The organism is Tabrizicola sp. (assembly GCF_041919135.1).
Classification (GTDB): Bacteria; Pseudomonadota; Alphaproteobacteria; order Rhodobacterales; family Rhodobacteraceae; genus Tabrizicola.
In genome coordinates, this window is record NZ_JAYRUJ010000007.1 from 110,054 (window position 1) to 166,516 (window position 56,463).

At 68.8% G+C, this 56,463-nt stretch carries 51 protein-coding genes and 1 tRNA gene (2 of these 52 only partly in view); 29 read left to right on the forward strand and 23 right to left on the reverse strand.

All coding sequences use genetic code 11. The annotated features are described in order from the left end of the window. The 4 genes from ACE3UA_RS07550 to ACE3UA_RS07565 all read right to left on the reverse strand — a co-directional run. A protein-coding gene (locus tag ACE3UA_RS07550; protein WP_374643805.1) for an OmpA family protein crosses the window boundary here: on the reverse strand, positions 1–1,338 show its 5' portion. The gene continues 951 nt to the left of window position 1, outside the view; 1,338 of the gene's 2,289 nt are visible here — the first part of the coding sequence; the start codon lies at positions 1,336–1,338; the stop codon falls past the left edge of the window. A gap of 148 nt (positions 1,339–1,486) precedes the next feature. Beyond that, positions 1,487–2,737 (reverse strand): VWA domain-containing protein, encoded by a 1,251-nt coding sequence (locus ACE3UA_RS07555; RefSeq protein WP_374643806.1) that lies wholly within the window; start codon positions 2,735–2,737, stop codon positions 1,487–1,489. A 68-nt stretch (positions 2,738–2,805) separates the two neighbouring features. Further along, positions 2,806–3,717, reverse strand: coding sequence for an AAA family ATPase (locus ACE3UA_RS07560; RefSeq protein ID WP_374643807.1), 912 nt, complete (start codon positions 3,715–3,717; stop codon positions 2,806–2,808). Positions 3,718–3,764: 47 nt separating this feature from the next. Next, the gene (locus ACE3UA_RS07565) at positions 3,765–4,640 is read right to left on the reverse strand and encodes a LysR substrate-binding domain-containing protein (protein ID WP_374643808.1); all 876 of its coding nucleotides are present in this window, start codon (positions 4,638–4,640) and stop codon (positions 3,765–3,767) included. Between the two features lie 90 nt (positions 4,641–4,730). Here ACE3UA_RS07565 and ACE3UA_RS07570 point away from each other — a divergent pair, with 90 nt between their 5' ends. From ACE3UA_RS07570 to ACE3UA_RS07595, 6 genes are all read left to right on the forward strand, one after another. Beyond that, positions 4,731–5,951 (forward strand): acyl-CoA dehydrogenase, encoded by a 1,221-nt coding sequence (locus tag ACE3UA_RS07570; protein ID WP_374643809.1) that lies wholly within the window; start codon positions 4,731–4,733, stop codon positions 5,949–5,951. 108 nt (positions 5,952–6,059) lie between these two features. After that, positions 6,060–7,088 (forward strand): glycosyltransferase family 2 protein, encoded by a 1,029-nt coding sequence (locus tag ACE3UA_RS07575; protein ID WP_374643810.1) that lies wholly within the window; start codon positions 6,060–6,062, stop codon positions 7,086–7,088. A gap of 181 nt (positions 7,089–7,269) precedes the next feature. Then, positions 7,270–8,163: a phosphoadenosine phosphosulfate reductase gene (locus ACE3UA_RS07580; RefSeq protein WP_374643811.1), complete on the forward strand. Its 894-nt coding sequence runs from the start codon at positions 7,270–7,272 to the stop codon at positions 8,161–8,163. A gap of 94 nt (positions 8,164–8,257) precedes the next feature. Then, a complete protein-coding gene (gene pyrC, locus ACE3UA_RS07585) occupies positions 8,258–9,298 on the forward strand; it encodes a dihydroorotase (RefSeq protein ID WP_374643864.1) in 1,041 nt (346 codons plus the stop codon). Positions 9,299–9,383: 85 nt separating this feature from the next. Then, positions 9,384–10,061, forward strand: coding sequence for an orotate phosphoribosyltransferase (locus ACE3UA_RS07590; RefSeq protein WP_374643812.1), 678 nt, complete (start codon positions 9,384–9,386; stop codon positions 10,059–10,061). A gap of 216 nt (positions 10,062–10,277) precedes the next feature. Then, a complete protein-coding gene (locus tag ACE3UA_RS07595) occupies positions 10,278–11,801 on the forward strand; it encodes a replicative DNA helicase (protein WP_374643813.1) in 1,524 nt (507 codons plus the stop codon). 26 nt (positions 11,802–11,827) lie between these two features. On the opposite strand, the gene ACE3UA_RS07600 is transcribed toward ACE3UA_RS07595, so the two are convergent. Beyond that, positions 11,828–13,747: a heavy metal translocating P-type ATPase gene (locus ACE3UA_RS07600; RefSeq protein ID WP_374643814.1), complete on the reverse strand. Its 1,920-nt coding sequence runs from the start codon at positions 13,745–13,747 to the stop codon at positions 11,828–11,830. A 122-nt stretch (positions 13,748–13,869) separates the two neighbouring features. Between ACE3UA_RS07600 and alr the strand changes: the two genes are divergently transcribed. The 8 genes from alr to ACE3UA_RS07640 all read left to right on the forward strand — a co-directional run bounded on the left by alr (position 13,870) and on the right by ACE3UA_RS07640 (position 22,074). Continuing rightward, positions 13,870–14,919: an alanine racemase gene (gene alr / locus ACE3UA_RS07605; RefSeq protein ID WP_374643815.1), complete on the forward strand. Its 1,050-nt coding sequence runs from the start codon at positions 13,870–13,872 to the stop codon at positions 14,917–14,919. Then, positions 14,916–15,692, forward strand: coding sequence for an MlaE family ABC transporter permease (locus ACE3UA_RS07610; RefSeq protein WP_374643816.1), 777 nt, complete (start codon positions 14,916–14,918; stop codon positions 15,690–15,692). The genes alr and ACE3UA_RS07610 overlap by 4 nt, the downstream gene beginning before the upstream one ends. Beyond that, the gene (locus tag ACE3UA_RS07615; RefSeq protein ID WP_374643817.1) at positions 15,689–16,435 is read left to right on the forward strand and encodes an ABC transporter ATP-binding protein; all 747 of its coding nucleotides are present in this window, start codon (positions 15,689–15,691) and stop codon (positions 16,433–16,435) included. Before ACE3UA_RS07610 ends, ACE3UA_RS07615 begins: the two co-directional genes overlap by 4 nt. Before the next feature lie 91 nt (positions 16,436–16,526). Beyond that, positions 16,527–16,952 (forward strand): paraquat-inducible protein A, encoded by a 426-nt coding sequence (locus ACE3UA_RS07620; protein ID WP_374643818.1) that lies wholly within the window; start codon positions 16,527–16,529, stop codon positions 16,950–16,952. A gap of 102 nt (positions 16,953–17,054) precedes the next feature. Next, a complete protein-coding gene (radA, locus tag ACE3UA_RS07625) occupies positions 17,055–18,410 on the forward strand; it encodes a DNA repair protein RadA (protein WP_374643819.1) in 1,356 nt (451 codons plus the stop codon). 32 nt (positions 18,411–18,442) lie between these two features. Continuing rightward, complete coding sequence (locus ACE3UA_RS07630; RefSeq protein WP_374643820.1) at positions 18,443–19,072, forward strand: CvpA family protein; 630 nt, start codon at positions 18,443–18,445, stop codon at positions 19,070–19,072. Between the two features lie 97 nt (positions 19,073–19,169). After that, positions 19,170–20,633, forward strand: coding sequence for an amidophosphoribosyltransferase (purF, locus tag ACE3UA_RS07635; RefSeq protein WP_374643821.1), 1,464 nt, complete (start codon positions 19,170–19,172; stop codon positions 20,631–20,633). Between the two features lie 784 nt (positions 20,634–21,417). Further along, a complete protein-coding gene (locus ACE3UA_RS07640; protein WP_374643822.1) occupies positions 21,418–22,074 on the forward strand; it encodes an SDR family NAD(P)-dependent oxidoreductase in 657 nt (218 codons plus the stop codon). A gap of 63 nt (positions 22,075–22,137) precedes the next feature. On the opposite strand, the gene ACE3UA_RS07645 is transcribed toward ACE3UA_RS07640, so the two are convergent. The 7 genes from ACE3UA_RS07645 to ACE3UA_RS07675 all read right to left on the reverse strand — a co-directional run bounded on the left by ACE3UA_RS07645 (position 22,138) and on the right by ACE3UA_RS07675 (position 32,956). Next, positions 22,138–23,244, reverse strand: coding sequence for a cystathionine gamma-lyase (locus ACE3UA_RS07645; RefSeq protein ID WP_374643823.1), 1,107 nt, complete (start codon positions 23,242–23,244; stop codon positions 22,138–22,140). Positions 23,245–23,247: 3 nt separating this feature from the next. After that, on the reverse strand, positions 23,248–24,147 hold the full coding sequence (locus ACE3UA_RS07650) for an NAD(P)-dependent oxidoreductase (protein ID WP_374643824.1): 900 nt from the start codon (positions 24,145–24,147) through the stop codon (positions 23,248–23,250). Between the two features lie 61 nt (positions 24,148–24,208). After that, entirely contained in the window at positions 24,209–25,639 is a 1,431-nt protein-coding gene (locus tag ACE3UA_RS07655; protein ID WP_374643825.1) for an aldehyde dehydrogenase family protein, read from the reverse strand. 7 nt (positions 25,640–25,646) lie between these two features. Beyond that, on the reverse strand, positions 25,647–27,200 hold the full coding sequence (locus ACE3UA_RS07660) for a trimethylamine methyltransferase family protein (protein ID WP_374643826.1): 1,554 nt from the start codon (positions 27,198–27,200) through the stop codon (positions 25,647–25,649). Continuing rightward, positions 27,184–28,026, reverse strand: coding sequence for an oxaloacetate decarboxylase (locus ACE3UA_RS07665; protein ID WP_374643827.1), 843 nt, complete (start codon positions 28,024–28,026; stop codon positions 27,184–27,186). The genes ACE3UA_RS07660 and ACE3UA_RS07665 overlap by 17 nt, the downstream gene beginning before the upstream one ends. Continuing rightward, positions 28,023–30,461, reverse strand: a complete 2,439-nt coding sequence (locus ACE3UA_RS07670) for an FAD-dependent oxidoreductase (protein WP_374643828.1) — start codon at positions 30,459–30,461, stop codon at positions 28,023–28,025. Before ACE3UA_RS07670 ends, ACE3UA_RS07665 begins: the two co-directional genes overlap by 4 nt. A gap of 68 nt (positions 30,462–30,529) precedes the next feature. Beyond that, positions 30,530–32,956 carry an FAD-dependent oxidoreductase gene (locus ACE3UA_RS07675; RefSeq protein WP_374643829.1) on the reverse strand — a complete coding sequence of 809 codons (2,427 nt, stop codon included), beginning with the start codon at positions 32,954–32,956 and terminating at the stop codon, positions 30,530–30,532. Positions 32,957–33,133: 177 nt separating this feature from the next. Between ACE3UA_RS07675 and ACE3UA_RS07680 the strand changes: the two genes are divergently transcribed. After that, the gene (locus ACE3UA_RS07680) at positions 33,134–33,988 is read left to right on the forward strand and encodes a LysR family transcriptional regulator (RefSeq protein ID WP_374643830.1); all 855 of its coding nucleotides are present in this window, start codon (positions 33,134–33,136) and stop codon (positions 33,986–33,988) included. Positions 33,989–34,156: 168 nt separating this feature from the next. Here ACE3UA_RS07680 and hisD read toward each other — a convergent pair whose 3' ends face one another. From hisD to ACE3UA_RS07710, 6 genes are all read right to left on the reverse strand, one after another. Then, the gene (hisD, locus tag ACE3UA_RS07685) at positions 34,157–35,467 is read right to left on the reverse strand and encodes a histidinol dehydrogenase (RefSeq protein ID WP_374643831.1); all 1,311 of its coding nucleotides are present in this window, start codon (positions 35,465–35,467) and stop codon (positions 34,157–34,159) included. 4 nt (positions 35,468–35,471) lie between these two features. Next, a complete protein-coding gene (locus ACE3UA_RS07690) occupies positions 35,472–36,359 on the reverse strand; it encodes an ABC transporter permease subunit (protein WP_374643832.1) in 888 nt (295 codons plus the stop codon). Further along, the gene (locus ACE3UA_RS07695) at positions 36,356–37,144 is read right to left on the reverse strand and encodes a taurine ABC transporter ATP-binding protein (RefSeq protein WP_374643833.1); all 789 of its coding nucleotides are present in this window, start codon (positions 37,142–37,144) and stop codon (positions 36,356–36,358) included. Before ACE3UA_RS07695 ends, ACE3UA_RS07690 begins: the two co-directional genes overlap by 4 nt. Positions 37,145–37,199: 55 nt before the next feature. Continuing rightward, a complete protein-coding gene (gene tauA, locus ACE3UA_RS07700) occupies positions 37,200–38,183 on the reverse strand; it encodes a taurine ABC transporter substrate-binding protein (RefSeq protein WP_374643834.1) in 984 nt (327 codons plus the stop codon). After that, on the reverse strand, positions 38,180–38,911 hold the full coding sequence (locus ACE3UA_RS07705; RefSeq protein WP_374643835.1) for an aspartate/glutamate racemase family protein: 732 nt from the start codon (positions 38,909–38,911) through the stop codon (positions 38,180–38,182). The genes tauA and ACE3UA_RS07705 overlap by 4 nt, the downstream gene beginning before the upstream one ends. A 136-nt stretch (positions 38,912–39,047) precedes the next feature. Next, positions 39,048–40,061, reverse strand: a complete 1,014-nt coding sequence (locus ACE3UA_RS07710; protein ID WP_374643836.1) for a D-cysteine desulfhydrase — start codon at positions 40,059–40,061, stop codon at positions 39,048–39,050. Between the two features lie 107 nt (positions 40,062–40,168). Here ACE3UA_RS07710 and ACE3UA_RS07715 point away from each other — a divergent pair, with 107 nt between their 5' ends. Together ACE3UA_RS07715 and ACE3UA_RS07720 are read left to right on the forward strand one after the other, a co-directional pair. Further along, a complete protein-coding gene (locus tag ACE3UA_RS07715; protein WP_374643837.1) occupies positions 40,169–41,065 on the forward strand; it encodes a LysR family transcriptional regulator in 897 nt (298 codons plus the stop codon). Positions 41,066–41,130: 65 nt separating this feature from the next. Further along, on the forward strand, positions 41,131–42,384 hold the full coding sequence (locus ACE3UA_RS07720) for an Hsp70 family protein (protein WP_374643838.1): 1,254 nt from the start codon (positions 41,131–41,133) through the stop codon (positions 42,382–42,384). Here ACE3UA_RS07720 and ACE3UA_RS07725 read toward each other — a convergent pair. Genes ACE3UA_RS07725 through ACE3UA_RS07745 form a run of 5 tightly spaced genes read right to left on the reverse strand, consistent with a single transcriptional unit; the run spans position 42,381 to position 47,075 of the window. Next, a complete protein-coding gene (locus ACE3UA_RS07725) occupies positions 42,381–43,139 on the reverse strand; it encodes an SDR family NAD(P)-dependent oxidoreductase (RefSeq protein WP_374643839.1) in 759 nt (252 codons plus the stop codon). The two genes, ACE3UA_RS07720 and ACE3UA_RS07725, sit on opposite strands and share 4 nt — an antisense overlap. Further along, a complete protein-coding gene (locus ACE3UA_RS07730; protein ID WP_374643840.1) occupies positions 43,136–43,942 on the reverse strand; it encodes an ABC transporter permease in 807 nt (268 codons plus the stop codon). Before ACE3UA_RS07730 ends, ACE3UA_RS07725 begins: the two co-directional genes overlap by 4 nt. An 11-nt stretch (positions 43,943–43,953) precedes the next feature. After that, on the reverse strand, positions 43,954–44,805 hold the full coding sequence (locus ACE3UA_RS07735; protein ID WP_374643841.1) for an ABC transporter permease: 852 nt from the start codon (positions 44,803–44,805) through the stop codon (positions 43,954–43,956). 5 nt (positions 44,806–44,810) lie between these two features. Beyond that, complete coding sequence (locus tag ACE3UA_RS07740) at positions 44,811–45,971, reverse strand: PotD/PotF family extracellular solute-binding protein (RefSeq protein WP_374643842.1); 1,161 nt, start codon at positions 45,969–45,971, stop codon at positions 44,811–44,813. Positions 45,972–45,998: 27 nt separating this feature from the next. Continuing rightward, positions 45,999–47,075, reverse strand: coding sequence for an ABC transporter ATP-binding protein (locus ACE3UA_RS07745; protein ID WP_374643843.1), 1,077 nt, complete (start codon positions 47,073–47,075; stop codon positions 45,999–46,001). An 81-nt stretch (positions 47,076–47,156) separates the two neighbouring features. Between ACE3UA_RS07745 and ACE3UA_RS07750 the strand changes: the two genes are divergently transcribed. From ACE3UA_RS07750 to ACE3UA_RS07805, 12 genes are all read left to right on the forward strand, one after another. Then, positions 47,157–47,978 (forward strand): response regulator transcription factor, encoded by an 822-nt coding sequence (locus ACE3UA_RS07750; RefSeq protein WP_374643844.1) that lies wholly within the window; start codon positions 47,157–47,159, stop codon positions 47,976–47,978. Between the two features lie 93 nt (positions 47,979–48,071). After that, on the forward strand, positions 48,072–48,473 hold the full coding sequence (locus tag ACE3UA_RS07755; RefSeq protein ID WP_374643845.1) for a hypothetical protein: 402 nt from the start codon (positions 48,072–48,074) through the stop codon (positions 48,471–48,473). Continuing rightward, positions 48,470–48,991, forward strand: a complete 522-nt coding sequence (locus ACE3UA_RS07760) for a plastocyanin/azurin family copper-binding protein (RefSeq protein WP_374643846.1) — start codon at positions 48,470–48,472, stop codon at positions 48,989–48,991. Before ACE3UA_RS07755 ends, ACE3UA_RS07760 begins: the two co-directional genes overlap by 4 nt. Next, complete coding sequence (locus ACE3UA_RS07765; RefSeq protein WP_374643847.1) at positions 48,988–49,722, forward strand: RNA polymerase sigma factor; 735 nt, start codon at positions 48,988–48,990, stop codon at positions 49,720–49,722. Before ACE3UA_RS07760 ends, ACE3UA_RS07765 begins: the two co-directional genes overlap by 4 nt. A 169-nt stretch (positions 49,723–49,891) precedes the next feature. Continuing rightward, a tRNA-Ser gene (locus ACE3UA_RS07770) sits at positions 49,892–49,982 on the forward strand. 93 nt (positions 49,983–50,075) lie between these two features. Then, entirely contained in the window at positions 50,076–50,447 is a 372-nt protein-coding gene (locus ACE3UA_RS07775; protein ID WP_374643848.1) for a hypothetical protein, read from the forward strand. Between the two features lie 386 nt (positions 50,448–50,833). After that, positions 50,834–51,568 carry a hypothetical protein gene (locus ACE3UA_RS07780; protein ID WP_374643849.1) on the forward strand — a complete coding sequence of 245 codons (735 nt, stop codon included), beginning with the start codon at positions 50,834–50,836 and terminating at the stop codon, positions 51,566–51,568. Between the two features lie 494 nt (positions 51,569–52,062). Continuing rightward, positions 52,063–53,043 carry a glutathione S-transferase family protein gene (locus ACE3UA_RS07785; RefSeq protein WP_374643850.1) on the forward strand — a complete coding sequence of 327 codons (981 nt, stop codon included), beginning with the start codon at positions 52,063–52,065 and terminating at the stop codon, positions 53,041–53,043. 85 nt (positions 53,044–53,128) lie between these two features. Next, complete coding sequence (locus tag ACE3UA_RS07790; RefSeq protein WP_374643851.1) at positions 53,129–53,482, forward strand: hypothetical protein; 354 nt, start codon at positions 53,129–53,131, stop codon at positions 53,480–53,482. Between the two features lie 184 nt (positions 53,483–53,666). Further along, positions 53,667–54,755, forward strand: coding sequence for an ABC transporter substrate-binding protein (locus tag ACE3UA_RS07795; RefSeq protein ID WP_374643852.1), 1,089 nt, complete (start codon positions 53,667–53,669; stop codon positions 54,753–54,755). After that, positions 54,752–55,804 (forward strand): FecCD family ABC transporter permease, encoded by a 1,053-nt coding sequence (locus ACE3UA_RS07800; RefSeq protein WP_374643853.1) that lies wholly within the window; start codon positions 54,752–54,754, stop codon positions 55,802–55,804. Before ACE3UA_RS07795 ends, ACE3UA_RS07800 begins: the two co-directional genes overlap by 4 nt. Continuing rightward, positions 55,804–56,463 carry the 5' portion of an ABC transporter ATP-binding protein gene (locus ACE3UA_RS07805; protein ID WP_374643854.1) on the forward strand. Its footprint extends 90 nt past the window's final position, so 660 of the gene's 750 nt are visible here — the first part of the coding sequence; its start codon is at positions 55,804–55,806; its stop codon lies beyond the right edge, outside the window. Before ACE3UA_RS07800 ends, ACE3UA_RS07805 begins: the two co-directional genes overlap by 1 nt.

Below are 56,463 nucleotides of genomic sequence, written 5' to 3' on the forward strand. Positions count from 1 at the left end.
ATCGGCGAGCCTGACGGGCGCCGCGGCGAATTCCTCGGCCGAGGAGCGGGTGTTCTCCCTGGTCACGGTTTCCTCGACCACCGAGGCCACCAGATCGGCAGGGGCCGGGGCGATCTCGACCGGCTGGCCCGCCTCGGCCTCGGGGCGGGAGGCGAGGACTTCGGCGGCTTCCAGCGACGCAGGGTCGATCGCGGTCGGATCGGCGGTCAGGAGCTTGGTCAGGGTCTCGACCTCGGTCTCGCTGACCACGGGGGCCTCGACCGGCTCGGCCTCGGCCGCCGGGGCCGGTTCGGCGACGGCAAGACCGGCGGCGGGATCGACGATCTCGCCCGATTCGGTGATGGCGAGTTCGGCTTCCGCGGCCTGAAGCGCCTGGGCGGCGGCCTCGGGGTCGATCACCTCGCCGGTGGCGGGGTCGACACTCGCCTCGGCGGAAGCGGCGGCTTCGGCTTCGGCGGCGGGTTCCTCGGCTGCGGGCTCCTCGGTCACGGCTTCATCGGCCGCAGGTTCCTCGGCGGCGGGTTCCTCGGTCACCGCTTCATCGGTTGCCGGTTCCTCGGCTGCGGGTTCCTCGGTCACGGCTTCGTCGGTCGCCGGTTCCTCGGCTGCGGGCTCCTCGGTCACGGCTTCTTCTGCCGCAGGTTCCTCGACTGCGGGCTCTTCGGTCACCGCTTCCTCGGCCGCCGGTTCCTCGGCGGCGGGTTCCTCGGTCACGGCTTCATCGGCCGCCGGTTCCTCGGCTGCGGGCTCCTCGGTAACGGTCGCCTCGGGCGCAGGCTCTTCGACTGCGGCGGGTTCTTCGGCAGCGGCGGCGGCTTCGGCGGCGGCGGCGTCTGCGGCGGCCTGGGCTTCGGCTTCGGCCTGGGCAGCGGCCTCGGCTTCGGCGGTAGCGGCGGCTTCCGCCTCGGCCTGGGCCTGGGCGGCGGCCTCGGCTTCGGCCTGGGCCTGGGCAGCAGCCTCGGCGGCGGCCTGGGCCTCGGCCTCGGCGGCGGCCTTGGCTTCGGCTTCCGCAGCGGCGGCGGCGGCGGCTTCCGCCTCGGCCTGAGCCTGGGCGGCGGCCTGGGCCTCGGCTTCGGCAGCGGCGGCCTCGGCCGCGGCGGCTTCGGCGGCGGCGGCGGCTTCAGCCTCGGCCTGGGCGGCAGCTTCCGCCTCGGCCTGCAGCTTGGCCACGATGGCATCGAAATCGCAACCGGCGTCGGCGCTCGGCGTGCAGAGCACCGTTCCGTCCGGCCCGGTCACGGACCCGTCCTCGTTCAGCACCTGCGCATAGGTCGGCAGCGTGCCCATGGGGCTGATCGCGACCGACAGCGCGGTGGTGGAGATCAGAAGCTTTCTCATGGTCCAGAGGTCCCTATCCTGATGGTCGAGCGGAAAACGCGGACGATTCGCCCTTGGTTCCCGGCACGGATGCCCATAACAAAGGCATCGGGGGCGTGATATGCGATATCATCGCCTTGCCAAGCCATAACTTCATGCAAACGCTGGCCTATTCGCGAAGAAGCGCCAGAAGCCGGGCCTTCTCGCCGCTGTCGCCGGGGTCCGAGACGGCCCGGCCCAGGGCCTCGAGCGAGGCGATGGAATGGCCGGCGCGGAAACTGTCGACATGCGGCAGCATGGCGCGGATGCCGGCTGCCTTCGGCGCAAAGCCGGTCCAGCGCAGAAGCGGGTTGAGCCAGATCAGGCGGCGGCAGGACAGGTGGAGGCGCTCGATCTCCCGGGCCAGAAGCCCCGCATCGTCGCGGTCGAGCCCGTCGGTGATCAGCAGGACGACCGCCCCCTGCCCCAGCACCCGGCGCGACCAGTCGCGGTTGAAGGCATGAAGCGACTGGCCGATGCGGGTGCCGCCGGACCAGTCCTGCGCCTCGGCCCCGGCGGCGCGGAGGGCGGCGTCCACGTCGCGGGCGCGCAGGTGCCGGGTGATGTTGGTCAGCCTTGTGCCGAAGGTGAAGGCGTGGACCCTGGCCCAGCCCTGGCCCTTGCGGTTGGCGACGGCGTGGACGAAGTGCAGCACCATGCGGCTGTAGTCGGACATCGAGCCGGAGATGTCGCAGAGCACGATAAGGTTTGGCCAGCGGGTCACGGGGGCCTTGCGGGCAAGGGTGGTGATCTCGCCGCCCCGGCGCAGGGCCTCGCGCAGGGTGCGGTGCGGGTCGATCCGGCGGCCGGCCGGGGTGGCGCGGCTGCGGCGGGTGACGAGGGGGCGGACGGGCAGCGAGAGGCGGGCGAGCATCCGCCGCGCCTCGGCGATCTCGGCGGCGGACATCTGCTCGAAGTCGAGGGTTTTCAGGCGCTCCTCGGCCGACATGGTGGCGGAGGCGTCGATCTCGATCTGCTCCGGGGCCTCGCCGGTCTCGGGCATCGGGGGGAGCTGGCCGTCGAGCAGCGCCTCGGCGGCGCGTTTCTCGGCCGCCTGGGCGGCGCGCTCCTCGGCCACGCCGCGCAGCTGGGGCAGCATGAGCGACATCATGTGCTCCATGTAGCGCGGGTCGCGCCAGAACAGGCGGAAGACCTGGGCGAAGGTGGCGCGTTCCTCGGGGCGGGAGACGAAGACGGCCTGCAGGGTGTGGAAGAAATCGTCCTTGCGGGCGAAGCCGGCGGCCTCGACGGCGCGGATCGCGTCGAGGGTGCGGCCGGGGCCGACGGGAAGGCCGGCCTTGCGCAGGGCGCGGGCGAAATGGGCGAGGTTCTCGGCCAACTTGCCGTCTTCGGGAAGGGGGAGATCGGGGTAGCTGGGCACTTTCGACAAGCCCCGGGGGTTTCACACCCCCCGGCCCCCCGGTGGGATGGTTGGGGACAGAAAATGCGTCATGCGGGCGTCAGTTCGCGTTTGACCTCGTCGAGGAGGCGCCTGGCTTCGGAGCCCTGGATCCTGGCGATGTCGTCCTGGTATTTCAGGATCGCGCCAAGCGTGTCGGCGATGACCTCGGGCGAGAGGGAGATGACGTCGAGGGCGAGGAGGCATTTCGCCCAGTCGATCGCCTCGGCCACGCCGGGTTTCTTGAACAGGTCCTCGTGGCGCAGGCGCTGGACGAAGGCCACCACCTCGCGGGACAGGGCGGCCCGGGCCTCGGGGACGCGGGCCTGCAGGATCGCGAGTTCGCGGTCGAAGGCGGGGTAGTCGACCCAGTGGTAGAGGCAGCGGCGCTTCAGCGCGTCATGCACCTCGCGGGTGCGGTTCGAGGTGAGGATGACGATGGGCGGTTCGGGGGCGCGGATGGTGCCGAGTTCCGGGATGGTGACCTGGAAGTCGGAGAGCGCCTCGAGAAGGAAGGCCTCGAAGGGTTCGTCGGTGCGGTCCAGCTCGTCGATGAGGAGGACGGGCGCGCCGCCGGGCTGCGGGCGCATGGCGGCGAGGAGCGGGCGTTCGATCAGGTAGTCTTCGGTGAAAAGCTCGGTCTTGAGCGCGTCGCGGTCGGCCCCGCCCTGCGTCTCGGCGGTGCGGATGGCGATCATCTGGGCGGCGAAGTTCCATTCGGCGACGGCGGAGGCGGCGTCCAGCCCCTCGTAGCATTGCAGGCGGATCAGGCGGCGGTTCAGCGCGGCGGCGAGGGTCTTGGCGATCTCGGTCTTGCCGACGCCGGCCTCGCCCTCGAGAAACAGCGGGCGGCCGAGTTTCAGCGCGAGGAAGACCACGGTGGCCAGCGCGCGGGAGGCGACATAGCCCTGGCCCGCAAGGAGCTGTTCCACGCCGTCGATGTCGCTGGGAATGGTGGTCAATCGCTGCCCCTGCCTTTCGGGCAGGTTGTCCGGGCGGCGGGCGGCGGTCAAGCCGTTTCGCAGGCGAGCCAGTCGCGGAAGGAGCGGAGCGGCGCGCGCGAGGGGGTGGCGCGGGGCCAGACGAGGTAATAGCTGCCAAGCGCGGCCACGGCGGGGCCGAAGGCCGGGACCAGGCGGTGCTCGGCAAGTTCGCGCTGGATCAGGAAGGTGGGAATGAGGGCCAGGCCCATGCCGTGGATGGCGCCCTGGGTCAGGGTGGCGAACTGGTCGAACATCATGCCGGGCGGGCGCTGGCCGGGGGCGCCGTGGTGCGCCAGCCAGCGGCCCCAGTCGCCGGGGCGGCTTTCCAGTTGCAGGAGCGGCTGGGCGAGGATGTCGGTGGCGCGGCCGAGCGGGGGCAAGCCGGGGGCGGCGACGGCCAGGACCTCTTCGTCCATCAGCTTCAGGTAGTCGACGCCGGGCCAGTCCTGCCGGCCGTAATGGATCGCGGCGTCAAAGGCGGTGCCGGCGAAATCGAAGGGGCGGAGCCGGGTGGAGAGGTTGACGGTGACCTCGGGGTGGCTTTGCGCGAAACGGGCAAGGCGCGGGGCGAGCCAGTGCATCCCGAAGGCGGGCAGGATCGCGAGGTTGAGCGAGCCGCCGGTCGGGTTGGCGCGCAAGGTGATCGAGGCGGAGGCGAGGAGGTGGAGGGCCTTGCGGACCTCGGCCACATAGTCCTGCCCTGCGGGCGTCAGGCGCAGGCGCTGGCGCTCGCGGATCAGGAGGGGGACGCCGAGTTGTTGCTCGAGGGTCTGGAGGGCGCGGCTGATCGCGCCCTGGGTCAGGCTGAGTTCCTCGGCCGCGGCGGAGGCGGTGCCGAGGCGGTCCACGGCCTCGAGCGCCATCAGGGCCGGGATCGGCGGCAGGTAGCGGCGGGGGAGCATTATGAGTTTCCCTCATGAACCCGTGCAGGGGTTTCGATAGAACAGGCCAGCCTTTCATGCAAGGATGCCGGCAACAATGGAGGCCTGATCATGCTTGACGCACCGAAACTGAAAGCCAAGGACGCCCCGGACCTGAGCCGCTTCGACTGGGAGGATCCCTTCCGGCTGAACGACCAGCTGACCGAGGAAGAGCGGATGCTGCGCGACGCGGCGCGGGCCTATGCGCAGGAAAAGCTGCAGCCGCGCGTGGTGGCGGCCTATCGCGAGGAAGAGACCGATCCCTCGATCTTCCGCGAGATGGGGGAAATGGGGCTGCTGGGCGTGACCGTGCCCGAGGAATACGGCGGGCTCGGCGCCTCTTATGTGGCCTATGGCCTGGTCGCGCGCGAGGTCGAGCGGGTCGATTCGGGCTATCGCAGCATGATGTCGGTGCAGTCGTCGCTGGTGATGTATCCGATCTATGCCTATGGCACCGAGGCGCAGCGACGGAAATATCTGCCGAAGCTGGCCTCGGGCGAGTTCATCGGCTGTTTCGGGCTGACCGAGCCGGATGCGGGGTCGGACCCGGCGGGGATGAAGACCACGGCGAAGAAGACGGCGAACGGCTATGTGCTGAACGGCGCGAAGATGTGGATCTCCAACGCGCCGATCGCGGATGTCTTCGTGGTCTGGGCCAAGTCCGAGGCGCATGGCGGCAAGATCAAGGGCTTCGTGCTGGAGAAGGGCATGAAGGGCCTGTCGGCGCCGAAGGTGGGCGGCAAGCTCAGCCTGCGCGCGTCCATCACCGGCGAGATCGTGATGAAGGACGTGGAGGTCGGCGAGGACGCGCTTCTGCCGCATGTCGAGGGGCTGAAGGGGCCGTTCGGCTGTCTGAACCGGGCGCGTTATGGCATCAGCTGGGGCGTCATGGGCTCGGCCGAGTTCTGCCTGCACGCGGCGCGGCAATATGGGCTGGACCGCAAGCAGTTCGGCAAGCCGATCGCGGGGACGCAGCTTTACCAGCTGAAGCTGGCCAACATGCTGACCGAGATTTCGCTGGGCCTGCAGGCGTCGTTGCGGGTCGGGCGGCTTCTGGACGAGGCCAATGCGGCGCCGGAGATGATCTCGATCATCAAGCGCAACAACTGCGGCAAGGCGCTGGAAGCCGCCCGCTGGGCCCGCGACATGCATGGCGGCAACGGGATTTCCGAGGATTTCCAGGTGATCCGGCATATGGTGAACCTGGAGACGGTGAACACCTACGAGGGCACGCATGACGTCCATGCGCTGATCCTGGGCCGCGCGATCACCGGGTTGCAGGCGTTTTTCTGAGGTTGGCCGGGCTTTGCCGCCCGTGCTAGTCCTGCGGGGCGCAGCACGGGCGGAGAGGGCGGATGCCTGGGGCGGGGATATCTTGGCAAGGATGAAAGGGCGGGCGCGGTGAGGATCACGGCCGTCCTGACCGTGCGGAACGAGGGCGCCTTCCTGCTGGAATGGCTGGCGCATCACCGGGCCGCCGGCATCACCGATTTCCTGGTCTTTTCCAACGACTGCCAGGACGGCACCGACGCGATGCTGGACCGGCTGGCCGCGATGGGCTGGCTGGTGCATCTGCCGAATCCCGGGCCGCATCCCGAGGGGCCGCAATGGGCGGCGCTGAAACGGGCGGACCGGCATCCGCTGGTGACGGGGGCGGACTGGCTGCTGCCGCTGGACGTGGACGAGTTCGTCAACGTGCATGTCGGCGACCGGACGATCCCGGCGCTGCTGACCGCGCTGCCCGAGGCGACGGCGATCCCGCTGACCTGGCGGCTTTTCGGCAATGCCGGGGTGGTGGGGTTCGAGGACCGGCCGGTGACCGAGGTCTTCACCCGCGCGGCCCCGGCGGTGCTGCACTGGCCCTGGCGGGCGCAGCTGTTCAAGACGCTGTATCGCAATGACGGCAGCTACGGCAGGCTGGGGGTGCACCGGCCGCGCCGGCCCGATCCCGCGCGCCGGCCGCGCTGGTTCGACGGCTCGGGGCGGGAGTTGCCGGCGGTCTATCACGGGACGCGGATCTTCTCGGCCCCGGGGCAGGACCATGGCCGGCTGGTGCAGCTGAACCACTACCCCCTGGGCGCGGTGGAGAGCTATGTCCTGAAATGCGACCGGGGCCGGGCGGTGCATGGGGGCGACCGGCTGGGGATGGACTACTGGGTAGAGCGCAATTTCGTGGCCGTGGAGGACCGGACGGTGTCGGGGCTGGCGAGCGGGACGCTGCGCGGGGAGCTGCATGGCGATCCGGTCCTGGGGCCGCTGCACCGGGCCGCCGTCGCCTGGCGCCGGACACGCTTTGCCGCACTGATGGCCGAGGAACCCTGGCGCGCGCTTTACGGCCGGCTCCTGCTGGCCCCGCCCAGCCGGATCCTTTCCCCGGCCGAGGCCGAGACGGTCTGGAAACCCTGGGCGCGGGCAACCACCAAGGGTTGAGCCTTGTGCGTTAACCCATTCGCCGGGGTTGCCGGACCCGGCGCGGCGGAAACAGTCGGTCCGGCTTGTTGCCGGGCATGCGGGGAATCCCAGGTGCAACGCCTTGTCGTGGCTTGATTTTCGCCTCATTGTGACCGGGCAAGAGTGCGAGTTTTGCCCAGTCGATTGAAGGCCGATAGCTATGCACGATCCGAACGCGCCTCCTGACTGGCAGCGCGCCATGCTTTCGATTGCCGAGGGCGATGGCGACTTTCTGCCGCTGGGCGACCGGCATTACGCCTTCTTCGCGGAAGAACGGCCGCTTCTCCTGGTGACCTTCGAGGATGCCGCCGCCCTGCGCGAGCGCACGGATAACCTGCCCGAATTCTATCAGATGGCCCGGGCGCGCGGCTGGTCGCTTCTGACCATCCTGTCGGAGGGCGACAGCTGGTGGCGCGATCCGGCGGTGTTCCGCTATTTCGACCGGCTGGCCGACGACGGGTTCCTTGAGGATTTCGACCGGGTGGTCTTCTACGGCGCGGGGCCTTCGGGCTATGCGGCGGCGGCCTATTCGATCACGGCGCCGGGGGCCGAACTGGTGCTGGTCGCGCCGCGCGCCACGCTGGACCCCGCGCTCGCCGGCTGGGACGAGCGCCACCGCACCGCGCGGCGGCTGAACTTCCGCAGCCGCTATGGCTATGCGCCGGACATGACGGAAAGCGCGTCCCGGGTCTGGCTGATCCACGATCCGCTGCACCGGCCCGATGCGATGCATGCGGCCCTGTTCCAGCGCCCCTGGGTCACGCCGCTGCGCGCCCGCTATACCGGCGAGGGGACCGAGGACACGCTGAAGGAAATGCGCATCCTGGACCGGATCCTGGAGGCAGCGATGGAGGGCAAGTTCTCGGCCGAATATTTCTCGTGGCTCTGGCGCGGGCGGCGGTCGAACGGCAGCTACCTGCGCACGATCCTGGCGGCGGCGCGGCTGCAGGGCCGGCGCCGGCGCGAGATCATGATCTGCCGCTCGGTCACCTCGCGGCTGAACGCGCCGCGATACGCCCGCCGCCTGGCCGAACTGACCGGGGGCTATGACTGATCACGCGCCGTAGCGGTCGGCCAGCCGGCGGCCTTGCGCAGGATGGACCGCGATGCCACTGGAAACGGGGGCAGGTTTGCGTTACCTGCGGCCCATGCAAGCGATCACCCTGCCCCGCCCCGACGACTGGCACCTGCACCTGCGCGATGGCGCGATGCTGCAGGCCGTGCTGCCGGAAACCGCCCGCCATTTCGCCCGCGCGATCATCATGCCGAACCTGGTGCCGCCGGTGGTGACGCTGGCCGATGCCGCGGCCTACCGCGAGCGGATCCTGGCGGCGCTGCCCGAGGGGACGGCGTTCGAGCCCTTGATGACGCTCTACCTGACCGAGGGGACGGACCCGGCGGATGTGGAGCGTGCGGCGGCCTCGGGGCTGGTGAAGGCGGTGAAGCTGTATCCGGCGGGGGCGACGACGAATTCGGCCTCGGGCGTGCGCGATCTGGACCGGGTCATGCCGGTGCTGGAGCGGATGGCGGCGATCGGCCTGCCCCTGTGCACCCATGGCGAGGTGACGGCGGCGGAGGTCGACATCTTCGACCGCGAGGCGGTGTTCATCGACACGGTGCTGGATCCCCTGCGCCGCCGGTTGCCGGAATTGCGGGTGGTGATGGAACATATCACGACGGAAGAGGGCGCTGCCTATGCCGCCGAGGGCGGCGACAACCTGGCCGCGACGATCACCACGCATCACCTGATCATCAACCGCAACCATATCCTCGCGGGGGGGATCAGGCCGCATTACTATTGCCTGCCCGTCGCCAAGCGCGAGAAGCACCGGCTGGCGCTGCGCAGGGCCGCGACCTCGGGAAGCCCGCGCTATTTCCTCGGCACCGACTCGGCGCCGCATGTCGACGCGCTGAAGGAACATGCCTGCGGCTGCGCGGGCTGTTTCACGGCGACCAATACGCTGAGCCTGCTGGCGCATGTCTTCGAGGAGGAGGGCGCGCTGGACCGGCTGGAGGGCTTTGCCTCGCGCAACGGCCCGGCCTTCTACCGCCTGCCGGTGAACGCTGGCACGATCACGCTGGAGAAGCGCGGCGAGCCCTGTGTCTGGCCGGCGAAGATCGTCTCGGACGCCGGCCCCGTCACCGTCTTCGACCCCGGCTTCCCGGTGCATTGGCACGTTCTCCCCTGATCCGCTCCTCGATGACTTCGTCACTCGTCGCCGTCGCGAGGAGGAGACGAAGTCGAACGACGAGCCCCGCCGAAAGGACCCGCGCATGATCCCCTCGACCTTCCCGCCGAAAGCGGAAATCGCCCGTCTCACCGCCCGCGCGCTGCTGGAGATCAAGGCGGTGCATTTCAACGCCGAGACGCCGTTCACCCTGGCCTCGGGCCTGCCCTCGCCCACCTACATCGACTGCCGCAAGCTGATCAGCTACCCGCGCATCCGCTCCACCCTGATGGATTTCCTCGCCGTCACCGTGATGCGCGAGGCGGGGTTCGAGGCTTTCGACAACATCGCGGGCGGCGAGACGGCGGGCATTCCCTTCGCGGCGCTGGTGGCCGAACGGCTGGTGCTGCCGATGACCTATGTGCGCAAGAAGCCGAAGGGCTATGGCCGCAACGCCCGGATCGAGGGCGCGATGAGCGAGGGCCAGCGCGTGCTGCTGGTCGAGGACCTGACCACCGACGGCGGCTCGAAACTGAGCTTCGTCGATGCGATCCGCGAGACCGGAGCCAGCTGCGGCCATACGGCAGTGATCTTCTACTACGGCATCTTCCCCGACACCGAGGCGAAGCTGGGGGCGCATGGGGTGAAGCTGCACCATCTCTGCACCTGGTGGGACGTGCTGGCCGAGGCGCGGGCACAAGGGTCGTTCGACGCGGGCACGCTGGCCGAGGTCGAGAGCTTCCTGAAGGCGCCCCGCGCCTGGCAGGAGGCCCGCAAGGGCTGATTCCCGCCCTTTGCCGCATCGCGCAGCGCCGCAAAGCCTCTACCAAGGCCTGCCACCGCTCCAAGGGCTAGCTTGACGCTTCATCCGAGGGGCAAGATGTGGTAGGCTCAATCTTGTGGATAAGCGGCTTATGCACAGCTTTCCCCCAACCAATTCCACCGCAGGCCGTGCTAGGCGGTGGGCACCAAAAAGCAGACAAGACGGCTTAGGGCAGACATGACCGAGATCACCGCACTGAGGCCGATGGGGTCGGGGCCGATGGTTCCGGCCGCAACCCCGGCTGCGTCCGAGGCCGAGGTCCTGCCGCACAACATCGAGGCCGAACAGCAGTTGCTGGGCGCGATCCTGACCAACAACGAGGTCTTCGACCGGATCTCGTCGCTGGTGAAGGCCGAGCATTTCTTCGATCCCGTCCACCAGCGCATCTTCGAGGTCGCCGCCGCGCGGATCCAGAAGAACGCGCTGGCCTCTCCCGTCACGCTGAAGGCGTTTCTCGAGGATGATCCGGGGCTGAAGGAACTGGGCGGGCCGGCCTATCTGGTGCGCCTCGCCGGGGCGGCGATCTCGGCCTATGCGGCGCGGGACTATGCGCAGATGGTCTATGACCTGGCGGTGCGGCGGGAACTGATCCAGCTTGGCCGCGACATCGCGGCACAGGCGGCGAAGGTCGAGGTGGCGTCCGAGCCGAAGGACCAGATCATCGAGGCCGAGCAGCGGCTGTACAAGCTGGGCGAACAGGGTGTCGCCGAGCGTGGATTCCAGAGCTTTCTCAAGGCCGTAACCGACGCGGTGAATGTGGCGAACGCCGCCTATCAGCGCGATGGCGGGCTGGCGGGGATTTCCACCGGCCTTGTGGACATGGACAAGAAGCTGGGGGGGCTGCACCCCTCGGACCTCCTGATCCTTGCGGGACGTCCCTCGATGGGCAAGACCTCGCTGGCCACCAACATCGCCTTCAACATCGTCAAGGCCTACAAGCGCGGCCGTCTGCCCGACGGGACCGAAGGCGCGGTCGAGGGCGGCGCGGTCGGGTTCTTCAGCCTGGAGATGAGCGCCGAGCAGCTGGCGGCGCGGATCCTGTCGGAAGCGGCCGAGGTGCCCTCGGAACAGATCCGGCGCGGCGACATGACGGAACAGGAATTCCGCCGTTTCGTCGAGGCGGCCAAGGCGCTGGAATCCTGCCCGCTCTACATCGACGACACCCCCGCCCTGCCGATTTCGCAGGTGGCGGCGCGCGCACGGCGGCTGAAGCGGACGCATGGGCTGGATGTGCTGATCATCGACTATTTGCAGCTCCTGAAGGGTTCGTCCAAGGACAACCGGGTGCAGGAGGTCAGCGAGATCACGCAAGGGCTGAAGGCGATCGCGAAGGAGCTGAACATTCCGGTCATTGCGCTGTCGCAGCTGAGCCGCGCGGTGGAGTCCCGCGACGACAAGCGGCCGCAGCTCAGCGACCTGCGGGAATCCGGCTCGATCGAGCAGGACGCCGACGTGGTGATGTTCGTCTTCCGCGAGGAATATTACCGCGAGCGGGAGAAGCCCGGCGATCACGAGTTGGAAAAGATGGCGCAGTGGCAGGCGCTGATGGAATCGGTGCATGGCAAGGCCGAGGTCATCATCGGCAAGCAGCGCCACGGGCCGATCGGCACGGTGGAACTGTCGTTCGAGGGCCGCTTCACCCGTTTCGGCAACCTCGCGAAGCCCTGGCAGGGCTCGGGCGGGCCGGACGTCGGCTTCTGAGGACGGCCGGTGCGCTGTAGCGCACCCTACGCGGGGGACCGGGTGCGGATCGGGTCGGCGAGGAGGCGCAGGCCGTTCAGCACGACGAGAAGCGTCCCGCCCTCATGCCCGATCACCGCCAGGGGCAGCGGCAGTTCGAAGAAGAGGCCGCCGGCGACCAGAACCACCATCGCGCCAAGCGCCAGCGTGAGGTTCTGCCGGATGATCCGCGCGGTCCGGCGGGCGAGCGCCTGGGCGGCGGCCAGCTTGCGCAGGTCCTCGGCCATCAGCGCGACATCGGCGGCCTGCAGCGCCACCTCGCTGCCCGCGACGCCCATGGCGACGCCGACATCGGCCCGCGCCAGGGCCGCGGCATCGTTCACCCCGTCGCCGATGAAGGCCACCCGGCCGCGCGTGGCGGCCTCGTTCACCAGCTTGACCTTGTCGGCCGGCAGGAGGGCGGCGTGGATCTCGTCGGGCGCGAGGCCGAGGCCCATGCCGATCCGCTCGGCCACCGGGCGGCGGTCGCCGGTCATCATCAGTATCTCGGCGCCGCTGGCCTTGAGCGCGGCCAGAGCGGGGGCGGAGGTGGTGCGCGGCTCGTCCGCGACGGTCACCGCGCCAAGGACATGCGCGCCGCGGCCGAGGAGGACCAGCGTCTCGGCCCCGGTTTCCATCGCGGCGAAATCGGGCGGCATCGCGGCCCCGACGCGGGCCAGCATCCTGGCGTTGCCGGCCCAGAGCGGCCCGCCTGCGTCCCAGCCGGTGATCCCCTCGGAGGGGAAGGAGCGCATGTCGCTGATCCGGGCGGGGGTGACGCCGCGCCGGGCGGCCTCGCGCAGGATCGCGGCGGCGATCGGATGTTCGGAATGCGCCTCGAGCCCGGCGATCAGGGCCAGGAACTCCTCCTCGCCGCCGTCAAGGGCATGCAGGCCGGTCACGGCCGCTTCGCCGGTGGTCAGCGTGCCGGTCTTGTCGAAGGCGAAGGTCCGGACCTCGGCCAGCCCTTCCAGCGCCGCGCCGCCCTTGAACAGCACCCCCCCGCGCGCCGCCGCCGAAAGCGCCGAAAGGATCGCGGCCGGGACCGAGATCACCACGGCGCAGGGGCTGGCCGCGACCAGGACCGTCGCGGCGCGGTAAAGCGCCTCGCCCCCCGGCAGGCCCCAGAGCCGGAAGCCGAGGAAGGACAGGGCCGAGCCCAGGAGGACGAAGATCGTGTAACGCTGGCCGAACCAGTCGGAGAAGCGTTCCGAAGGCGAGCGCATCGCCTGCGCCTCGGTCACCAGGCGGATCATCTGCGCCACCGTACTGGTGGCGAGCGGGCGCAGCACCTCGACCGTGAGAATGCCGTCCAGGTTCACCGTCGCCTCATGCACCGGATTGCCCAATTCCTTGCGGACGGGCAGCGACTCGCCGGTCACGGTGCTTTCGTCCATATGGCCCGAGCCGGCGACGACCCGGCCGTCGACCGGCACCCGCGCGCCGGGACGCAGGATCACCCGGTCGCCGGGGACCAGCACCTCGACCGCGACCTCCTCGACCCCGCCGGGCCCCTGGCGCAGCGCGGTTTCCGGGCGCAGCTGCATCAGCGCCTCGACCGCGCGGCGGGCCTTGCCCATGGCGCGGTGTTCGAGCGTCTGCGACAGCGAGAAGAGCGCCAGCAGCACCGCCCCTTCCAGGAAGGCGCCCACCGCAGCGGCGGCCAGGGCGGCGACCACCATCAAGAGGTCGATGTCGAGCTTGCGGTCCTGCCACAGCTCCTCCAGGGCCGAGCGGGCGGCGGGTAGCCCCCCGGTCAGGAAGGCGAGGAGAAGCGCGGTCCAGGTGAGGCCGGGCGGCAGCGGATGCAGGAAGGCATCGACCGTGGCGATGGTCAGGCCGATCCAGCACAGGACGGTCAGGTATAGCCGCGCGGTCTCGCCCTCGTGGGCATGGCTGTGTGCGTGGCTGTGTCCGGCGGTGGTCAAGACCGACTCTCCGACATGGCTGATGCAGGGCTACACTCGCCCGGCGGCACGGAAAGGACAAGGGCGGGCGGCGCGGCCGAATTTCCCTTGACCCCGCGAGCGGCCCGGCCGAAACAGCGGGAATGTCGACTGCAACCCTGACGATTGACCTTGATGCGATAGCCGCGAACTGGCGTTCCCTGGACCGGATGACCGGCCCCGGCGTGCAGACGGCCGCGGTGGTGAAGGCCGATGCCTATGGGCTGGGCGTGACGCGGGTGGCGCGCGCGCTGGCCCATGCGGGCGCGCGGCGGTTCTTCGTGGCCTATGCCGAGGAAGGGGCCGCGGTGCGCCAGGCTCTGGGGCCGGGACCGCAGGTTGCAGTGCTTTCGGGCCATATGGCGGGCGATACCGAGATGATCCACGACCTGGATCTGACGCCGATGCTGAACAGCCTGGAACAGATCACCCGGCATCTGGAGGCCCTGCCCGGCCATGCCTTCGGCGTGCAGCTGGACACCGGCATGAACCGGCTGGGCGTCGAGATGCTGGAATGGCAGGCGGTGGCGCCGATCCTGCTGGAGGCGGGGCCGGAGCTGCTGATGAGCCACCTCGCCTGCGCCGATGAGTCGCAGCATCCGCTGAACGAGGCGCAGCTTGCCACCTTCCATGCGATGACCGACGGCACCGGCCTGCCGCGCAGCCTGGCCGCGACGGGCGGGATCCTTCTCGGCCCGCGCTATCACTTCGACCTCACGCGCCCCGGCGTCGGCCTTTTCGGCGGCCTGCCGCATGTGGCGGCGCAGCCGGTGGTCACGCTCTCGCTGCCGGTGATCCAGACCCGCGAGGTCGAGCCCGGCGAGGCGGTGGGCTATGGCTGCGCCTGGGTGGCCGAGCGGCCCTCGGTGATCGCCACCGTCGGCGGCGGCTATGCCGACGGGCTGCCGCGCACGCTGTCGAACAAGGCGCGGCTCTGGGATGGCGACACGCCCTGCCCGCTGGTCGGGCGGGTGTCGATGGACGTGATCACGGTCGACATCACCCATCTGCCGGAAGTGCCGCGCAGCCTGGACATCCTGGGCCCGCATCAGGGCGTGGATGCGCTGGCGGGGGTGGGCGGGACCATCGGCTACGAGATGCTGACCTCGCTCGGCCGCCGCTACCAGCGCCGCCACCAGGAGCGCGGCGCGTGACCGCAGCCTTCGGCGCCCTCGGCCGCCCGGTGCTGCAGGCGCTGGCCGCCCTGGGACGGGTGGCGCTCTTTGCCGCAAGCGTGCTGGGCCACATCCTGCGCCCGCCCTTCTACCTGCGCGAGCTGGGGCTGGCGGTGCTGCAGATCGGCTGGTTCTCGCTGCCCGTGGTCGGGCTGACCGCGATCTTCACCGGCGGCGCGCTGGCGTTGCAGATCTATGCCGGCGGGTCGCGTTTCAACGCCGAATCCGTGGTGCCCTCCATCGTCGCCATCGGCATGACGCGGGAACTGGGGCCGGTGCTGGGCGGGCTGATGGTGGCGGCGCGGGTGGCCTCCTCCATCGCGGCCGAGATCGGCACGATGAAGGTGACCGAACAGATCGACGCGCTGGTGACGCTTTCGACCAACCCGCTGAAATATCTTGCCGTTCCGCGCGTGCTGGCCGCGACGCTGGCGATGCCGGTGCTGGTGGCGGCGGGCGATGCCATCGGGATCATGGGCGGCTGGCTGGTGGGGATCACCCGGCTGGATTTCAACTCGGCCGCCTATCTGAAGAACACGGTCGATTTCCTGGAGGGCTGGGACATCGGCTCGGGCCTGGTCAAGGGCGCGGTCTTCGGCTTCATCGTGGCGCTGATGGGCTGCTATCACGGGATGAACTCGGCGCGGGGCGCGCAGGGCGTGGGGGCGGCGACCAAGGCGGCGGTGGTCTCGGCCAGCGTGCTGATCCTGGCCGCGAACTATGTCCTGACCGAGGTCTTCTTCACCACATGATCGAGCTGCGCGAGGTCCACAAGCATTTCGGCGCCAACCGGGTCCTGCAGGGGGTGAACCTGACCGTGGCCTCGGGCACGTCGATGGTGATCATCGGCGGCTCGGGGACGGGCAAGTCGGTGCTGCTGAAATGCATCCTGGGGCTGGTGCGGCCCGATTCCGGCGCGATCACGCTGGACGGGCAGGACGTGACCCGGGCCGACCGCGACGCCTTCCTGTCGCGCTTCGGGATGCTGTTCCAGGGCGGCGCGCTGTTCGACAGCCTGCGGGTCTGGGAGAACGTCGCCTTCCGCCTGATGCGCGGCGCGACGGCCCTGCCCAAGGACCGGGCGCGCGAGGTCGCGGTCGAGAAACTGCGCCGCGTGGGGTTGAAGCCCGCCGTTGCCGATCTCTACCCGGCCGAGCTTTCCGGCGGGATGCAGAAGCGCGTGGGCCTCGCCCGCGCCATCGCCGCCGAGCCCGAGATCATCTTCTTCGACGAGCCGACCACCGGCCTCGACCCGATCATGGCCGGCGTGATCAACGCGCTGATCCGCGAGATCGTGACCGAGATGGGCGCGACGGCGATGACGATCACGCATGACATGACCTCGGTCCGGGCGATCGCCGACAATGTGGCGATGCTGCATGGCGGGGTGATCCGCTGGACCGGGCCGGTCTCGGACCTGGACGCGACGCCAGACCCTTATGTCCAGCAGTTCATCCACGGAAGGGCGGAAGGACCGATCGAGAGCCTGCGCTGAACGCGGGCTGATCTTGCTCTTTTTCCAAATACTCCACGGGGGTCCGGGGGTGTGAAACCCCCGGTCCGACACCAGCCACAGGGGGACGCCGTTGAAATACCTGAACCTCGCCCTCCTCCTCCTCTTCCCCATCGCCTGGTTCGCCCCCCTTCTCCGCGCGGCGATCCTGCCGATCTTCGGGATGGACGAGATCAGCGTGATCACCGGGCTGCAGTCCCTCTGGGAATCCGACGCGGCGCTCGCGCTTCTCGTCACCTTCCTTGCGGTCTTCGCGCCCTATGCCAAGACCATCGGCCTGGCGCTTCTGCACTGGAACCTGCTGTCGCCGCGCGTGCTTCCGGCGCTGGAGATCCTGGGCAAGCTCGCCATGGCCGATGTCTTCCTGGTTGCGCTCTATGTCGTGATCGCCAAGGGCGCGGGCATGGTGACGGTGGAAGTGGCCTGGGGGCTTTACCTCTTCACCGGCTGCGTGCTGGCCTCGGCGCTGATTTCCTGGCGGTCGAGGCGGGACGGCTGAGCGGGGCGCGATTTCCGAACGGAAATCGTCCCGGAAATCGAACGATTTCCGGCGCGCTCCTTGCCTTGATGCTGCCCAATATTCCCGGCATTGTCGCGCCTGATGAAACAGACAGCCTCCTTCACCTGCTCGGCCTGCGGTGCGAGCCATCGCAAATGGGCGGGCAAATGCGATGCCTGCGGCGGGTGGAACACCATCGTCGAGGAGGCGCCGCTCTCCACCGGCCCCAGGGCGCTGGCGGCGCGGGGGCGCGCCATCCCCTTGACCGACCTTGCCACCGAGGAAGCGCCGCCACCCCGCGCCTCCTCGGGCATCGACGAGCTGGACCGGGTGCTGGGCGGCGGGCTGGTCCCGGCCTCGGCGATCCTGGTCGGGGGCGATCCGGGGATCGGCAAGTCGACGCTTCTTCTGCAGGCCGCGGCAAGTTTCGCGCGCAGGGGGTTGAAATGCCTCTATATCTCGGGCGAGGAAGCCTCGGCCCAGGTCAGGATGCGGGCGCAGCGGCTGGGGCTTTCGGATGCTCCGGTCGGCCTTGGGGCCGAGACCAACCTGCGCGACATCCTGACGACGCTGGATTCCGAGCGGCCTGCCCTGGCGGTGATCGATTCGATCCAGACCATGTGGCTGGACCAGGTCGAGGCCGCGCCCGGCTCGGTCTCCCAGGTCCGGGCGGCGGCGCATGAGCTGGTGACCTTCGCCAAGCGGCGCGGCGTGGCGGTGATCCTGGTCGGCCATGTCACCAAGGAGGGCCAGATCGCCGGGCCCCGCGTGGTCGAGCATATGGTCGATACCGTGCTGTACTTCGAGGGCGAGCGCGGCCACCAGTTCCGCATCCTGCGCGCGGTGAAGAACCGCTTCGGCCCGGCGGACGAGATCGGCGTCTTCGAGATGACCGGCGGCGGTCTGGCGCAGGTGCCGAACCCCTCGGCCCTGTTCCTGGCCAACCGCGACCAGCCTGCCCCCGGCTCTGCCGTCTTCGCCGGGATCGAGGGCACGCGGCCGGTCCTGACCGAAATCCAGGCCCTTGTCGCCCCCTCCACCCTCGCCAGCCCGCGCCGGACGGTGGTGGGGCTGGACGGGGGCCGGGTCTCGACCATCCTTGCGGTGCTCGAGGCGCGGTGCGGCATCCCCTTCACCGGGCTGGACGTGTTCCTGAACGTGGCCGGCGGGCTGCGGGTCAGCGAGCCGGCCGCCGATCTGGCGGTGGCGGGGGCGCTCCTGTCGGCCCGGGAAGATGTGGCAATTCCGCCAGAAATGGTGCTTTTCGGGGAAATCAGCCTCTCGGGGGCCTTGCGTCCCGTGGGCCAGACGGAAAACAGATTGAAAGAGGCCAGCAAACTTGGTTTCTCACAGGCGACCTTGCCCTCGCAATCCAAGATCGAGGGCGGCGCGGGCATGCAGATCCGGGCGATGCCCGACCTGACCGCCTTCGTCGGCGAAATGTTCGGGGCGGGATAAGCCCATGCAGAAGAACGGAATGGGGACAGAAGATGGAAAACTTGACCGCGGTTGACGGTGGTGCGGCGCTCATCATCCTCGTCTCGGCGATCCTCGCCTTCTCGCGCGGGCTGGTGCGCGAGTTGATGGCGATCGTCGGCTGGATCGGCGCCGCCATCGCCGCCTATTACTTCGCCCCCGGGGTGCAGCCCCTGGTCAAGGAACTGCCGGTGGTGGGCGAGTTCCTCTCCGACAGCTGCGAGCTTTCGGTGGTCGCGGCCTTTGCCGGGGTCTTCGTGGTCGGCCTGATCGTTGCCGCGCTGTTCACCCCGCTCTTTTCCGGCGCGGTGCAGCGGTCGGCGATCGGTGGCATCGACCAGGCGCTCGGCTTCCTCTTCGGCGTGGCGCGTGGCGTCCTGCTGATCGCGATCGGCTTCATCGTCTATGACCGGGTGCTGTCGGACCAGGCGATCCCGATGGTGGACAATTCGCGCACCGCGCTGGTCTTCGCCAATTTCCAGGCCCAGATCGACCAGAACATCCCCACCGATGCTCCGGGCTGGATCGTGGACCGCTACAACGACCTGACCAATATCTGCGCCACCGGCGCCGCACCCGAGCCGGCGACCCCGGCCCCTGCCCCGGCTGCCCCGGCCCCCGCCGCCCCGGCCACGAACGGGTGATCGGGCCGCAATCCGGCGTTTCAGGGCGTGACACGGCGACGCGGCTGACTTAAATCAGCCGCAACTGCCCTGAACGGCCCAGACAGGATTCGGACGTATGGCTCCTTTCCGCTCCCACCCCTTCGACGACGACAAGCTGAAGGAGGAATGCGGGATCTTCGGCGTCGTCGGTGTCGCCGATGCGGCGAACTTCGTGGCGCTCGGCCTGCATGCGCTGCAGCACCGCGGGCAAGAGGCCGGGGGGATCGTCAGCCATCATCCCGACCATGGCTTCAACTCGGCCCGTCGCTTCGGCTATGTCCGCGACAACTTCACCAAGGCCGATGTGATGGACACCCTGCCGGGGGCGCTTGCCATCGGCCATGTGCGCTATTCCACCGCCGGGTCCAAGGGCGCGACCGCGATCCGCGACGTGCAGCCCTTCTTCGGCGAATTCTCGATGGGCGGCTGCGCGATCGCGCACAACGGCAACCTGACCAATGCCGCGGCGCTGCGGCGCGAGCTGATCGAGCGCGGGTCGATCTTCCAGTCCTCCTCGGACAGCGAATGCATCATCCACCTGATGGCGCGCTCGATCCAGCAGAACCTTTCCGAGCGGATCAAGGATGCGCTGCGCCGGGTCGAGGGCGCGTTCTCGGTGGTCGCCATGACCCGGACCAAGCTGATCGGCGTCCGCGACCCCCTTGGCGTGCGTCCCCTCGTGTTGGGCCGGCTTGGCGACCACGGCTGGGCGCTGTCCTCCGAGACCTGCGCCCTGGATATCATCGGCGCCGAATTCGTCCGCGAGATCGAGCCGGGCGAGATGGTGGTGATCGAGGGCAACAAGGTGAACTCCACCCGCCCCTTCGCCCCGGCGAAACCCCGTTTCTGCATCTTCGAGAACGTCTATTTCAGCCGCCCCGACAGCATCATCGGCGGGCGTTCGGTCTATGAGACCCGCCGCCAGATCGGCGTGGAACTGGCGCGCGAGGCCCCGGTCGAGGCCGATCTCGTCTGCCCGGTGCCGGACAGCGGTACCCCGGCGGCCATCGGCTACAGCCAGGAAAGCGGCATCCCCTATGCGATGGGGATCATCCGCAACCAGTACATGGGCCGGACCTTCATCGAGCCGACCGACCATATCCGCAACATGGGCGTGCGGCTGAAGCTGAACGTCAACCGCGCGCTGATCAAAGGGAAGCGCGTGATCCTGGTCGACGACAGCGTGGTGCGCGGCACCACCAGCCGCAAGATCAAGGACATGATCCTCGAGGCCGGAGCGGCCGAGGTGCATTTCCGCATCGCCTCGCCGCCCACGGCCTGGCCCTGCTTCTACGGCGTCGACACGCCCGAACGCTCGAAACTCCTCGCCGCGACGATGAGCGAGGACGAGATGCGCGACTGGATCGGGGTCGACAGCCTGAAGTTCATCTCGCTCGACGGCCTCTACCGCGCCGCCGGCGAGGCCGCGGGCCGCGACCCGGCCAACCCGAAGTTCTGCGACGCCTGCTTCTCGGGCGACTATCCGGTCGCCCCCTCGGACAAGATCGAGGAAGGCTTCCAGATGAAGGCGGCCGAGTGACGATGCGAATCTCCTTCGCAGGTGATCGGGTTGGGTTTGGTCTCAGGTCTTCGTCGCTCGACTGCCCTATGGAACCCGGACGCAGACCTCAAAGTTCCTTCAGCCTGGACCCAAAATGGATCGACCTAACACCGGCATATGATCCAACCGGCCGGGCATCGGAATTGGACTTATTGCAGGACGCTACAATTGACCTGTCAACCTACTCAGTGACACTGGACTGGCGCCCGGGGACCTCGAAGGATGCTAGCCTAAGTTATTCGGATGAACTTAGACTGAGGGGACTTGCTAAGGTTGAAAGTGAGGACTGCAAGACGATCTTGTCCGTGTATGAGAATCGCCTCTTTGTTACCTGCTTCCTCCCCGAAGAAACTTACGCCTACTTTCTGAGGCTGTGCGAGGACTTTGCCTCATGGCCAAATCCCAAGGGATACTCCGGGCGGGCCGAACTGCCGATATTGCACAATGGCCTTCTCGCAGCGATGAATCCGCAAGGTTTTTTCGCGTTCTTGGCGGGAGAGTTACCATTATACAGTAATCGGTGGCTCGGTTTTAGTGTATTCCAAAATTGCGAAATCCCCGTGCCTCCTACAGATTGGGAAAAACATCAGCATCACTTCTCCCAAGTGTGAGATTATAAAGCGCGATAAATGGGGCTTAGTGAGCGGAAGCATCTCCCCCCGACGGGCTGAGGTCGCAAGGGTCCGGGCAACTCCCCCTTGCCATTTGCTCTTTTCAAAAATACTCCCGCCGGAGGCTCCGACGCCGCCACAAAGGACTGCGCATGACCCAGAAGATCGCTCTCGTCACCGGCGCCTCGCGCGGACTGGGTTCCGCCATCGCCGAACAACTCGCGCTCCGGGGCTGGCAGGTGGTGGCCGTGGCCCGCACCGTCGGCGGGCTCGAGGAACTGGACGACCGGGTGAAGGCGGCGGGCCTGCCGGGGGCGGGCGGGCTGACGCTCGCGCCGATGGATGTGACCAAGGACGATGCGATGCGGCATCTGTGCCGGTCCATCCACGACCGCTGGGGCGGGCTGGGGCTCTGGGTCCATGCCGCGATCCATGCCGCCCCGCTGGCCCCGGCCGGGCATCTCGACCAGAAGGACTGGGACAAATCGCTGGCCACCAACACCCGCGCCACCGGGATGCTGATCCCGATGGTCGAGCCGCTTCTGAAGGCGCATCGGGGCACGGCGCTGTTCCTCGATGATCCGCAGGCGGGCAAGCCCTTCTTCGGCGCCTACGGCGCGACCAAGGCGGCGCAGATCGCGCTGGCGCAAAGCTGGCAGGCCGAGAACGCGAAGCACGGCCCCCGCGTGGTGATCGCGACCCCGGCGGGAATGCCGACCGCGACCCGCGCCCGCTTCTTCCCCGGCGAGGACCGGACGAAGCTGGCCGATCCCCGGGCCGAGGCCGCCCGGATCATCGACGGGCTCTGAGCGGGGATCGAAAATCCTTGAGCAAGGATTTTGTCAAATTTCTTGCTTAAGAAATTTGGCCCCTTACCCAGGCAGCGCGCCGCTGATCCCGCGCCAAAGCTCCTCGACCGGCTCGATCCCGACCGACAGGCGGATGAAACCCTCGGGCACCGCATCGCCCCAGCGCGCGCGGCGTTCGGCCGAGGAATGGGTCGCGCCGAAGCTGGTGGATTGCGCCAGATAGGGACAGGCGGACAGGAACCGCTCGGCCACCCCGGCATCGGCCAGGGTGAAGCCGATCAGGAAGCCGCCGTTGGCCATCTGGCTGCCGACCAGCCGGTGCGATGCATCGCCCGGCAGGCCGGGATGGCGCAGGTCGCGCACCGCGGGATGGGCGGCAAGCCGTTCGGCGATGGTCCGGGCCGAGGCGCACATCCGCTCCAGCCGCAATTCCAGCGTTTCGAGTCCCCGGTGCAGAAGCCAGGCCTCGAAAGGCCCCAGCGTCGCGCCGGAAAGCCGCCGCCAGTCGCGCACCCGCGCCACCAGCGCCGGATCGCGCCCCGCGACATGGCCGGCCAGGAGGTCGGAATGACCGCCGGGGGCCTTGGTGTCGGCGGCGACGACCAGATCGGCGCCAAGGTCCAGCGGGCGCTGCAGGAACGGGGTCATCGTGGTATTGTCCACCACCACCCGCGCCCCCGCCGCACGCGCCCGCGCCGCGACCGCGCTTATGTCGCAGACCTCGAGACCGGGGTTCGACGGCGTTTCCATATAGACCAGCGCCGCCCCGCTGAAATCGGCCGTGTCATAGCCCGTGGTCGGCAGGAAATCCGCCGTGACGCCCAGCCCGCGCAGGAAATCCGTCGCCAGCACCCGCGTCACGTAATAGCCGTCGGCGGGCAGGATCACCCGGTCGCCCGCCTTGAGGCAGGCGAAGAGCGCGGCCGAGATCGCGGCCATGCCGGAGGGGAAGACGACGGTCTCGGCCTCCTCCAGCAGCGAGAGTTGGGCTTCAAGCTCGCTCCAGCCGGGATTGCCGGCGCGGGCATAGCCATAGGCCCCGGTGCCGTTCGCGGGCAGGTGGAAGGTCGTGGCCGGGGTGATCGGCGGTGCGATCGGCTCGCCGGGGGCAAGTCCCGCCTTGCGGTGGTGCAGAAGCCGCGCGGCGCGGCGGGCGGTGTCATCGGGCATGGGTCACTCCAGCCGGGCCGGAAAGCCGGGCGCGCGCAGGTCGGTGCCGAGAAGGTCCTCGAGCAGTCTGGCGATCATCGGCGACTGCGCCTCGCCGCCATAGGCCGCCTTCGCGGCGATATAGGTCTGGTTGGTGATCGAGGCGAGGTCGAGCGGCACGCCGAATTCCTTGCCGAAGCCAAGGGCGAAGCCCAGGTCCTTCAGCGCCAGATCCACCGAGAAGGCGATGTCGTAGGACCCGTTCAGGATCAGCGCGCCCTCGGTCTCATGCACGAAGCTGTTGCCCGAGGAGGCCTGGATCGCCTGCCAGGACTGGCCGAGGTCAAGCCCGCCGCGCTTGGCCAGCATCAAGGCCTCGGAGGTGGCCTTGAGATGGATGAAGGCCAGCATGTTGGTGATCACCTTGATCACCGCCGCCGAGCCGAGCGGCCCCATGTGGAAGATGCGTTGCCCCAGGACCGCGAGCGCCGGGCGGTGGAGGTCGAAAAGCTCCTGCTCGCCGCCGACCAGAACCGTGATCTCGCCCCGCGCGGCAAGATGGACGCCGCCCGTCACCGGCGCCTCGAGAAGCCGGACCGCGCCGGTCCGCGCCAGGCCCGCGAGCCGCAGCACGTCGTCGCGGCCGAGGGTGGAGTTCTCGATCCAGGTGGCGCCGGGCTTCAGGCCGGTCAGAAGCTCGGCCAGCACCGCCTCGGAGGCGGCGGGGGATGGCAGGCAGGTGAAGACATGGTCCACCTCGCCCGCCAGCGCCGTGACCGAGGGCGCGACCCGCGCCCCCAGCGCCGCCTGCCGTTCGGCGAGGGCGGGGTTGCGGTCATAGACGGTGACCTCGTGCCCGGCTTTCAGCAGGCTGGCCGCGAGGTGGCCACCCAGATTTCCCAGCCCGATGTAGCCATAGCGCATCGCTCACCTCCCCGCGCCGATTTCCGAACGGAAATCGTGCCGAAATCCGTTCGGATTTCGGTCACTCTCCGTAGCCGACGATGCCCTTGACCTCGCAGAAGTCGTGGATGCCCCAGTCGGCATATTCGCGGCCGTTGCCGGACTGCTTGTAGCCGCCGAAGGGCGCGGAGGTGTCCCAGTCGGGATAGTTCAGGTTCACGGTCCCGGCGCGCAGCTTGCGGGCCACCGGCTTCGCATCCTCGACCGGGCCGGCGATATAGGCGGCAAGGCCGTAGACCGTGTCATTGGCCTGCCGGATCGCGTCCTCGATCGAGTCGTAGGGCTGGATCGCCAGCACCGGGCCGAAGATCTCTTCCTTCGAGATGGTCATCGAATTGACCACGTCGCCGAAGACCGTGGGCCGCACGAACCAGCCGCGGTTCAGGTCCGCCGGGCGGCCAACGCCGCCGGTGACCAGGGTCGCGCCCTCGTCGATCCCGGCCTGGATCAGGCGCTGGACCTTGTCGAACTGGAGTTTCGAGACCAGCGGGCCAAGGACGGTGGCCTCGTCGCGCGGATCGCCCACGATGATCGCCTCGGCGGCGGCCTTCGCGGCGGCCAGCGCCTCGGCCTGGCGGCCGCGGGGCACCAGCATCCGGGTCGGCGCGTCGCAGGACTGGCCGGTGTTCGACATGACGGCGTTGACGCCGGCGGCCACCGCCTCGGCGATGTCGGCGGTGGGCAGGATGATGTTCGGGCTCTTGCCGCCCAGTTCCTGCGCCACGCGCTTGACCGTGGGGGCGGCGGCGGCGGCGATGGCGGTCCCGGCGCGGGTCGAGCCGGTGAAGCTGACCATGTCGACCTCGGGGTGTTCCGACATCCGCGCGCCGACCTCGGGCCCGGCGCCGTGGACCAGGTTGAAGACGCCCGGCGGCACGCCCGCGTCATGGCAGACCTGGGCGAAGAGCGTGCCGGACAAGGGCGCGATCTCCGAGGGTTTCAGCACCATGGTGCAGCCTGCGATCAGCGCCGGGGCGACCTTGCAGGCGATCTGGTTCATCGGCCAGTTCCAGGGCGTGATCAGCGAGCAGACGCCGATCCCCTCGTAGACGATCCGGGTGGTGCCGCGGTTGTATTCCCAGACCATCTCCTCGGCGGCCTTGATCGTCGCCTCGATATGGACCTGGCCGGCCCAGGCCTGGGCATTGCGCGCCCAGGTGATCGGCGCGCCCATCTCGGTGGACATCACCTGCGCGAAATCCTCGTAGCGTTCGTTGTAGACCTCGAGGATCCGCTTCACCAGCGCGATGCGGTCCTTGACCGGGGTATAGGTCCAGCCGTCGAAGGCCGCGCGGGCGGCCAGGATGGCGCGGTCGGCGTCCTCGCGGTTGCCCATGGCGACCTCGCAGACGATCTCCTCGGTCGCGGGGTTTTCCACCCCGAGGCGCGCGGTCGAGATCGGGTCGACCCACTGGCCATTGATGTAGAATTTCAGCATGTTGGCGGGGATCATTGCGACCTCACTTGAAGCAGATGTTGAAGCGGGCGCGGATGGCGCGGTCGATCTCGGGATCGACACGGCAACCCGCCCTGGCGAGGATAGAGTTCTTGCGCGCGATGGCCGTGTCAAGCAGCAAGGGCTTGCCGGCCTCGTTCCATTCCTTCGGGGACATGCGGTTGCCGACATTGGGGTAGATGTATTCGGTCTGCATCAGCTTCAGCGTCTGGTCCGAGCCGAGGTAATGGCCCGGCCCGCCGAGGCAGACCTCCTTCATCGCGTCAAGGCTGGTGGAATCGGGCGTCACGTCGATCCCCCGCACCAGTCGCATCGCCTGGCCGAGAAGGTCGTCGCCCAGGACCAGGCTTTCCAGGCAGAAGCCCAGCAGCGAGGCATGCATCCCCACCGCCTCGTAGCACATGTTGAGGCCCGCGAGCCCGGCCAGCGCATTGGTGATCCCCTGTTCCCACCCGGCCTGCATGTCGGGCAGCTTGGAATCCGAGATCCCCGAGGCCGCCCCGCCGGGCAGGTCATAGTAGCGGTGCATCTGCGCGCAGCCGGCGGTCAAAAGCGCCTGTTCGGCGCTGCCGCCCGACATCGCGCCGGTCCGCAGGTCGGAAACGAAGGGCCAGGTGCCGAAGATCGCCGGGGCGCCGGGCTTGATCGCATTGACATAGACCACGCCCGCCAGGCATTCGGCCACCGCCTGCACGATGGTCAGCGCGATCGGGGCTGGGCTGGTCGCCCCCGCCTGCCCGGCCGAGAGCAGCAGCATCGGCATCCCGCGCCGGATGCAGTCCTCCATGGTGATGCAGGATTCCTCGGCGAACTTCATCGGCGGAACGACGAAGCAGTTGGAATTCGAAACGAAGGGCCGCTCCAGCCATTTCTCCTCGCCGCCCGCGACCATGTAGAGCATCTCGAAGCAGTCGGCGACATGGGACGGGTCGGAAAAGGAGGTGCCGACATGCTTGGTCGTCCCGGCCAGGCAGCCGTAAAGGGTGTTGAGGTCCATGTCCTTGTTGTCGGGGACGTCGCGGCAGACCATGGTGCGCTGGTAGAAGTGGATATTGTCCAGGTTGTCCACCAGCCGCGCCGCGTCATAAAGGTCCTGCGCGGTCGAGTCGCGATAGTCCAGCGTCACCGGATCGACGATATGCACCGCCGCCCCCGCCGTGCCATAGTGGACGTTCGTCCCGCTGAGATGCAGGTCGTGCTTCGGGTCGCGGGCATGCAGCGTGATGTTGCGCGCGGCCTTGGCCAGCATGTCCTCGACCAGGGCGCGGGGAAAGCGGATGCGGCCGTCGTCGCCCTGGATCGCCCCCGCCTCGGTCAGAAGCTTCACGCCCGAGGGCGGGGCCTGGCTGAGGCCGATCTGCTCCAGCGCATCCAGCGCGGCGGCGTGGATCTGCTGCACGCCCGCCTCGGTCAGGGGCTTGTACTGGCCGCCCGGCAGGCCGGGCCTCACCGGCCGCACATCCTCGGCCAGGGGGGCCGCGCGCAGGGCCACCCGGGCCTGACGGCCCCCGGAACGACGGGCGCGGGCGGGTTCGCAGATATCACCGATCTCGGTCATTGGGGGTCCCCTTGAGAAGAAGTGCGTCGATCTCGTCGCCACTGGCGGTGCCGGCGAGGGGGGCGAAACTGCCCCGCCCCAGCATCGCGCCGACAGAATCTCGAATGGCGGCATGGGCAAGTCGGGCGATCTGGCTGCCGGTGGAAATGCGGCGGACGCCCATGGCGGCAAGTTCGGCCACGGTCATGGCCTTCAGCGGCCCGGCGGCCAGGGCGTTGACGGGTTTCGTGACGGCGGCCAGCACCTGCGCCAGTTCCGCGCGGCCCGGCGGCACCGGCAGGTAAAGGAGGTCGGCCCCCGCCGCCTCGAAGGCCTGCAAGCGGCGGATGCCCTCGGCCAGGGCATAGCTGCCGTGCATCACCCCGTCGGCGCGGGCGCAGAAGACGAAGGGGCGGGCAAGCGCCCGGGCCGCGGCAGCCCCGGCCCGGATCCGCTCGACCGCGAGGCCGAAGTCATAGGCGGGCGCGCCGGGGGCGATCCGGGTATCCTCGACGCTGATCCCGGAAAGCCCCGCCTCACCCGCCAGTCGCACGGTTTCGGCCACCACCTCGGGGGCATCGCCGAAACCGTTCTCGAAATCGCCCGAGACCGGCAGGCCGGTCGCGGCCAGCAGGTCCTGGGCATGGGCCAATGCCTCGTCGCGGCTGACCCCGCCCAGGTCGGGGCGGCCAAGGGTGAAGGCATGCGCGGCCGAGGAGGTTGCCAGCGCCCTTGCCCCCAGCGCCGCCATCATCCGCGCGCTGCCCCGGTCCCAGGGGTTCGGAATGACGAAACAGCCCGACTGGTGCAGGTCGTGAAAGGCCTGGTGCCGGGCTGCGAGCGTCATGCGCGGACCCGTTCGCTGGCCGGGTCATGCATCGGCGCCAGGCTGGCGATCGCCTCGTGCCGCTGGCCCGCGACCTCGATCTCATAGCGCGAGGACAGGATGTCATCCTCGCTCTGCCCCTTGGCCGGGACATAGCCCATGCCGATGGCACCGCCCAGGAAATGGCCGTAGTTGCCCGAGGTGACGGGCCCGACGATCCGCCCGTCGCGGACGATGGCCTCGTTGTGGAACAGAAGCGGCTCGGGGTCCTTCAGGCGGAACTGGACCATGCGGCGGTCCAGCCCGGCCTGCTCCTTGCGCAGCACCGCCTCGCGGCCGATGAAGGCCGGCTTCTTGCGGCTGACGGTAAAGCCGAGGCCCGCCTCCAGCACATGATCCTCGTCGGTGATGTCATGGCCCCAGTGGCGATAGGCCTTCTCGATCCGGCAGGAATCGAGCGTGTGGAGACCGCAGAGCTTCAGGTCGGGCTGCGCCTCCATCAATGCCTCGAAGACATGCGCGGTCTGGTCGGCCGAGACGTAAAGCTCCCAGCCCAGCTCGCCGACATAGGTCACGCGATGGGCGCGGGCGATCCCGAGGCCGATCTCGATTTCCCGCGCGGTGCCAAAGGGATGCGCCGCGTTGCTGAAGTCGTTCGGCGAGACCTTGGCCAGCACCTCGCGCGATTGCGGGCCCATGAGGCAGAGGACCGATTCCGCCGCCGTCACATCGGTGATGACCGCGAAATCCTCGCCGAGCTGGGCGCGCATCCAGGCGAGGTTGCGTTGCAGGGTCGCGCCGGGAACCACGGCGAGATAGGCGGTCCCGGACAGGCGCGTCACGGTAAGGTCGGCCTCTATCCCGCCGTTTTCATTCAGGAACATGGTGTAGACGATCCGCCCCGGCGCCACGTCCATCTGCGCCGAGGAGATGCGTTCCAGGAAGGCGCAGGCATCGCGCCCTTCCACCCTGATCTTGCCGAAGCTGGTCATGTCGAACAGGCCCGCGCGCTCGCGCACGGCCATGTGTTCGGCCTTCTGGTTCTCGAACCAGTTCTGCCGCTTCCAGGAATAGCGGTATTCCCGCTCCTGCCCCTCGGTCGCGAACCAGTTCGCGCGCTCCCAGCCCGCCACCTCGCCGAAGACCGCGCCGCGCGCCTTGAGATGGTCGTGGATCGGCGACCGCCGCACCCCGCGCGCGGTCTCGACCTGGCGATAGGGGAAGTGGTCGGCATAGAGCAGGCCCAGCGTCTCGGTCACCCGCTCCTTCAGATACTTGCGGTTCTTCTGGAACGGCTGCGCGCGACGGATGTCGACCTCCCAGAGGTCGAAGGGTGCCTCGCCTTCGGTGATCCAGTGTGCCAGGGCCTGCCCCGCGCCGCCCGAGGACACGATCCCGATCGAGTTGTAGCCGGCCGCGATCCAATAGCCTTTCAGCTCCGGCGCCTCGCCCAGGTAGTAGCGGTCGTCGGGGGTAAAGCTTTCGGGGCCGTTGAAGAAGGTGTGGATGCCCGCGGTCTCGAACAGCGGCATCCGGTTGGTCGCCATTTCCAGGATGGGCATGAAATGCTCCCAGTCCTCGGGCAGCGTGTCGAACTCGAAGTCCTTGCGGATCCCCTCCATCCCCCAGGGCTTGGCCTTGGGCTCGAAGGCCCCCAGCATCATCTTGCCGGCGTCCGACTTGTAATAGGCGCATTCGTCGGGAACCCGCAGCACCGGCAGGTCGCCCAGGCCCTGCACCGGCTCGGTCACCAGGTAGAAATGCTCGCAGGCGTGCAAGGGCAGCGTGACGCCGTTCTGGCCCGCCAGTTCGCGCCCCCACATGCCGCCGCAGTTGATCACCACATCGGCCTCGATATGGCCCGGCCCGGCCTCGGTCTCGTAATCCACCCCGGTCACCCGGCCGTTGGCGGTCGTCACGCGGGTAACCCGGGTCATCTCATGGATCTTCGCGCCCCGCATCCGCGCGCCCTTGGCCAAAGCCATGGCGATGTTGGCCGGGTCGCACTGGCCGTCCAGCGGCAGGGCCACCGCGCCGACCACGCCGTCGATGTTCAGGTGGGGATACTTGGCCTTGGCTTCCTGCGGGCTGATTTCATGCACTTCCACGTCGAAGATGCGCGCGACGGTGGCCTGGCGCAGCAGCTCCTCATGCCGCTCTTTCGTCAGCGCGACCGAGATGCTGCCCACCTGCTTCATGCCGGTGGCGACGCCGGTCTCGGCCTCAAGCCCACGGTAGAGATCGGCGGAATATTTCGCGAGCCGCGTCATGTTCGCGCTGCCGCGCAGTTGCCCGATCAGCCCCGCCGCATGCCAGGTCGTGCCCGAGGTCAGCCGCCGCCGCTCCAGCAGCACCACATCGGTCCAGCCCGCCTTGGCCAGGTGATAGGCCACCGAACAGCCCGAGACCCCGCCCCCGATCACCACCGCCCGCGCTTTCGTCTGAATCTCGGCCATAGCCCTTGTCTTTCATACTGGTCCAAATATCCCGGGGGTCCGGGGGCTGGCCCCCGGTCCGCCCGCCGTCACGCGCGGATGCGCTCGTTCTTCGCGTCCCAGGCCGGGCCGTCGGGCAGGACGGTGGCCTTGACCCGGTCGCCGAAGATTTCCACCTCGACCTCCGTCCCGGCATGGGCCAGGTCCGCCCGCAGCATCCCCAGCGCCATCGAATGCCCCACGCGGTAGCCCCAGGCGCCGGAGGTGGTTTCGCCCACCACCTGGCCCTCGTGCCAGAGCGTCGACATGTAGGGCGCATCCGCCTCGCCCGCCTCGACCTTCAGCGAGACGAAACGCTTCTTCACCCCGCGCTGCTTTTCGGCGGCGAGCGCCGTCTTGCCGGGGAAGTCACGGCCCCAGTCGATGAACCGCTCCAGCCCACCCTCCAGCAGCGAATAGTCGGTGGAAAGGTCGCCCTTCCAGGCGCGGTAGCCCTTCTCGATCCGCAAGCTGTTCAGCGCCTTCATCCCGAAGGGCTTGGCCCCGCCCGCCAGCAGCGCGTCGTAGATCGCCGGCGCATCGCCCCGGTCGCAATGGATTTCCCAGCCCAGTTCCCCGGCGAAGGAGACCCGCACCAGCGCCACATCCTTCCCCGCCACCTTGGCGAAGTATTGCACCGAGAGCCAGGGCAGGGTCAGGTCGCCTTCCGTGATCGGGGCAAGGAGGTCGCGCGCCTTGGGGCCGGTAACGATGAAGCAGTGGATCCTGTCGGTCCAGTCCTCCAGCGTCACGCCTTCCGGCAGGCCCTTGCGCAGGATGTCGGCATCGTGGCTTTGCGCGACGGCGGCGGTGATCACGCCGACATCCTCATCCGAGAACGGCAGGCAGGTCATCTCGGTGACGATCCGGCCGCGATCATCGGCGAAGTAGAGCAGCCCCGTGCGCCCCGGCTGCGGCAGTTTCGAGGCGGTAAGCGAAGCGAGATGCGCCCGCGCCCCCGGTCCCGTCAGACGCAACCGGGTGAAGCCCGGCAGGTCCAGCACCCCGACCCCGTCGCGCACGGCTTCACATTCCGCGCGGATGCGCTTCTCCCAAGGGCCTGCCCGGCCCCAGGTCTGCGTCGCCTCCCAGGAGGTGTCATCGCCCGGCTGGGCGAACCATTCCGCCCGTTCCCAGCCGTTGTAGGGCGCGAACTGGGCGCCCCTCGCCTTCAGCTTCTCATGCACCGGCGAAAGCTTGCGGTCGGGCGCGGCGGGCCAGCGGGCCATCGGGAAATGCATGCCGTATTCGTGGCCGTAGACTTCCTTGCCCTTGGCGACGAGATAGTCGTGATCCTCCCACCCCGTGAAGCGGCGGGGGTCGCAGGACCACATGTCCCATTCGGTGCCGCCTTCCGTCACCCACTCCGCCAGCACCTTGCCCGCGCCGCCCGCCTGGCAGATGCCGAAGGTGAAGACGCAGGCCTCGAAGGCGTTCGGGACGCCCGGCATCGGGCCGATCAGCGGGTTGCCGTCGGGGGTATAGGGGATCGGGCCGTTGATCACCTTGGTCAGGTTGGCCTTTTGCAACAGAGGCACCCGCGCCATGGCGTCGTTGATATGCCATTCCAGCCGCTCCAGATCGTCGGGGAACAGCTGGAAGGAGAAATCCTCCGGCATCGGGTCGTCCGGCGTGGCCCAATGCGCGCGGCAGGGGTCCTCGTAGGGGCCAAGGTTGAAGCCCATCTTCTCCTGCCGCAGGTAGTAGGAAGAATCCACGTCGCGCAGGAGCGGCAGCTTGTGGCCCACCTCCTTCGACCAGGCTTCCAGTTCCGGGATGGTGTCGAACAGCATGTACTGGTGGCTCATCACCATCATCGGCACCCGGCGGCCGAACATCGCGCCGACATGGGCGGCGTAATAGCCGCCCGCGTTCACCACATATTCGGCGCGGACCTCGCCCTTCGGCGTCGACAGCACCCATTCGCTGCCGCTCCACTTCGCCGCCGTCACCGGACAGAAGCGTTCAATCCGGGCGCCCATCTGGCGGGCCCCGGCGGCCAGCGCCTGGGTCAGCTGGGCCGGGTCGATGTCGCCGTCATAGGGATCGTAGAGCGCCCCGGTCAGGTCGTGGGTCTCGACGAAGGGATATTTGATGCGGATTTCCTCCGGCGACAGGATGGTCAGGTCCATGCCCTGATAGCGCCCCATGCCGACGACGCGCTTGAATTCCTGCAGGCGCTCCTTCGAATGGGCCAGGCGCAGCGATCCGGTGACATGGTAGTTCATCGGATAGTCCACCGCCTCGCCAAGACCCCGGTAAAGGTCGGCCGAGTACCGCTGCATGTTCATGATCGACCAGGAGGCCGAAAACGTCGGCACGTTCCCCGCGGCGTGCCAGGTCGACCCTGCCGTCAGCTCGTTCTTCTCCAAGAGCAGGCAGTCCGTCCAGCCCGCCTTCGCCAGATGATACAGCGCCGAGGCCCCCACCGCCCCCCCGCCGATGATCACCACCCGCGCCCGCGCAAATTCCGCCATGATCGTCTCCCCTGACCTGCCGCCACTATCCGCCGCCACGCGGCCGCTTTCAATTCGGCCCGGACCGGGGTATTGATCGACAAACCCGATCAAGAACCATCTTCTGTTTCCAAATATCCTCTGGGGGTCCGGGGGGCGAAGCGCCCCCGGGGCTTGCCACAAGCGCCACGGCCCGACATGCAGATCGACCTTCTCGACACTTTCCTCGACCTTGCCGAGACCCGCAGCTTCCACCGCACGGCCGAGCGGCTCAGGATCACCCAGTCCACCGTCTCGGCCCGTGTCACGGCGCTGGAGCAGGCGGTGGGCTCGCGCCTCTTCGACCGCTCGCGCGCGGGCACCGATCTCACGCCCGAGGGCAAGCGGTTCGAGCCGCATGCCCGCGCGCTGCGGCATGAATGGAACGAGGCCCGCCGCCGCATCCGCATCCCGCATGGCGCCGAGCAGCTGTTGCGGCTGGGCATCCAGAACGACCTCGCCGCGGTCTATCTGGGCGACTGGGTGGCCGAGTTCCGCGCCGCCCTGCCGCAGACCGCCTTCTACATCGAGCCGGACTACTCCAACCAGATGTGCGCCGACCTCTTGACCGGCATCCTCGACTTCGCGGTGATGTTCTCGCCGAAGCCACACCCGGACCTGCATTTCGAAAGCGTGGGCGACGTGATCTACCGCATGGTCTCGACCGAGACGGCGCGGCTGGCCGGGGTGCGGCCCGACCGCTTCGTCTTCGCCCATTTCTCGCCCGCCTTCGAGGAGATGCACCGCCAGCTCACCCCCGAACTGGCCGCCTCGCCGGTCTCGGTCGGGCAGTCGGGGTCGGTGGTCTCGCTGCTGACGGCGATGGGGGGGTCGGGCTATGTGCTGGAAAAGACCCTGGGCGAGCTGATCGCGGGCGGCCGGTTCATGGCGGTGGAGGACGCGCCGGAGCTGCGCCAGCCGGTGTTCGCGGCGATCCATATCCGGCACCGGACCCTGCCGCTGCACCGCCGCCTGACCCAGCTGGTCGCCGGCCACTTCCGCGCGGCCCGGTAGGGTGGCACTGCCCATCCTGCGATTGCCCGGGCCGGCATGACCCTAGGAAGGCCACCGCGCGGGACGGCCGGGATGCGCGGACCGTCTCGCCCCATCTCTATCGCGGGGTGAGCCGCGGCCGGACTGCTGTCCCGTGATCGCGGGATGGGTGGATCACTCGCCCTGCGATCACGGCTGGAGGCGGCCGAGGTCGAACTGCTCGGACGGGAAATACTTGGCCAGCCGCACGTCGGCGGTGCGGGCGTGGCCCTCCATCCCCTCCTCGCGCGAGATGCGGGCGGTGGCGATGGCCAGCCGTTTCGACGCCATGCGGCTGGCGCGCTGCCAGGTCACGGTCTTCATGAACTTGTGCACCGAAAGCCCGCCGGTATAGCGCGCGGCGCCCGAGGTGGGCAGGACATGGTTCGGCCCCGAGGCCTTGTCGCCGAAGGCCACGGTCGTCTCCTCGCCCAGGAACAGCGAGCCGTAGCAACGCAGGTTCGCCAGCCACCAGTCCAGGTCGGCCGCCTGCACATGCAGATGCTCGGGCGCGGTGCGGTCGGCGACCTCGACCATCTCGGCGGCGGTGTCGCAGAGGATCACCTCGGCGAAATCGGCCCAGGCGGCGCGGGCATTGGCGGCGTTCGCCTCGGGCAGCGAGGCGATAAGTTCCGGCACCAGGTCCAGCACCCGCCCGGCCAGCGCGCGGTCGGTGGTCACCATCCAGACCGGAGAGTTCCAGCCATGCTCGGCCTGGCCGACCAGATCCCAGGCGACGAACAGCGGGTCGGCGGTATGGTCGGCGATCACCATGCTGTCGGTCGGGCCGGCGAACATGTCGATGCCGATCTCGCCATAGAGGATGCGCTTGGCCTCGGCGACATACTGGTTGCCGGGACCGACCAGGATGTCGGCCTTGCGCCCGCCGAACAGCCCCTTGGCCATCGCCGCGATCCCCTGCACCCCGCCGAGGTTCAGGATCCTGTCCGCCCCGCAATGGTCCATCGCGAACAGGATCGCCGGCGGGATCCCCACGCCGGGGCGCGGCGGCGAGCAGGCGGTGACATGGGCGACCCCGGCCTCTTTCGCGGTGGTGACGGTCATGATCGCGCTGGCGATATGGCTGTAGCGCCCGCCCGGCACATAGCAGCCCGCGGCACTGACCGGGATCTGCTTCTGCCCGGCCCAGAGACCGGGGATCACCTCGATCTCGCAATCCGAGATCGTGCCGCGCTGCGCCCGGGCGAAGCGGCTGATGTTGCCATGGGCGAAGCGGATGTCGTCCTTCAGCGTCTCGGGCACCTGGCGCGCGGCGGCGCGGATCGCGTCGGGGGTGACCACGACCGGCCCCTCCCAGCGGTCCATCTCGCGCGCAAGGTCGCGCACCGCCGCCTCGCCGCCGGCCTCGATCCGGGCCAGGAGCGCCTCGACGCCGGCGCGGACATCGGTCTGGCCGGTCGCGGGCGTCCGGCTTGCGGTCTTGAGATGGGTCACGGGCATCGGGCTACATCCGGCCTTTCCAGGGAACGACCTTGCGCTCGACCGCGCGCATCAGAAGGTCGAAGGCATAGGCGATGGCGGCGATCACGATGATCCCCATGATCACCGTCGAGGTCTGCAGGAACTGGCTGGCGGACAGCACCATGTAGCCCAGCCCCTCGGTCGCGGCGACCATCTCGGCGGCGACGAGCGTGGTCCAGCCGAAGCCGATGCCGATGCGCATCGCGGTCAGGATCTCGGGGAGCGCGGCGGGCAGGATCACCTGCCGCATCACCTGCCAGCGCGAGGCGCCGAAGGAATAGGCGGCGTGGATCTGCTCGATCGCGGCGGATTTCACCCCGGCCCGCGCGCCGAGGGCGACCGGCGCCAGCACCGACAGGAAGATCAGCGTGACCTTCGACGTCTCGCCGATGCCGAACCAGATGATCATCAGCGGCAGATAGGCCAGGGGCGGGATCGGGCGATAGAATTCGATCGGCGGATCGAAGATGCCGCGGATCACCGGGCTCATCCCCATGGCAAGACCAAGCGGGATGCCGATCAGGCAGGCCAGCAGGAAGGCCCCGAACACCCGCGCGGTCGAGACGGCGACATGTTCCAGGAACGGCGTGTTGGTAAAGCCGTTCTGCCAGATGTCGAGGAACTTGCGCGCCACGGCGCCCGGGCCGGGCAGGAACAGCGGCTTGATCCAGCCCATCGAGGTGACCAGCCACCAGACGAACAGGATCCCCGCGATCGAGGCCAGCGACAGAAGAAGCGAGTCCCCCTGCCCCGGCACGCCATAGGTCTCTCCGGGCCGGGTGGCGCGGGCCTTGGTCAGGCGGGAGAACAGCCCCTTCCTGCGGGGGCGGGAAACCGGGTCGGGGCGGGCGGGATCGGGGCGGGCGGTCATGCGACGGCCACCTCGTCGGAAAAGACGATCTCAAGCACCTTTTCGCGCAGCTCGATGAACTCGCGGCTGGACTTGACCGTCCGCGCCGGCGTGCCGGACAGGAACCGGCGCGAGAACGGCAGGTCGAAGCGATGGGCGATGCGGCCCGGGCGCGGCGACATGACCACCAGCTTGGTGCCCATGAACAGGGCCTCCTCGACGGAATGGGTGATGAAGAACACCGATTTCCCCGTCCGGTGCCAGATGTCCAGGATCAGCTCCTGCGCCTTCTCCCGCGTCAGCGCGTCCAGCGCGCCCAGGGGTTCGTCCATCAGCAGCACCTTGGGATCGCAGGTCAGCGCCCTGGCGATGCCCACGCGCTGCTGCATCCCGCCGGACAGGTTGTAGACCCGCGAGCGTTCGAACTCGGCCAGCCCCAAGAGCTTGAGGAAGCGGCGCGCGACCTCGTAGCGCCTCGCCTCGGCCACGCCCTGCAGTTTCAGCCCGAAGGCCACGTTGTCCAGCACGTTCAGCCAGGGCAGAAGCGCGTGTTTCTGGAACACCACCGCCCGGTCGGCGCCCGGACCCAAGACGCGGGCGCCGTCCAGAAGCACCTCGCCCGAGGTCGGCGACAGAAAGCCCGCGATCAGCGACAGGAGCGTGGACTTGCCGCAGCCGGATGCGCCCAGCGCCACCACGAAATCGTCGTTCTCGATCGCGAGGTCGATCCCGCGCAGCGCCGCGACCGGGGGTCGGCCGTCCAGCCCCGGATAGACCACCGACGCCTGCCTGATATCCAGCCCCATGGGCATCCTTCCCTGCGAGAGGCCGGAAGCGGATGGCCCGCTTCCGGCGATGGGATCACTTGGCCGCTTCGGCGATCGAGGTGGTGACGAAGGCCGAGTAATCATCGGCCGCCGCGTCGATCCGGCCGGCCTTGACCAGGAACTCGGCCGTGTTCTTCATCGTCGCGGCCGCCCCGCCCATCCAGGTCTCGGTCAGCTGGTCGGCCAGCGGGATGAAGGTGAAGCCCTTCAGGATCGCCGGAACCTGGTCGGGCGCGGCGCCCGTGATCTCGGCGATGGTCTTGACCTTCTCGCTGTCGGCGGTCCAGGCGGCGGGATCGGCGAGGTATTCCTTGTTCGCCTCGTCGATCACCTTGGCAAAGGCGACCAGCTTGTCGGCATTGGCCTCGGCGAAGCTGCGGTTGACCACCCAGGCGTCGAAGGTCGGATAGCCCCATTGCGCGGTCTGGTCCGCGCCGATGATGAAGGTCCCGGTCTGCAGGATCTGGTTCTGCACCGGCTCCCAGACGAAGGCGGCGTCGACCTGGCCCGAATCCCATGCCGCGGCGATCTGGTCGGCGGGCAGGTTGATGATGGTCACGTCGGTCTCGGCGATCCCGGCATGGGCCAGCGCGCCCATCAGCGAGTAATGCGCGGTCGAGCCGATCGGAACCGCGATCCGCTTGCCCTTCACGTCCTCGAGCTTGGCAATCCCCGAGTCCTGCTTGGCGATCAGGCTTTCCGCCGTGCCAAGGCCGTGGGCGATCATGAAGGCCTGCAGGTCCACCCCCTGGCTGGCGGCGATGGCCAGCGGCGAGGAGCCGAGTTCGGACAGTTGCACATCGCCCGAGGCCATGGCGGCGATCACCTCGGTCCCGGCGCCGAAGACGCGCCATTCGATGTCCCAGCCGGTCGCGGCCTCGAACTTCTTCTCGGCGCGGGCGGCCTGCATCGGCGTCGGATTGCCGAACATGCCGATGATGACCGTCTCGGCCATCACGGGACCCGCCGCCAGCGCAAGGCCGGTCGCGGCAAGCAGCAGTCTGGATCTGGTCTTCATGTCGCTCTCCTGTTGGAATCGGCGCTTGTGGCCGGTTTGTCGTCCATTGCGAAATCCCGGATCAGCTTGACGAGGATGTCAAGCGTATCAAGCGGGATGACATTCGGCGCGGTCGGGTCGGCGACCAGCGAGAACTCGGTGCAGGCCACCAGTTGCACCCTTGCCCCGCGCTGCAGGAGTTCGGCCGAGGCGGCGCGCAGCGTGGCGCGGGGCGCGTCATGGCTGCCGCCCGCCTTGATCGCCGCGATCGCCTCGCGCAGCGCGGCCTCGTCCGGGGGCCAGAGCAGGACCGGCCCGGCCCCGGCGCAGGCGCGGTCGAAGACGCCGATCCGGCGCAGGGCGGGCGAGCCGAGGATGCCGACCGGCCCCCCTCCCGCCAGCTCCCGCGCCCGCGCGACCGAGGCCGCCACCATGTCGAGAAACGGCAGGCCCGAGGCGGCGCGGATCGCGTCGACGAAATGATGCGCCGTGTTGCAGGGCATGGCCAGCGCCTCGGCCCCCGCCCCTTCCAGCCGCCGGGCCATGGCGGCAAGGGTCGGGGCGGGATCCTCGCCCGCGCCATCCAGCAGGAAACGCATCCGCGAGGGCACCTGCGGGTTCTGGTCCACGATCAGCGGGACATGGTCGGCATCGTCGCGGGCGGGCACGGCGGCGATGAGACGGTCCATCAGCAGGACGGTCGCCTGCGGGCCCATGCCGCCCAATATGCCCACGCGCCGCGGACTCATGCCACGCACCCCTGAATGGCGGCACCCCCCGCCCGACCGCCATGCGATCCGACAAGACCGTCCGGCGCAAGCCCTAATCCGGCCCGCCGCCGCGAAACTGCGGCCCGGCGCGGCAGTCCGGCGGGCGCGGATGCTGTCATCCGGGTGCGGCCCCGGCCTGGAACACGTTGTCATAGCCGAAAAGCGCCGCCGAGCCGCCGGTATGAAGGAAGACGATCCGTTCCCCCTTGCCGAAGCGCCCCTTGCGGATGTGGTCGATCAGCCCCGCCGCGCCCTTGCCGGAATAGACCGGATCCAGCAGGATCCCCTCCAGCTCGGCGAACATGCGGATCGCCTCGATCGTGTCGGGGCCGGGCATGCCGTAGCCCGCGCCGACATAGCTGCAGTCGGCCCGCACATCGGCGCGGGCGACGACGCCGGGGCAGCCCAGCTTTTCGGCCGTCGCCTGCGCCAGGGCGAAGACATTCGCCTCCTGCCGGTCCTGCGGGGCGCGGACGCCGATGCCCAGAAGCGGGATCTGCGCGTTCGTCGCCTTCAGCCCGGTGATCAGCCCCGCCTGCGTCCCGGCCGAGCCGGTGGCGGTGACGATGTGGTCCACCTTCAGCCCGCGGTCGTTCAACTGGCCCAGCAGCTCGAAGGCGCAGTTCACATAGCCCAGCGCCCCGGTCGGGTTCGAGCCGCCGCCGGGGATGAGATAGACCTTGCGCCCCGCCTCGCGGAAAGGCCGGGCGTCGGCCTCCATCTGCGCCTGCATGTCGGTGCCGCCCGGATAGCGCGCGGTCGTGGCCCCGTGCAGATGGTCCAGAAGCACATTGCCGTTGCCGTTGTAATTCGCGTTGTTCGAGCCGGTGCGGTCCTCGAGCAGCAGGTGGCAGCCAAGGCCCAGCTTCGCGGCGAAGGCGGCGGTCTGGCGGGCGTGGTTCGACTGGGTGGCGCCCTGCGTCATCACCATGTCCGCCCCCTGGGCCTGCGCCTCGGCCATCAGGAATTCCAGCTTGCGGGTCTTGTTGCCGCCGGTGGAAAGCCCGGTGCAATCGTCGCGCTTGATCCAGATCTCCGGCCCGCCAAGTTCCCTCGACAGCCGGTCCAGACGTTCCAGCGGGGTGGGCAGATGCGCGAGGAAGACGCGGGGGAAACGGGCGAGATGCATTCGGGGTCCTTTCCTTGGTCCGGCGCGCAAGGGTGGCACCGGACGCCGGGCATTGCAAATTCCTTTCTCTCCAGAAAACATGCGGGTTCTGCATGATGGGGGCCAGGATGCGGCTGGAATGGCTGAAGGACGTGATCAGCATTGCGGAAACCGGGTCTTTCAGCGAGGCCGCCCGGCGGCGCAACCTGACGCAATCCGCCTTCTCGCGCCGGGTCCGGCAGATCGAGGACCATCTGGGGATCGAGCTTTTCGACCGCTCGAAGAAGCCCGTCCAGATGCGCCCGACCACGGCCGAGCATCTGGACCGGATGGCGCGAATGGTCGGCGCCCTGAACCAGCTGGCCGAGGATTTGCGCCGGGGCGACCGGATGGCGGGGAAAAGCCTCTCCATCGCGGCGCAACACGCGCTGTCCACCGCGCTTGCGCCGCAGATGCTGCAACGGGTGCGGGGCGCGGGCCGGGATGTGCATTTCCGCCTGACCTCGGCCAATCTGGACGAATGTCTCACGCTTCTCCTGTCGCGCCAGGTCGATCTGGCCCTGACCTTCCAGGTGCGCGACGACCCCGCCCCGGTGCGCGAGGAGTTCATCGAGACCAGGGTGATCGGCACCGACCGGCTGGTGCCCGTCGTCGGGACCGGCGCGCTGCCCGAGGTCGAGGAGAACCTGCGCGCGGGCGTGCTGCCGGCCGTCACCTACCCGGCCGAGGTCTATTTCGGCGAGGTGATGCAGCGCCATGTCCTGCCCGCGCTGGACCAGGGCCTGACCCTGGATTCGCGTGCCGAATGCGCGCTGACGCTGGCGGGGCTGGAGCTGTCGATCGCGGGCTTCGGCGTCGCCTGGGTGCCGCAGTCGATCGCGGCGGGACGGATCGCCTCGGGCGAGGTCACGGCGCTGGCGGACCGGCTGCCCTCGGGCAGGCTCCTGGTCCTCGCCTCGCGGCTGGCGGGGGCGCATAATGCGACCGAGACCCTGGTCTGGGACCATGCCGCCGCCCGTGGCTGAACCGCGGCTTTACAGCGCCGGGGGGCCGGGATAGCCCGCACCGGCGGCAGATCGGGGGCAAGGGCATGGACAGGGTTTACGCGGGGATCGACTTCGGCACGTCGAACTCGACCGTCGGCCTTGCGGATACCGCCGGCGCGGCGCTGATCGCGCTGGAGGACGGCCTGCCCACCCTGCCCTCGGCCGTGTTCTTCGAGGCCGACGACGCGCCGCCCCGTTTCGGCCGGGCGGCCATCGCGGCCTATCTGGAAGGCGACGAGGGCCGGCTGATGCGCGGGCTGAAAAGCACGCTCGGCTCGGCCATGCTGGACGAGCGCACGGCGGTCGGCCGGCGCGCGGTCAGCTTCCGCGAGGTATTGCAGCGGTTCATCGCGCATCTGCGGGACCGGCTCGATCTGGCCCGGCCGGGGTTGCGGCGGGCAGTCTTCGGGCGGCCGGTGCATTTCGTCGACGACGACCCCGCCGCCGATCTGGCCGCCCAGACCGCATTGCAGGAGATCGCCGTCGCCTGCGGCTTCACCGAGGTCGAGTTCCAGTTCGAGCCGGTCGCCGCCGCCCTGCATTACGAGCAGGACTTGCAGGCCGAGGAGATCGTGCTGGTCTTCGACATCGGCGGCGGCACCTCGGACATCTCGATCCTGCGGCTTTCCCCTGACCGGGCGCGGCGGCCGGACCGGGCGGGCGACATCCTGGCCAATGGCGGCATCCGGGTCGGCGGCACCGATTTCGACCGCCTCCTGTCGCTGGCCGAGGCGCTGCCGCATCTGGGCTATCTCAGCCCCACCAGGGGCGGCGCCGGGCTGATGCCCCGGCATTACTACCTGGACCTTGCCACCTGGCACCGGATCAACGCGCTTTACACCGCGCGGACGGCGGCGGACCTGAAGGCGCTGCGGCACGAGGCCGACCGGCCCGAGCTGGTGGACCGGATGATCCATGTCGTCGCCGGGCGCCACGGCCATGCGCTGGCGATGGAGGTGGAGCGGGCGAAGATCGACCTGTCCGGAACCGAAGCCTCGCGCCTGATGCTGGCGCCGCTGACCGGGGGGCCGAACCCGGTGGCGCGGCGCGACCGTTTCGAGACGGCGGTCGAGGCCCCGGTCGCCCGGATTTCGGCGCTAATCGCGGCGACGCTGGCCGATGCCGGGCTGGCGGCGGAGCGGATCGGCACGGTCTTCCTGACCGGCGGCTCGTCGCAGCTGCCGATCCTGCGCGCCACGGTGCAGGCCGCCCTTCCCGGCGCGCGGCTGGCCAGCGGCGACATGCTGGGCTCGGTCGGCACGGGCCTTGCGCTGGATGCGCGGCGGCGCTTCGGCTAAAGCGACTCGGCCCCGTCGATCACCAGCGCATGCCCGGTCATGAAGGAGGAGCGGTCCGAGGCGAGGTAGACGATGCCCTCGGCGATCTCCCCCGGCGTGCCCCAGCGGCCCATCGGGATGGCGTTGGCGACATAGCCCTCCAGCGCCGTGCGGCCGCCCATCTGGGCCTCGAACCCCCGGTTGAAGATGGTGTCGATGAAGCCGGGGCATAGCGCGTTGCAGCGGATGCCGTGGCGGGCATAGTCGACCGCGATCTGGCGGACCATGGCGATGACCGCGTGCTTGGTGGTGCAATAGGCGATCATCTCGCGGTCATATTGCACGCCGGAATTCGACGCGGTGACGATGATCGACCCCCTGCCCTGCCGCCGCATCACCGGCATCGCGGCCTGGGCGATGACGAAATGCGACCGCACGTTCAGCCGCCAGGAGGCGTCCATCTGCTCGGCGCTGATGTCCTCCAGCCGGCCGGGGATCTGGATCCCGGCATGGGAATGCAGGACGTCGAGCCGCCCGTGCCGGTCGGCCACGCCCTGCACCAGCGCCCGCACGGCGGCGTCGTCGGCGGCATCCAGCGCCTGTGCCTCGGCGCGGCCATCGGCGGCGGTGATCTCCCCGGCGACCGCGGCGGCGCGGGCGCCGTCAAGGTCGGTCACGACGACCACCGCCCCCTCACGCGCCAGCGCCAGCGCCCCGGCCCGGCCGATCCCGGCCCCGGCGCCGGTGACCAGCGCCACCCGGTCCCGCAAGCTCATGCCCGCCGCCTTTGCAGCATGCCCTGCGCGATGATCAGAAGGACCAGCGAGACCGCCATGACCATGGTGCCGATGGCGTTGATCTCCGGCGTCACGCCGCGCCGGATCGAGGAGAAGACATAGATCGGCAGCGTGGTGTTCGGACCGGCGACGAAGAAGGCGATGATGAAGTCGTCGAAGCTGAAGGTGAAGGAGAGGAGGAACCCCGCCAGCACGGCCGGCGCGATCTGCGGCAGGGTCACCTGGCGGAAGGTGCCCCAGGGCGTCGCGCCAAGGTCGGCCGAGGCCTCGATCAGGCTGCGGTCCATCCCCGCCACCCGGGCGCGGACGATGATCACCACCAGCGCCATCGCGAACAGCCCATGCGCCAGCACCAGCGAGCCGAGACCCAGCCCCAGCTGCGGCGGTTCCGCGCCGGGCCAGAGCGCGGCAAGCAGCGGGTTCACCCAGTCGAAGACCGTGACCAGCGCGATCAGCGTGGCGATGCCGATCACGATGCCCGGCACCATGACCGCGACGTAAAGGGCCGCGTCGAAGAAGATCCGCATCCGCCCCTTCAGCGCGGGCAGCGCCAGGGCGGCCATCGTCCCGGCGACCGTCGCCAGCGTGGCCGAGAGGAAGGCCACCGTCAGGCTGGTCTTCAGCGCCTCCATCACGAAGGGATTGGACAGCGTCTTGCCGTACCATTGCACCGAAAAGCCGTTGAACTGCGAGGCATGCCGCCCGGCGTTGAAGGAAAAGAGCGCGATGATCCCGATCGGGATGTAGAGGAACAGGTAGATCGCAAGGGCGTAGAGGCGCATCCGTTTCCCCGTCAGATCAGCGAGACATCGTCGCGGCTGCCCGCGAAGCGCCGGGTAAAGCGCATGTAGGCGGCGACGATCGCCAGCATCACCGCCACCAGGCTGACCGCCACCGCCGCCCCGAACGGCCAGTTGCGCGATTGCAGGAACAGGTCGACCAGCGCGTTGCCGACGAAGAACACCTTGCCGCCGCCCAGCAGCGCGGGGATCAGGAACTCTCCCATCAGCAGGATGAAGACCAGCATCGAGCCCGTCGCCACCCCGGGCATCGACATCGGCAGGGTGATCTGCAGGAAGCTGCGCCAGGGCGGCGCGCCCAGGTCGCTGGCGGCCTCGAGCAGGCGCTTGTCCAGCCGTTCCAGGCTGACATAGACCGGAAAGACCATCAGCGGCAGGTAGCCGTAGACGATGCCGATCACCACGGCGAAGGGCGTGTTGATCAGGCGCGGATTGCCCAGGCCGACGGCATGCAGCCAGGACGGGATGCCCTGGCCGCCAAGAAGATAGATCCAGGCATAGCTGCGGATCAGGATCGAGGTCCAGAACGGCACGATCACCAGCACCAGAAGCAGCGTCTTCCAGCGCCGCGGCGCGCGCATCGCCAGGTAATAGGCCAGCGGATAGGCCACGATCAGGCAGATCAGCGTGCCCAGCGGCGCCAGCGTCATCGTGTTCTGGAACGCCTGCCAGCGCGAGCCGAGGTTGAGATAGTTCTCCAGGCCGAAGCCCGGCACGTAACCGCCCGCCGCCCCCCGGCTGCCGAAGCTGAACACCAGGACGACGACAAGCGGCAGGACCAGCATGGCCAGAAGCCATGCCCCCGCAGGCAGCAGGAGAAGCGTGTTGCGGGTGCCCTGCCGCATGATCGTCAGGCCGCCTTGAACCGCGCCATCAGCTCGGCCCGGTTCGGGTCGGTCAGGGTGACGGCCGCGCCGAATTCCAGCGGGCTGAGCAGCTCGGCTGCCGGAAACATGATCGGGTCCTGCAGCATCTCGGGCGGCAAGAGCGCCAGCACCCGCTTGTCGGCCACCGGATAGCCGTGGAAAAGGACCTCCTTGGCGTTCACCGCCGGGTCGAGGAGGTAGTTGATCAGCGCATAGGCCGCGTCCGGATGCGGCGCGTCCTTGGCGATGGCCAGGAAGTCGCTCCACAGCTCGCCGCCCTCCTTGCCCAGGACATATTCGATCTCGGGCATGTCGTTGTGCAGCTGCTTGGCGTCGCCGGTCCAGCAGACCGTCATCCAGGCATCGCCCGAGCGCATCGAGGGCTGGTAGTCCGAGTTGATCGCAAAGAGATGCGGCTTGGCGTCCATCAGCAGCTTCTCGGCGTCGGCCAGTTCCTTCGGATCGACCGAGTTGAAGGAATAGCCGAAGTATTTCAGCGCGTTGCCGATGGTGGTCAGCTGATAGTCATGCACCATGGACCGGCCCGAGAAGGCATCCATGGTCATGTCCCAGAACTCTTTCCAGCTGACGGGCTTCGGCGCGCCGTTCAGCATGGCGGTATTGACCGCAAAGCCCGTGGTGCCCCAGTTGCGCGACACGGCATAGACCTGGCCGTCGACGGTGCCGGGCTCGGCGAAGCGGGCGTCGAAGCTGGCAAGGTCGTAGTTCGGGATCCGCGACAGGTCCAGGGGCTGGATCAGCCCCTCGGCGACATAGGTCGAGATCGTGTAGTTCGTCGGCACGAACACGTCCCAGCCCGAGCCGCCGGCCTGCAGCTTGGCCAGCATCTCCTCGTTCGAGCCGAAGACGTTCATGTCCACCGCCGCGCCGGTGGCGGCGGCGAAGGCCTCGAAATTGGCCGGGTCGTGGTAGTTCGGCCAGGAGGCGAGGACGACGCGGTCGCCGATCCCCTCCTGCGCCCAGGCCGCGCCGCGCAGGCCCGGCATGGCCGAGCCCAGCACCGCCGTCGCGGCGCCAAGGCCGGTCACGCCCAGGAAGTGGCGGCGGCTGACCGACCCCTTCCGGTAGCGCATCAGCTCGGCGATGAACATGTCGCGAGAGATCTGGTCATTCCTGTCGGTCATGGTCTTTCTCCCCAGTTGGTTCTTGGTTCAGTCGGCAAGGATCAGCGCGGCCTCGGCGCGCCAGTTGGCATGGGCCTCGGCGCCCGGCTCGAACCCGCCCTCGGCCGCCTCGGCCTGGCGCGGGACAAGGATCAGGAACGCGCCCAGCCGGTCGTGGCGCACCAGGTATTCGGTATGCTCGCCCAGGAAGATCCGCGCCTCGATGCGCACCGGCAGGTTGACCATGCCCTCCACGGGCGCCCGGGACAGGGCGATCTGTTCGGGGCGCAGGCTGGCCGTGACCGCCATGCCGGCAGCCCCCGAGGCCGCGGCGATGCGCTGCCCCCCGGCCAGCAGCGCGCCGTCCTGCACGATGCCGGAAAAGAAGTTAGATTTCCCCACGAAATCCGCCACATAGCGGTTCAGCGGCCGGTCATACAGCTCGCGCGGGGTGCCGACCTGCACGATCCGCCCGCCCTGCATGATGCAGATCCGATCCGACATCGACAAAGCCTCTTCCTGGTCATGGGTGACAAGGACGAAGGTGATGCCCAACTGGCGCTGCAGGCTTTGCAGCTCGATCTGCATGTCGCGGCGCAGCTTCTTGTCCAGCGCGGCCATCGGCTCGTCCAGCAGCAGAAGCTTCGGCTGGTTGACGATGGCGCGGGCCAGCGCCACGCGCTGCTGCTGGCCGCCCGACATCTCCCAGATCCGGCGGTTGCCGAAGCCCGGCAGGCGGACGGTTTCCAGCATCCGCTCCACCGCCTCGGCGATGCTGGCCCTGTCGGGCTGCGGCCGGCGCTGGCGCAGGCCATAGGCGATGTTCTCGGCCACGGTCATGTGGGGAAACAGCGCATAGTGCTGGAACACCATGTTCACCGGGCGCTGGTGCGGCGGCAGGTGGTTCACCCGCTGCCCGTCCAGCAGCACCTCGCCCGAGGTCGGGGTCTCGAACCCGGCCAGCATCCGCAACGCGGTGGTCTTGCCGCAGCCGGAAGGGCCGAGGAAAGACAGGAACTCGCCGCGCCGGATCGACAGGTCCAGCTCCTGCGCCGCGACGACGGCACCGTAGTGCTTGGAGGTGCCCCTCAGCTCGGCGATCGGGGTTTCGGAGTCACTGTTCATCGGGCGCTGCATATGCTTCATTACGGCTGCAAGCGTAGAAAACCCGGCCGAGCCTGTATATATCATAAAATGCATACCCTCATGCCCGAGCCCGCAGCACCGGAAGGCCAGACGCGGATGGAGCAGATCGGCGCGGCGGTGGCGGCGATCGGCTCGGCCTCCTGCCCGGCGCGGCTGGCGCAGCTTCTGCGCGCGGTGGTGCCCTACAGCTATACGGTGATCTTCGGCTATTGCGGCTCGGCGCGGCCGCTGGACCTGTGGGACGATTTCCCGCCGGAAAAGCGCAAGGTCTTCGTCACCGACTACCAGGCCGGACCTTACCTGCTGGACCCGTTCTACCTCGCCGCGACCTCGGCCGCGCAGCCGGGGCTATACCGGCTGCGCGAACTGGCGCCCGACCGCTTCTACCAGGGCGAATATTTCCGCAGCTATTATGCCCAGACCGGGCTGGCCGAGGAAATCGCCTTCTTCTCCGACCTCGGCGCAGGCGCGGTGATCGTGCTGTCGCTGATGCGGGCCGACAAGCCCTTCACCAACCGCGAATTGCGCGCGCTGGCCGGGATGCGGGCGGTGGTCAACGCCGTGGTCGGCCAGCACTGGCGCGACATCGGCAAGGCGTTCCACCCCGCCCAGCCCCGGCAGGGCGAGCGCGGCCGCGACATCGAGAAAAGCTTCCACAGCTTCGGCGCGGGCCTCCTTACCCCGCGCGAGCGCGAGGTGGTGGAATTCACCCTGAAAGGCCATTCGGCCGAGGCGATCGGCCGGATGCTGGGGATCTCGCCCGGAACCGTGCGGATTCACCGGCGCAACATCTATGGCAAGCTGCGCATCAGCTCGCAGGGGGAACTCTTCTCGCGCTTCATCGCGACGCTGGAGGGCCTGCCCGCTTTCGACGCGACCTGAGGCGCGTCCTGCGCGGATTTCCGGGAACCTTTCGCCGCGCGCTGCATCCAACGGAGTAGGGCCAATCCCGGCCCCGTCCCAAGGAGTCCCGTCATGCAACGCCTGTCCATGCTTTGCGCCGCCTTCGCCCTGGCCGCGACCGCATCCCTCGCCCAGGACAATGCCCCGCCGCCCGCGCCCTATGCCGCCGTCAGCTCTCTGGTGCAGCTGCCGGATTTCCTGCCCGGCCTCGGCCAGCTTTACGTCGATCCCGCCACGCTGCCGGCCGGCCCGTTCCTCGGCTATGACCACGACGGCAAGCTCTCGGCCACCATCTACATGGTGCCGCTGGCCGATCTCGAGGGCGGCAAGGCCTTCAACGACCTTGCGGTGGGCAATCCCTCGGTCACCGGCGTCGACATCTATTACAACGCCGGCCATCCCGGCGTCGAAGCCCCGCATGCGCATGTGGTGCTGTATCACGACGCCGAGGCCAAGGGACGGCTGGCGCAATGAGCCTCACGCGGCGCAAGGTCCTGCTGGCAGGGGGCGGTCTCGCCGTCCTCTGCGCGGCGCCGGCGCTGGCGGCCGGAGAGACCGTGATCGAGATGAAAGGCAGCGCCCGGGGCGAACAGGTCTGGTTCGCCCCCCTGGGCCTGGCCGTGGCGGCGGGGACCAAGGTGCGGTTCGTCAACCGCGACCCCGGCAACAGCCATACCGCGACCTGCTACCACCCCTCGATCCTGGACCGCCCCCGGCGCATTCCCCGGGCGGCGACGCCTTGGGACAGCGGCTTTCTGCTGCCCGGCGACAGCTTTGCCGTCGTGCCCGAGGTGCCGGGGGTATATGATTTCTACTGCCAGCCGCACGAGATGGCGGGCATGGTCGGCCGGCTGGTGGTCGGGCGCCCCGGCGATCCGGGCTGGGAGGCGCCGGACTATCCCCCCGGCGACCTGCCCGAGGTCGCGCTGGCGGCCTTCCCGGCGGTGGCAGAGATCCTGCGCCGGCCGGTCCTGAAAGGAGGAACGCCATGAGCCTGCCGCTTCCCCTGCCCCCCGCGCCCCCCGGCCTGACCGAGGCCGAACTGGTCGCCCTTGCCCAGCTCCATGACGAGGCCGCCGTGCGCGAACTGGTGCGCCGCTGCAATCCGCGCCTCTTCCGGCTGGCGCGGGGCCTCGTCGGCAGCGATGCCGAGGCCGAGGAACTGGTCCAGGAAACCTATGTCCGCGCCTTCACCGCCATCGCGGGATTTCGTGGCGCGTCCCGGTTCTCGACCTGGCTTGCCCGGATCGCCCTGAACCTCGCCGCCATGCAGCGCCGCGGCGCCCGGCCGGTCGAGGAATACGATACGCTGCGCGAGGCGGACAGCAACCGGGTGATCGCCTTCCCCGGCGTAGAACCCGAAGGCACGGAAAGCCTGGTCGGCCGGGCCGAGGTGCGCCACCTGCTGGAGGCCGCCATCGCCGCCCTGCCCCCCGAGTTGCGCCTGGTCTTCCTTCTGCGCGAGGCCGAGGCGATGAGCGTGCTGGCCATCGCCCGCGACCTGCGGCTGAACCCGATCACGGTGAAGACCCGCCTCTTCCGCGCGCGCCGGCGGCTGCGGGCGACGCTGGAAGCGCAGCTGCAGGGCGGGTTCGAGGCGGTCTTCCCCTTCGACGGCGCCCGCTGCCGGGGCATGGCCGACCGGGTGGTGGCCGGTCTGGGCGCCCCGTCCCGCACCGCCGCGCCTGACAGGGACGGCCACCATCCTCCGGAGGCCCGCTGACAGGCCCCTGCCCGCCTTCCAGGACCCGCCCGCACCCCTGCCCCTGCTCCCTGCCCTGCGTCCCTCCCGACCCTGCCCGCCCCTCCCCCTCGACCAGGCCGCCAGCAATCCGATCACGATCCCGACTTTCCGCTTGCCCCTGCCGAACCTCCCCGATAAACGGGCAGGCGGAGACGTGGCCGAGTGGTCGAAGGCACGCCCCTGCTAAGGGCGCAGACCTCTAAAGGGTCTCGAGGGTTCGAATCCCTTCGTCTCCGCCACCAACCCTAAGCGATTGAAATTGCAGAGATTTTAGCGCGATGTCCAACGGCCTGTTGTCCAGAATGGACCACAGAGAGACCGAGAAGGACGACATGCGCTACCTCGTGCAGCCTCGCGGACCCGGCAAGAGCTGGGTATTCCGTATGCTCACCCCGCCCGATCTCATCGGCCTTCCCAACCCGTGGGACGGCAAGCCGCTGGGGAAGGAGATCAAGAAGGGACTGGCTACCCGCCACTTGCCGGAAGCTCGCAAGCGCCGTGACATCGCACTTGGTGACATTCGCAGAGCACAGCGGCAACTCAGCAATGATGATGCTTGGTCGCTTCAGTCAGCTTTGGCTTGGCGTAAGATGACCGAGGACGCCCGGCGACGGGAAGACGGGGAAGAGATTGCTGACGGCTACGACCTAGTACTGAACGACAGGGTCGCCTTCCCGCATGAACTCCAGCATCCGCCACCGTGAGCTTGCCTGTGTCAGGGTCTTCCCAGAGGGCCAGCGGGTCAAGCTCGCTCCCCTGCTTCAGAACCTCGACCAGAGAGGAAACGTGGGCTTCGTTCAGCCCCCCTCCCCTTGGTTGGAAGGTGACTTCATCCGTGAGAACACGCTCAACCGGCACCTTGCGCGGTATTGGGCGGGGTAGACCGCCTTTTCTTCTTCGTTGTCATTGGCTTACCGTCGTTTCTGGAGATTGAGCAGGTATGCATCTGCACCTACCAAGGCTTGCATAGCCAAGCCGCCGCTCCCGCTACTGGCTTTGGCTATCGGCCTGCTCTTCTAATGGTGGGCCACAACACCCCCCACCTAGCCCGCTAGTTGACTTGGAAAGCACTTCCCACCACCCTCCAGCCATGAAGCAAGCGATTTCTCCGGAACAGCTACTGGCCCTCGCTCACGCCGCCATCCGCGAGGCACCCGCATTTGACTACGATGGACGTTACGGCGAAGCCGAGCAAAAGTGGCTGGGAAGGGTAGCAGCCTTGCTGGAAGCGGCGGGGTCTCTCGTGCTGTTGACATCGTTCAGGCTCGCACGTGCCAACCTACAATCCTACTCACACAGTAGGACCGAACTGCTGCAACCGCTCTACGACCTCATGAGCCAGCTGGAGCTAAGGCTACCTGCTGAACTGCAAGGGGCCTTCATCGCGGCTGGAGACACTTGGAACGGCTATGCGGCGCTTGTCAGGATCATGCAGCGCGAGGCTGACGACCTACTCATCGTTGATCCCTATGTCAGCGGTGGTGTGTTCACCGATCTCGTGCCTCACATCGTGGCAAGTCGATCTGTCCGTATCCTGACTGCGGCCCAACCCAAGTTGCAACCTGCCCTCCTGGCATCGTCCCAGAAGTGGAACACCACCCCAAACCGATCAACCCCCGAGGTAGAGACGCGTCTTGCTCCAGATGGATCACTCCACGACCGACTGATCATTCTGGATGGCGAGGAGGTATGGCTCGTCTCGCAGTCACTCAAGGACATAGGGAAGCGATCCGCCGCCTCTCTCACCCGTGCCGATCCAGAACTCGCTTCCATGAAGTCGGACGCCTATGACGTCCTATGGAAGCAAAGCCAGCCCCTTGTCTGACGATGATCGCCATCGGCCAGTTGTCGAGCCGTCCTGCGCTGGATAAGCTGTTGTCCAGTGTGGGCAACCTGAAGAATGGACAACGCAGCTAACATATTTCTCTTCCGCATCAATGCTTTGCTGTCGGTTTGGCAGGACTGGCGTAGTCTCCCTTCGTCTCCGCCATCACCAGATTTCTACCATGCATCAACATCTTGCCGGGACCGCTTCACTCCCCGCGGCGGGTTCGGCGGATCCTCGGATTCCGTGCGGCGCCATGGTGTGGCGAGTCACCTCCGACGACGCCTTTGCCCGCTGATCCTGCGCCTGCGGGGCGGCCCCGCACGACAGGCCCGGCCCGGCGGCCGAGCCTCGTCCGGCCGCCCCCCCCGGTCCGGGCAAGACGCATTGACCCGGCGTCGTCCCCGGCCCATCCTTGCCGTTCGGCATGGCGCGCGACGATCCCCCCGGGCCTGCTTTGGCCCGGGGGCTGGAACCATTGAAGGACCCTCACCATGGGCAAGCTTGTCGACGGCGTCTGGAGCGACCAATGGTATGACACCGCCAGCACCGGCGGCCGCTTCCTGCGCACCGTCACCGCCTGGCGCAACTGGATCACGCCGGACGGCGCGCCCGGTCCCGACGGCCGGCGCGGCTTTCCCGCCGAAAGCGGGCGCTACCACCTCTATGTCTCCTACGCCTGCCCCTGGGCGCATCGCACGCTGATCTTCCGGGCGCTGAAGCGGCTGGAGCCGCATGTCGAGGTCTCGGTCGTCCATCCCGACATGCTGTCCGAGGGCTGGGAGTTCCGCACCGACTTCCCCCTCGCCACCGGCGACCGCCTCTACGGCCTGCCCTACCTGCGCGACCTCTACCTGCGCGCCGATCCCCGGGCCTCGGGGCGGGTGACGGTGCCGGTCCTCTGGGACAAGGCGACGGAGACCATCGTCTCGAACGAAAGCGCCGAGATCATCCGCATGTTCAACTCGGCCTTCGACGGGCTGACCGGCAACCGGGACGACTATTATCCCGAACCCCTGCGCGGCCGGATCGACGCGCTGAACGACCGCATCTATCCCGCCTTCAACAACGGCGTCTACCGCGCCGGTTTCGCCACCTCGCAGGCGGCCTATGACGAGGCGGTGGCCGAGGTCTTTGCCACGCTCGACTGGCTGGAACCGCATCTGGCCGCCAACCGCTACCTGGCCGGCCCCCGGCTGACCGAGGCCGACTGGCGGCTTTTCACCACCGCGGTGCGCTTCGATCCGGTCTATCACACGCATTTCAAGTGCAACCGGGCCTGGATCAGGGAATATCCGAACCTCTGGGGCTGGCTGCGCGAGCTTTACCAATGGCCCGGCGTCGCCGAGACCGTGAAGTTCGACCATATCGTGCGGCACTACCACCACAGCCACGACACGATCAATCCGTACCGCATCCTGCCGATCAACCCCCGGATCGACTGGCTGGCCCCGCATGGGCGCGAGCGGGTCTGACGACACGGGCGCCACGGTGACGCACCCCCGCAAATCCGGTTGCCGGAGTCGCGAAGCGGTGCCAGAGTATCGCATGATGCGGGCAATGTCGGTCCTCTTTCAGCGGTTGCTCCTCCTGGCCGTCATCGCCACGGGGCTTGCGGCGACCGGCTTCGCGCATCGCATCCCTTCCACGGACGACAGCGCGCAACAGTCATTCGTCCTTGCCGGGGGCGCGCTTTCCGATCTCTGCGCCGGGGGCGTAGACCACGGCCCTCCGGCCCATGGCGACTGCCCGGCCTGCCATATCACCGGTGCGGCCGACCTGCCGCCGGCGATGTTCGGCCTGCGCGACGCGGATCTCGCCTTCGTCGCCGCGGTCGTCGCCCCGCGCGAAAGCCGCGCGGTGCGCAGCGTTCTCGATCCCGCACGCGGGATGCGTGCCCCACCTCTGGCCTGATCGCGTTTCCCTGAAACCCCGATCACTCCGGGCGCCCCCCGCGCGCCCCGACCCGAGGTCCATCCATGACCCGTCCTTCCCCGCGGCCCCGGCTGCCGACCCCTGCACATCCGTTGCGGGCGACGGTGGTCGCCCGCGCCGCGGCAGCCTTGCCGATGACCCGATTTCCCCACGGAGACTCCAGATGAAACGACTTGCCCTTCTCGCCGCGCTGACCCTTGGCGCCGCCCTGCCCGCTTCGGCCGACATCACCCTGACCGACCTCAAGGGCCGGTCGGTCACCCTGCCCGATCACCCCGACCGCGTGCTTCTGGGCTTCTACTACGAGGATTTCATCGCCATCACCGGCCCGGGCGGGATCGACAAGGTCGTCGCCATTTCCCGCGCCCCCTGGGCCGAATGGCGCCCGATGCAATGGGAGGCCTACAAGGCCGTCTACCCGATGATCGACAGCCTGCCGGACGTGGGCGATACCGAGACCGACACCTTCTCGGTCGAGGCTGCGATCGCGGCCGCGCCGGATGTCGCCCTGCTGGCCGGCTGGCAGTTCGACGCCCTGGGCGAAGGCATCGCCCAGCTCGAGGCGGCGGGCATCCCGGTCGTCGTGGTCGATTACAACGCCCAGACCCTTGCGGCTCATCTCGCCTCGACCCGCGTCATCGGCACGCTGATGGGCACCGAGGACCGGGCGGAGAAGCTGGCCGCGCTCTATGAGGCGCGGATCACCGATACGATGCGGCGCGTGGCGGCGGCGGGCGATGCGCCGAAGAAGGTCTATGTCGAACTGGCCAGGAAGGGCCCGGCCGAAGTCGGCAACAGCTATGGCAAGGGCATGTGGGCGGGCACGATCGAACTGGTGGGCGGCGCGAACATCGCCCGCGGCCAGGTCGAGAACTGGGGCCCGCTGGCGCCGGAATACGTGCTGGCCGAAAAGCCCGAGGTCATCCTTCTGGCCGGCTCGGAATGGCTCTCCTCGCCCGAGGCGGTGCGCGTGGGCTTCGCTGCCGATGCCGCCGAGGTGCAGGCCAGGATGGCCAACTACCTGACCCGTCCCGGATGGGCCGATCTTCCGGCGGTGACCTCCGGCGAGGTCCATGCGATCTACCACGGCGGCGCGCGGTCCCTGTCGGATTTCGTCTTCGCCCGCTATCTCGGCAAGGTGCTGCACCCCGAGGCCTTCGCCGATGTCGACCCGCAGGCGGAGCTGGCGGCCTATTACGCCGAATGGCTGCCGATCCCGCTGGACGGCATCTTCGTGCAGAAGCTGCAATGACGGACCCGGGCCTGGGCATCGGCGGCTATGCCCGCCGGATCAGGCTGCGCGGCGCGGCGGCCCTGGTCGCCGCGCTGGTGCTGCTGGCGCTGATCCTGGCCGATCTGGTGACCGGCCCCTCCGGCATGTCGCTCGAGGCGCTGAGCCGCGCGTTCCGGGCCGGACCGCAGGGCGCGGACCGCGCGGCAGCCGCGATCCTGTGGCAGATCCGCATGCCGCAGACCCTCATGGCGATCCTGGTCGGCGCAAGCCTGGGCCTTGCCGGGCTGATGATGCAGACGATCCTGGCCAATCCCCTGGCCAGCCCCTTCACCCTGGGCTTTTCGGCGGCGGCCGGGTTCGGTGCCGCGCTGTCGATCCTCGCCGGCGGGCTGACGGCGCTGCCGCCATGGCTGGAAACCCCGCTGGCCGCCTTCTCGATGACGCTCCTCGCGACGGGGCTGGTCTATCTCGTGGCCCGCCTCAAGGGCGCGCAGGCCGAGATCCTGGTCCTGGCCGGGATCGCGGTCCTGTTCTTCTTCCAGGCGCTGCAATCGCTGGTGCAGTTCATGGCCAGCCCCGAGGTCCTGCAGCAGATCGTCTTCTGGCTGTTCGGCAGCCTGTTGAAGTCCAGCTGGACCAGCGTGCAGGTCAGCGGGGCGATCCTGCTCCTCTGCCTGCCCTTCGTGCTGCGCGATGCCTGGAACCTGACCGCGCTGCGGCTGGGCGATGCGAATGCGGCAAGCCTGGGCATGGATGTGGACGCGATGCGGCGGCGGGTCTTCCTTCTGGTCGCGGCCCTGGTCGCGGGGGCGGTCAGCTTCACCGGCACCATCGGCTTTGTCGGGCTGATCGCGCCGCATGTCGCCCGTGCCGCCGTGGGCGAGGACCATCGCTTCGCCCTGCCGATGGCGGCGATGACGGGGGCGCTGATCCTCGTCGCGGCCTCGGTCGCGGGCAAGCTCCTCTCGCCCGGCGCGGTGATCCCGGTCGGGATCATCACCGCGATCGCCGGCATCCCGATGCTGCTGGCCGTGCTGTTCACCCTGAAACCCGCCGGAGGACGCTGATGCTGACCGCAACCATAGGCGAGGTGCGCAAGGGCCGGGTGACGGTGCTGCAACCGCTGCGGCTGACCGCCGCCCCCGGCCAGATCCTGGGGGTGATCGGACCGAACGGCGCCGGCAAGTCGACGCTTCTGCGCCAGCTTGCCGGGATCGGGGGCGCCGGCGCCACCCAATGGTCGGGCGAGGCCCTGGCCGCGCGGCAGATCGGCTTCATGCCGCAGGCCTTTCAGGTCTCCGCCCGGCTTTCGGTGCTGGAATGCGTATTGCTGGGCCGGCGCGAGGGGCTGGGCTGGCGCGTCGCCGCGCAGGACCTGGCCGCCTCCGCCGCGGCCCTCGCGGCGCTGGGGCTGGAGCGGCTGGCCGACCGGCCGCTGGAAAGCCTTTCGGGCGGCCAGCAGCAGATGGTGCTTCTGGCCCAGCGGCTGGTGCGCAGGCCCCGGCTTCTGGTCCTGGACGAGCCGACCTCGGCGCTGGACCTGCATCACCAGCTGACCGTGCTCGGCCATCTGCGCGCCTATGCCCGGCGCCAGGACGCCATCGTGGTGATGGCCCTGCATGATCTGACCATGGCCGCGCGCTTCTGCGACCGGCTCGCCCTCCTCCAGGCCGGCCGCCTCATGGCCTGCGGTCCGCCCGGCACGCTCCTGACCTCCGAGGCGATC

Bases quoted from the DNA above. Each gene is read 5' to 3' on its own strand.
- ACE3UA_RS07745 (WP_374643843.1), bottom strand. From the start codon at position 47,075: ATGAACAGTGACTCCGAAACCCCGATCGCCGAGCTGAGGGGCACCTCC.
- ACE3UA_RS07665 (WP_374643827.1), bottom strand. From the start codon at position 28,026: ATGACGCTCGCAGCCCGGCACCAGGCCTTTCACGACCTGCACCAGTCG.
- ACE3UA_RS07670 (WP_374643828.1), bottom strand. From the start codon at position 30,461: ATGGCCGAGATTCAGACGAAAGCGCGGGCGGTGGTGATCGGGGGCGGG.
- ACE3UA_RS07680 (WP_374643830.1), top strand. From the start codon at position 33,134: ATGCAGATCGACCTTCTCGACACTTTCCTCGACCTTGCCGAGACCCGC.
- ACE3UA_RS07765 (WP_374643847.1), top strand. From the start codon at position 48,988: ATGAGCCTGCCGCTTCCCCTGCCCCCCGCGCCCCCCGGCCTGACCGAG.
- ACE3UA_RS07800 (WP_374643853.1), top strand. From the start codon at position 54,752: ATGACGGACCCGGGCCTGGGCATCGGCGGCTATGCCCGCCGGATCAGG.
- radA (WP_374643819.1), top strand. From the start codon at position 17,055: ATGAAACAGACAGCCTCCTTCACCTGCTCGGCCTGCGGTGCGAGCCAT.
- hisD (WP_374643831.1), bottom strand. From the start codon at position 35,467: ATGCCCGTGACCCATCTCAAGACCGCAAGCCGGACGCCCGCGACCGGC.
- ACE3UA_RS07760 (WP_374643846.1), top strand. From the start codon at position 48,470: ATGAGCCTCACGCGGCGCAAGGTCCTGCTGGCAGGGGGCGGTCTCGCC.
- ACE3UA_RS07710 (WP_374643836.1), bottom strand. From the start codon at position 40,061: ATGCATCTCGCCCGTTTCCCCCGCGTCTTCCTCGCGCATCTGCCCACC.
- ACE3UA_RS07590 (WP_374643812.1), top strand. From the start codon at position 9,384: ATGATCCCCTCGACCTTCCCGCCGAAAGCGGAAATCGCCCGTCTCACC.
- tauA (WP_374643834.1), bottom strand. From the start codon at position 38,183: ATGAAGACCAGATCCAGACTGCTGCTTGCCGCGACCGGCCTTGCGCTG.
- ACE3UA_RS07785 (WP_374643850.1), top strand. From the start codon at position 52,063: ATGGGCAAGCTTGTCGACGGCGTCTGGAGCGACCAATGGTATGACACC.
- ACE3UA_RS07705 (WP_374643835.1), bottom strand. From the start codon at position 38,911: ATGAGTCCGCGGCGCGTGGGCATATTGGGCGGCATGGGCCCGCAGGCG.
- ACE3UA_RS07595 (WP_374643813.1), top strand. From the start codon at position 10,278: ATGACCGAGATCACCGCACTGAGGCCGATGGGGTCGGGGCCGATGGTT.
- purF (WP_374643821.1), top strand. From the start codon at position 19,170: ATGGCTCCTTTCCGCTCCCACCCCTTCGACGACGACAAGCTGAAGGAG.
- ACE3UA_RS07755 (WP_374643845.1), top strand. From the start codon at position 48,072: ATGCAACGCCTGTCCATGCTTTGCGCCGCCTTCGCCCTGGCCGCGACC.
- ACE3UA_RS07730 (WP_374643840.1), bottom strand. From the start codon at position 43,942: ATGCGCCTCTACGCCCTTGCGATCTACCTGTTCCTCTACATCCCGATC.
- ACE3UA_RS07725 (WP_374643839.1), bottom strand. From the start codon at position 43,139: ATGAGCTTGCGGGACCGGGTGGCGCTGGTCACCGGCGCCGGGGCCGGG.
- ACE3UA_RS07580 (WP_374643811.1), top strand. From the start codon at position 7,270: ATGCACGATCCGAACGCGCCTCCTGACTGGCAGCGCGCCATGCTTTCG.
- ACE3UA_RS07630 (WP_374643820.1), top strand. From the start codon at position 18,443: ATGGAAAACTTGACCGCGGTTGACGGTGGTGCGGCGCTCATCATCCTC.
- ACE3UA_RS07690 (WP_374643832.1), bottom strand. From the start codon at position 36,359: ATGACCGCCCGCCCCGATCCCGCCCGCCCCGACCCGGTTTCCCGCCCC.
- ACE3UA_RS07735 (WP_374643841.1), bottom strand. From the start codon at position 44,805: ATGCGGCAGGGCACCCGCAACACGCTTCTCCTGCTGCCTGCGGGGGCA.
- alr (WP_374643815.1), top strand. From the start codon at position 13,870: ATGTCGACTGCAACCCTGACGATTGACCTTGATGCGATAGCCGCGAAC.
- ACE3UA_RS07650 (WP_374643824.1), bottom strand. From the start codon at position 24,147: ATGCGCTATGGCTACATCGGGCTGGGAAATCTGGGTGGCCACCTCGCG.
- ACE3UA_RS07720 (WP_374643838.1), top strand. From the start codon at position 41,131: ATGGACAGGGTTTACGCGGGGATCGACTTCGGCACGTCGAACTCGACC.
- ACE3UA_RS07750 (WP_374643844.1), top strand. From the start codon at position 47,157: ATGCCCGAGCCCGCAGCACCGGAAGGCCAGACGCGGATGGAGCAGATC.
- ACE3UA_RS07740 (WP_374643842.1), bottom strand. From the start codon at position 45,971: ATGACCGACAGGAATGACCAGATCTCTCGCGACATGTTCATCGCCGAG.
- ACE3UA_RS07660 (WP_374643826.1), bottom strand. From the start codon at position 27,200: ATGACCGAGATCGGTGATATCTGCGAACCCGCCCGCGCCCGTCGTTCC.
- ACE3UA_RS07775 (WP_374643848.1), top strand. From the start codon at position 50,076: ATGCGCTACCTCGTGCAGCCTCGCGGACCCGGCAAGAGCTGGGTATTC.
- ACE3UA_RS07645 (WP_374643823.1), bottom strand. From the start codon at position 23,244: ATGCCCGATGACACCGCCCGCCGCGCCGCGCGGCTTCTGCACCACCGC.
- ACE3UA_RS07655 (WP_374643825.1), bottom strand. From the start codon at position 25,639: ATGATCCCCGCCAACATGCTGAAATTCTACATCAATGGCCAGTGGGTC.
- ACE3UA_RS07695 (WP_374643833.1), bottom strand. From the start codon at position 37,144: ATGGGGCTGGATATCAGGCAGGCGTCGGTGGTCTATCCGGGGCTGGAC.
- ACE3UA_RS07565 (WP_374643808.1), bottom strand. From the start codon at position 4,640: ATGCTCCCCCGCCGCTACCTGCCGCCGATCCCGGCCCTGATGGCGCTC.
- ACE3UA_RS07570 (WP_374643809.1), top strand. From the start codon at position 4,731: ATGCTTGACGCACCGAAACTGAAAGCCAAGGACGCCCCGGACCTGAGC.
- ACE3UA_RS07615 (WP_374643817.1), top strand. From the start codon at position 15,689: ATGATCGAGCTGCGCGAGGTCCACAAGCATTTCGGCGCCAACCGGGTC.
- ACE3UA_RS07640 (WP_374643822.1), top strand. From the start codon at position 21,418: ATGACCCAGAAGATCGCTCTCGTCACCGGCGCCTCGCGCGGACTGGGT.
- ACE3UA_RS07715 (WP_374643837.1), top strand. From the start codon at position 40,169: ATGCGGCTGGAATGGCTGAAGGACGTGATCAGCATTGCGGAAACCGGG.
- pyrC (WP_374643864.1), top strand. From the start codon at position 8,258: ATGCAAGCGATCACCCTGCCCCGCCCCGACGACTGGCACCTGCACCTG.
- ACE3UA_RS07780 (WP_374643849.1), top strand. From the start codon at position 50,834: ATGAAGCAAGCGATTTCTCCGGAACAGCTACTGGCCCTCGCTCACGCC.
- ACE3UA_RS07675 (WP_374643829.1), bottom strand. From the start codon at position 32,956: ATGGCGGAATTTGCGCGGGCGCGGGTGGTGATCATCGGCGGGGGGGCG.
- ACE3UA_RS07790 (WP_374643851.1), top strand. From the start codon at position 53,129: ATGTCGGTCCTCTTTCAGCGGTTGCTCCTCCTGGCCGTCATCGCCACG.
- ACE3UA_RS07795 (WP_374643852.1), top strand. From the start codon at position 53,667: ATGAAACGACTTGCCCTTCTCGCCGCGCTGACCCTTGGCGCCGCCCTG.